The sequence below is a fragment of the Streptococcus sp. AM28-20 genome (genome assembly GCF_003603595.1).
Classification (GTDB): Bacteria; Bacillota; Bacilli; order Lactobacillales; family Streptococcaceae; genus Streptococcus; species Streptococcus ilei.
Genome location: NZ_QTNK01000002.1, coordinates 171,877 through 229,547, shown reverse-complemented (window position 1 = coordinate 229,547; position 57,671 = coordinate 171,877). Strand labels below are relative to the sequence as shown.

Genomic DNA, 57,671 nt, shown 5'->3' with positions numbered 1-57,671 from the left:
AAGCAAGGTTTACTAGAAAAAGCCCACACTTCGAGTGGTCGAATGCCGAGCCGAGCTGGTTTTCAATATTTTGTTCAGAACTCGCTTGATTTGGAGTTGATTGATGAGCAAGATGTCTACCAGGTGGTGAAAGCCTTTGATTTTGAAGCCTTTAAGTTAGATGATATCTTGGATGCTACGGCCAAGTTACTAGCCCAGATGACGGGCTACACCGCAGTCATTCAGGATGTTGAACCGACACGACAGCGCTTGACGGGTTTTGAGATTGTTCCATTATCCAACCACGATGCCTTAGCGGTTCTGACCTTGGATGAATCAAAGCCTGTTACCGTCCAGTTTGCGATTCCAAAGAATTTTTTAACCAGTGACTTAGAAATTTTCCATCAGTTGGTTCAAGAACGTTTCATTGGAAATACTGTCTTGGATATCCACTACCGCTTGCGGACGGAGATTCCACAGATTGTACAGCGCTATTTCAAGACGACAGACAATGTATTGGATCTGTTTGATTACGTCTTCTCGCAATTATTTCAAGAACTGGTCTTTGTAGAAGGAAAGGTTTCATCATTAACCTACGCCGATCTTCAGACTTATCAGTTCTTAGATAACCCCCAACACGTAGCTCTTGAGTTGCGAAGGGGGATGCCAGAGGACCAAATGACCCAGATCCTGGTTGCTGAATCCCAAGAGAAGGCCTTGAAAAATGTGACCGTGATTAGTCACAAATTCCTGGTTCCTTATCGTGGGATGGCCCTCATGCATGTGATTGGTCCCGTAGAGATGGATTACAGGCGTGTGATTAGTCTCGTCAATGTTATCGGCCGAGTGCTGGTCATGAAGTTAACGGACTACTACCGTTACCTCAACAGCAACCATTATGAAGTAAATTAAGACCAAATGAAAGGGGTGTATGCCTTGACAGAAGAAATCAAAAAAGAAGACGTGAAAGAAGAGGAAGTTGTCGAGACAACTGAAGAAGTTGTAGAGGAAAGCAACCAACCTTCTGAATTAGAAGAAGCACAAGCGCGTGCCGAAGAATTTGAAAACAAATACCTTCGTGCCCACGCAGAAATGCAAAATATTCAACGTCGTGCCAACGAAGAACGCCAACTCTTGCAACGCTATCGTAGCCAAGATTTGGCAAAAGCAATCTTGCCATCACTTGATAACCTTGAACGTGCCCTTGCTGTAGAAGGGTTGACAGATGATGTGAAGAAAGGCTTGGAAATGGTGCAAGAAAGCTTGATTCATGCTCTGAAAGAAGAAGGAATCGAAGAAATCGCAGCGGACGGAGAATTTGACCATAACTACCACATGGCCATCCAAACAGTCCCTGCAGATGACGAGCATCCAGCTGACACCATCGCACAAGTTTTCCAAAAAGGCTACAAACTCCATGACCGCATCCTGCGCCCAGCCATGGTGGTTGTCTACAACTAGGCTAGAGAACTTAAAAAACCTTGTCCGAAACGACACTAAACTATGAAAGAAAGACTAAAATTGGTTCGGCTTTGCCAATAGTGAGCGAAGCGAACCAAAGGCGATACTCTTCGCCGTGGCGCTATCTTCGCAAACTTTGAGACCTTAGGCTCAAAGTTTAGTCAAAGAGATTGACAAAGGTCAAGCTCTGACGGCGTCGCCACTTAAGAAGAGTATCAAAGAGAAAAAAAGAAGAAAAAATCAACAAGGAGAAAAACACATGTCTAAAATTATTGGTATTGACTTAGGTACAACAAACTCAGCAGTAGCAGTTCTTGAAGGAACTGAATCAAAAATCATCGCGAACCCAGAAGGAAACCGCACAACCCCTTCTGTAGTTTCTTTCAAAAACGGTGAAATCATCGTTGGTGACGCTGCAAAACGTCAAGCAGTCACAAACCCAGATACAGTTATCTCTATCAAATCTAAGATGGGTACTTCTGAAAAAGTTTCTGCTAACGGGAAAGAATACACTCCACAAGAAATCTCAGCGATGATTCTTCAATACTTGAAAGGTTACGCTGAAGAATACCTTGGTGAAAAAGTAACCAAGGCTGTTATCACAGTTCCCGCTTACTTTAACGATGCTCAACGTCAAGCAACTAAAGACGCTGGTAAAATCGCTGGTCTTGAAGTAGAACGTATCGTCAACGAACCAACTGCAGCAGCTCTTGCTTACGGTTTGGATAAGACTGACAAAGAAGAAAAAATCTTGGTATTCGACCTTGGTGGTGGTACATTCGACGTATCTATCCTTGAATTGGGTGATGGTGTCTTTGACGTATTGGCAACTGCAGGGGATAACAAACTCGGTGGTGACGACTTTGACCAAAAAATCATCGACCACTTAGTGGCTGAATTCAAGAAAGAAAATGGTATCGACTTGTCAGCTGACAAGATGGCTCTTCAACGTTTGAAAGACGCAGCTGAAAAAGCGAAGAAAGACCTTTCTGGTGTCACTTCAACGCAAATCAGCTTGCCATTTATCACTGCTGGTGAAGCTGGACCTCTTCACTTGGAAATGACTTTGACTCGTGCTAAATTCGACGATTTGACTCGTGACCTTGTAGAACGTACAAAAACTCCAGTTCGTCAAGCCCTTTCAGATGCAGGTTTGAGCTTGTCAGAAATCGACGAAGTCATCCTTGTTGGTGGTTCAACTCGTATCCCTGCCGTTGTTGAAGCTGTTAAAGCTGAAACTGGTAAAGAACCAAACAAATCAGTGAACCCTGATGAAGTAGTTGCTATGGGTGCTGCGATCCAAGGTGGTGTGATCACTGGTGATGTGAAAGACGTTGTCCTTCTTGACGTAACACCATTGTCACTTGGTATTGAAACAATGGGTGGTGTCTTCACAAAACTCATCGACCGCAACACTACAATTCCAACATCTAAATCACAAGTCTTCTCAACTGCAGCAGACAACCAACCAGCCGTTGATATCCACGTGCTTCAAGGTGAACGCCCAATGGCAGCGGATAACAAGACTCTTGGACGCTTCCAATTGACTGACATCCCAGCTGCACCTCGTGGTATCCCACAAATTGAAGTTACATTTGACATCGATAAGAACGGTATCGTATCTGTTAAGGCGAAAGATCTTGGAACTCAAAAGGAACAAACAATTGTTATCCAATCTAACTCAGGTTTGACAGACGAAGAAATCGACCGCATGATGAAAGATGCAGAAGCAAACGCTGAAGCAGATAAGAAACGTAAGGAAGAAGTAGACCTTCGCAATGAAGTAGACCAAGCTATCTTTGCGACTGAAAAGACAATCAAGGAAACTGAAGGCAAAGGCTTCGATGCAGAACGTGATGCTGCTCAAGCTGCTCTTGATGACCTTAAGAAAGCCCAAGAAGACAACAACTTGGACGAAATGAAAGCAAAACTTGAAGCATTGAACGAAAAAGCTCAAGGACTTGCGGTTAAACTCTACGAACAAGCTGCAGCAGCCCAACAAGCTCAAGCAGGAGCAGAAGGCGCACAAGCAACAGGAAACGCAGGCGATGACGTCGTAGACGGAGAGTTTACGGAAAAATAAGATGCAAAGCCCGTTAAAACCTCACAGTGAAAATAGGAAATCTGACGCAGAAACTTTAGTTTCTAGAAAGATTTGTCTTTTTCACCAAGAGGTTAGGGCGTGCTCGATTTAGCCGAAACTCAATTCAGCCTTACTAGTTCAAAAACAAAGTATAATCGACTTTGTTTTAGAATGTCGTAATGATAGTAAGAAATCCAGAGGTTGCAACCCAGCCTCTGTTTTTCGGTAAAATAGAGGATGTTGCGTATGAAAAAAGTACTTTGTATTATTTATCCTAATTTTTCTCTTTATGAGATAACTGCTTTAACGAGTACTTTAGCTCTGTCTTTTGACATCACGATTGATTATGTATCTTCGGATGATTCGATAGTGATCTCTGAAGATGGCCTGCCCTGTCAACCGACGAAAACATTGGATCAAGTCCGTATAGAAGAGTATTCTTGTGTGATTTTGCCAGGAATGGTTAACATTGGACCTGCTCTACAAGATGAGAAATTGATCTCGTTTTTGAGAAGTCTTGATGAGCAAGATATCCTAATTGCAGCCATTTCTTCAGCCCCCCTTTTATTAGCCAAAGCAGGCTTGTTGAACGACACGAAATTTACGGGTGGAATTTGGCAAAACTTCTTTGACTATTTTGAATTTCTTCCACGTGAAAATTTCCAACCGAAAGTTCTTGTCCAAGATAAACAAATTATTACGGCTATCGGTTTTGCACATCAAGAGTTTGCAAGGAAAGTGATTCTAAGTCTAGGGTTGGCAGAGAATACGGACAACTATTTTAAAGAACAGAACGAGTATGCTGAAGAGGATTTGATATTTACTCTATCAGATGAAGAGTTTGATCAAGTGAAGCAGAGTATAGAAAACAGCCTCTAAAGATTTACATGAAAATTATAGAAAGGAACAAGGAGTGTTCGCAACTGAACACGGGCTACGGACTGTGCCAAAAAGATAGTTTTTTCTAGGACGCTAGCGTCCGTCGTCAAAACTCCTATTTTGGCTGTGTCCGTTTGACGCCCTTTGTATCTTGAATTATGAACAATACTGAATTTTATGACCGTTTGGGCGTTTCGAAAAATGCATCTCAAGATGAGATCAAGAAAGCCTATCGGAAATTATCTAAGAAATATCACCCAGATATCAACAAGGAGCCTGGCGCTGAGGAAAAGTACAAGGAAGTTCAAGAAGCTTATGAGACTTTAAGTGACGAACAAAAGCGGGCGGCTTATGACCAATACGGTGCTGCAGGAGCCAACGGTGGTTTTGGTGGTTTCGGTGGCGGAGCTGGTGGTTTCGGTGGTTTTGATGGTGCTGGCTTTGGTGGCTTTGAGGACATTTTCTCAAGCTTCTTTGGTGGAGGTGGAAGTCGCAATCCCAATGCTCCACGTCAGGGAGATGATCTTCAGTACCGCGTAAATCTCAAGTTTGAAGAAGCCATCTTTGGAACTGAGAAGGAAGTGAAGTACCATCGGGAAGCTAGCTGTCGGACATGTGATGGAACTGGTGCTAAGCCAGGAACAAGTCCAGTAACTTGTGGACGCTGTCATGGTTCGGGTGTCATCAATGTGGATACGCAAACCCCACTTGGGATGATGCGTCGCCAAGTCACCTGTGATGTCTGCCATGGTCGAGGAAAGGAAGTTAAGGATCCTTGTACTACCTGTCATGGGACTGGGCATGAGAAACAAGCCCACAGTGTTAGCGTGAAAATCCCTGCTGGGGTCGAAACAGGTCAACAAATCCGCCTCTCTGGACAAGGAGAAGCTGGCTTTAATGGGGGGCCGTACGGAGACCTTTATGTAGTCGTCAATGTTGAGCCAAGCGACAAATTCGAACGGGATGGATCAACCATCTACTATAAATTGAACTTGAACGTTGTTCAAGCTGCTCTTGGAGATACGGTCCATGTACCAACGGTTCACGGCGATGTCGACTTAGTCATCCCTGAAGGAACCCAGACTGGTAAGAAATTCCGCCTCCGTGGCAAAGGAGCACCAAGCTTGCGTGGTGGATCTGTGGGAGATCAATATGTAACTGTTAATGTGGTGACACCAACAGGTCTAAATGACAAGCAAAAAGAAGCCCTTCGTGCATTTGCGGAAGCTGGTGATATCAAGGTAAGTCCAAAGAAAAAAGGCTTCTTTGATAAGGTGAAAGATGCCTTGGATGATTTATAAACATAAGGAGGCTGGGACAAAAGTCCTAGCCTCTCAATTGTCTTTGGATTGTCGAGCAAGACGCAGTGGTTGAGTGGGCTCTACTACGCTGATTTCATCATCTTTTATAGCCCTACTCAACTGTGCGGAGGTGGGACGACGAAATCGAATTCTAATAAGTTACCGATTTCTGTCCCACTCTCTTTTTTTATCAAGAAAAACACCTCCGAAACCAGGGGTTCAGAGGTGTGGCAAAAGAATCAAATTAAACAAGACCTTGGGCAATCATCGCATTTGCGACATTTTCAAAGGCTGCGATATTGGCACCCGCAAGGTAATCTTTACCAAGACCGTAGGTTTCTGCAGTTGTTTTAGCAGTGTTGAAGATGTTGGTCATGATGTCTTTCAAACGTCCATCCACTTCTTCACGTGTCCATGAAAGGCGGAGGCTGTTTTGGCTCATTTCAAGAGCAGATACAGCAACCCCACCAGCATTGGCAGCTTTAGCAGGTCCGTAAAGGATGCCGTTTTCTTTGTAGACTTTGATCGCATCAAGGTCGCTAGGCATGTTGGCTCCTTCAGAAACAACTTTTACCCCTTGAGCAACCAAGCGTTTCGCTGCTTCACCGTTAATCTCGTTTTGAGTCGCACATGGAAGGGCGATGTCATAGTTACCAGCGTAAGTCCATACAGAACCTTCGTAGTAGGTAGCAGTTGGTTTTTCTGCAGCGTACTCTGTCAAACGAGCACGGCGTTTTTCTTTGACGTCTGTCAGAAGGTCAAAATCAATACCGTTTTCGTCGATGACGTAACCGTTTGAGTCAGAGACTGAGATGACAGTTGCACCAAGTTCAGTTGCTTTTTGAAGAGCGTATTGGGCTACGTTACCAGAACCTGAGATTACGACTTTCTTACCAGCAAAGCTGTCGCCGTTAGCTTTAAGCATTTCTTCAGTATAGTAAACTAAGCCGTAACCAGTTGCTTCTGGACGGATCAAGCTACCACCAAAACCAAGAGGTTTACCAGTCAAGACACCAGCATCAAATTGGTTAAGGCGTTTGTATTGACCGTAAAGGTATCCGATCTCACGTCCACCAACCCCGATATCACCAGCTGGGACGTCAAGAGATGGTCCGATGTATTTTTGCAATTCAGTCATGAAGCTTTGGCAGAAGCGCATCACTTCAGCATCAGTTTTGCCTTTAGGATCGAAGTCTGAACCACCTTTACCTCCACCGATAGGAAGTCCAGTCAAGACGTTTTTAAAGATTTGTTCGAAGCCGAGGAATTTCAAGATCCCTTGGTTTACAGTTGGGTGGAAACGAAGTCCGCCTTTATATGGTCCAACAGCTGAGTTAAATTGGACACGGTAACCACGGTTCACTTGAACCTTTCCATCACGGTCAACCCAAGGAACACGGAAAGAAATTACGCGCTCAGGCTCAGTGATACGTGCCAAGATGTTTTCTTCGATGTATTCTGGATGTTTTTCAAATACAGGTTCCAAAGTGCTGAGGAACTCTTCAACAGCTTGAAGGAATTCTGCTTCATGGCCGTTGCGAGCTTTTACGGTTTCGAAAGTGCTTTGGATATATTCTTTTGCAGTTGTCATCTTGTTTCTCCTTTTTTTATTGAAACGAATGCCAGCAAGGTTGCTGTCTTACTGGAGTATGAAGGCACTGCTAGAAGCAATGTCATATTTTATTACGTGGACAATTATAGCAGACTTTTTTTGACTTGTAAAGAAAAAAGTTGAATTTTCTGAAAATTTTCACGACTTGAATTTGAGTAGACTGAATTAGCTTCATATAGGTAACAATCATCTGAATATGTACGGTATTTCTTTACAATAATCTCTAGAAAGAGAGAGAAATAGGGGACAATTTTTCTATTTCCGGACGTTCTATCTTAATTTCTAGTTTTCTGAACTCTAGGGGCCAGTTTCATGCTATAATGACTGTAAGAATTTATTTCAAGGAGTAGAAGATGGTATCGACAAAGACGCAAATTGCTGGTTTTGAATTTGACAATTGCCTGATGAATGCGGCAGGTGTAGCCTGTATGACTACTGAGGAATTAGAGGAAGTGAAGAATTCAGCTGCTGGGACTTTTGTGACCAAGACAGCAACCTTGGAGTTCCGCGCTGGAAATCCAGAGCCACGCTACCAAGACGTGCCACTTGGCTCAATCAATTCGATGGGCCTTCCCAACCAAGGCTTGGACTATTATTTGGATTACTTGTTAGAATTGCAAGAAAGCGATCCAGATCGGACCTTCTTTCTATCTCTTGTCGGCATGTCTCCCGAGGAAACCCATATCATCTTGAAAAAGGTGCAAGAAAGTGATTTTAAAGGTTTGACTGAATTGAACCTTTCCTGCCCCAATGTCCCAGGAAAACCTCAGATCGCCTATGATTTTGAGACGACGGATCGGATCTTGTCAGAGGTCTTCGCCTATTTCACCAAACCTCTTGGGATCAAGTTGCCACCTTATTTTGATATCGTTCATTTCGACCAAGCTGCAGCGATCTTTAACAAATACCCGCTCAAGTTTGTCAATTGCGTCAATTCGATTGGAAATGGCCTTTACATCGAGGATGAATCCGTTGTGATCCGTCCGAAGAACGGCTTTGGTGGGATTGGTGGCGAATACATCAAACCAACGGCTCTGGCCAATGTCCATGCCTTTTACCAACGTCTGAATCCAGAAATTCAGATTGTAGGGACTGGGGGCGTCTTGACTGGTCGTGATGCCTTTGAACATATCCTTTGTGGCGCGAGTATGGTACAAATCGGAACCACGCTTCATAAAGAAGGAGTGGGGGCTTTTGAACGTATCACTGCGGAACTCAAAGCCATCATGGAAGAAAAAGGCTACCAAAGCCTGGAAGATTTCCGTGGGAAATTGCACTACATTGACTAATTTTTTGAAAAGAACTTCCTCGAGTGGAAACTTGGGGAAGTTTTTTTATGGTTTCTTATCCAGAGACAACATTCTGTTCCTAGTTTTAGAGATTTTCCATTTTTATAGAGAGAAAAAGGTGTACACTGGAGGTGAAAAGGAAGGTGATTTCGATGGGAGAAAGGGATGTGATTCAAGAGGCGAGGACGACGGTCAGCCTTCTTCAAACAGCCTTTTCTAGGGAATGCAAAGCCAGTCCTGATGCCTTTCGATTTAAAGAAAAACTAGATCAGATGTTGAAAGTTTTATTGAAGGCTCAAAGGATAGACAATCGCCTGTTGATCAAGTTGGAGAAGTTTTATCAGACCGCCAGTCTATTGATTGGTCTGGGTTGGTTGCGTTTAAATGAAGAAACCTTTCAAGCTTGGCGAGCTTATGATCACTGGCATTACGAGGTTGTGAAGCCTCTCTTACAGGTCTACGGACCGACGGTGGTTCTTTAATCTTGGTAACGATGTTTAGGAACATCAGATGATTGAGAGGAGGTGTGGGACATGTCTCTCATGCATGATTTTTTCCATCAGTTTTTAGTATCTCTACGGAATCTTGGTTTCTCGCTCTTTTTCTTATTTGAAAAATAAGTGGGAGTGCCTTTATCCCTTTTACTAGTTTAGTAGAAGGGATTTTTGATGCAGAATCCTTGAAAATCTGAGACTCTTGGATTATGATGGTGCTAATAGATGTTAAGCGTTCCTCTTAGGGAATGCAGGAAGCGAGGAAAAAAGATGGCAGAGATTTATCTAGCAGGTGGCTGTTTTTGGGGCTTAGAGGAGTATTTTTCTCGGATCCCCGGTGTAGAAAAGACGACGGTGGGCTATGCCAATGGCCAGGTAGAAACGACCAATTATCAACTGATCAAGGAAACGGATCATGCAGAGACTGTACAAGTTATCTACGATCCAGACAAGATCACTTTACGCGCAATTCTGCTCTACTATTTCCGGGTGATCGATCCCTTGTCCGTTAACAAGCAGGGAAATGATCGAGGCCGCCAATATCGGACAGGTGTCTATTACCTAGACGAGGCGGATCGTCAGGTGATCGCCCAAGTGTTTGCGGAGCAAGAAGAGCAACTGGGGCACAAGATCGCGGTGGAGCTAGAGCCCTTGCGTCACTATATCTTGGCTGAGGACTACCACCAAGACTATCTCAAGAAGAATCCTGGGGGCTATTGCCATATCGATGTGACGGATGCAGCCCAACCCTTGATTGATCCGGCAGCCTATCAGAAGCCAGATCAAGAAACCTTAAAGGCGAAACTGACAGCAGAACAGTACCAAGTCACTCAGGAGAGTGCGACGGAGCGTCCTTTCCACAATGCCTACGATCAGACCTTTGAAGAGGGCATCTATGTGGATATTACGACTGGGGAGCCTCTCTTTTTTGCCAAGGATAAGTTTGCTTCTGGCTGTGGCTGGCCAAGTTTCTCCCGTCCCATTGCCAAAGATGTCGTCCACTATTACCAGGACCATAGCCACGGGATGGAGCGGATCGAAGTTCGTTCCCGCTCAGGTAATGCCCATCTCGGCCATGTCTTCACCGATGGACCCAAAGACCAAGGTGGCCTTCGCTATTGCATCAATTCGGCCTCACTGCGCTTTATTCCAAAAGAGGAAATGGAGCGAGAAGGTTATGGTTATTTATTAAAGGCTTTGAAATAAGAGGGCCTTTCTATTAAATCGAAAAACGGAGTTTATGATGAAAAATAGAAATTTGCGGTTAACAATTTTTTCACTTTCGGCTATGGTAACTCTGATTGGATTAGGATTTACTGCCTATAATCATTTTGTATTCCATCAACCTTTTATGAATCGGACGACAAAAGGGCTGCTTTCGGCCTTTTTCCTAAGTCTTGTCATGGTTGCGATTAGCTTGTCCAAATCAAACGATAAGAAATGATGATCGATCATTTATATGAATTAATCAACTGTGCAGGAGCAGGACGATGAAGCGTTTCTAAACAATGGCGCTTCTGTCCTGCTCTCTTTTTTCTCTTCTTAAAATTTGTGATACAATGAAGAGAAAGCATTTCAATGAATACTAGGTTTGATATGGGTTTAGTGGCTCATTGTATAAACCTGAGATGAGAAAGTTGGAATGTTAGAGAAGTGTGAGAATGTAAAAGGTACCATCAAGATGCTAGGGAGAGGCCTTTGACAAGTGCAAGAGAATTGAATAGGAAGAGAAGATGATGAAGAATTGGAAGGATCTCTTAAAGAGATGGAGCGAGCTTGGGAAAGATATCCTCAGGATGCTCAACGACTGGCTTGATATTGGCTTGGGAAAGGTGACCGCTTTTCGCCTGACCAACGAACAGTTTGTCTATGGTTTGCTGATTACAGTATTTGCGGCAGCAAATCTGGTCTTGTGGGTTCAAAAATGGAATGGTTTTCCCATTACAGCGCTAGAAATGCCGGAAGTCGTTGAAAAGCAAGAAGAAATTCATCCGGATCAGTTACCGCATACGGCTCGGATCATGGCAAATGGAGATCAACTCTATCATGACTTGATTTACATGAGCGCCGCCAAGGAAGATGGAAGCTATGATTTTTCTGAGAATTATCACTATGCTCAGGAATGGTTAAAGCAAGGGGATCTGGTCTTGGGGGATTTTGAAGGGACCATTAATCCGGATTATGGGCTTTCGGGTTATCCGATTTTCAATGCCCCTGGGGAGGTGGTTGCTTCGATTAAGGATGCAGGCTACCAGGTGATGGACCTGGGACATAACCATATCCTCGATTCTGGCTTGGAAGGGCTGTTTTCGACTGCCAAGGCCTTTGAAGACGCGGGGATCCAAACGGTTGGTGTCTACCCACATGAGACGAGAGATCAAGCCCCTATCCTGATCAAGGAAGTAAATGGGATCAAGATTGCGATCTTGGCTTACTCCTACGGGTTTAATGGGATGGAATATAATCTAGAACAAGAGGACTATGATAACCGTCTATCGGATCTCAATGAGGAGCGGATGCGTCAAGAAATCCAAAAAGCTGAGATGGAAGCAGACATGACCATTGTCATGCCTCAGATGGGGAATGAATATGAGTTAGAACCGACAGAGGAACAAAAGGAGCTATACCATAAGATGATTTCTTGGGGAGCGGATATCGTCTTGGGTGGTCATCCTCATGTCGTCCAGCCTGCTGAGATTGTGGATAAGGATGGGCAACAGAAATTGATCGTTTATTCTATGGGGAATTTCCTTTCCAATCAGCGGATGGAAACCATGGAAGGGATAGACAATGCCCAATGGACCGAACGGGGTGTCCTGATGGATATCACCATTGAGAAGGTAGGGCGCAAGACACGGATCAAAACAGCCACAGCTCATCCTACTTGGGTCAGCCGGACGCCAAAGGACAGTTATTCTCCTGAAGGTTATGAACTCTATCATTTCCAGACCTATATCTTGGAGGACTGGATTGAAGGAGGCAAGTATCGGGACCAATTGGATGATGAAACAAAGGCGCGTGTTGATACAGCCTATCAAGAAGTGAAGGAACATGTGAATCTGAATTGGCAGTAGGAAGGGCTGATTAAGAAATGGATAAACTTGGATGGTTACCAATTGGATTTGTTGGACTGATCATCATTATGGTTCTAACAAATCGGATAGCAACGATTCGTCTGAGAAAAAAATTAGCCAAGGCTTGGGAGGGAAAACCTTTTTTTATAAAAAATGATAGTGAAGAGAGTTTAGTGGAAACAATGCTTTTGGCATCTACACTCCAGCCAACGGATAGTCAAGTAGATGGTCAAACTTGGCATGATTTAGACATGCATAGAGTCTTTGATCAGCTAAACTATACACAGTCTAGTATAGGTGCTGAGGCTTTGTATCAGAAGCTGCGTTTGATAAACTTTCAACCAGATGCATCTTTGCAGGAGTTAGAAGATTTCTTTGAACATCACCCGGATCTTCGTCTGAAGGTTCAGGTTGTTATGAACCAGTTAGGAAAAAAGAACCACAATATGGCTAGAAGTATTGTGGCGAATCCAGGGAAGCAAGATTCGAGGATCTATCTTTCTCTCTATCTTTTTTTAGCGTGTTTGCCAGTCCTCTCTCTTTTCTTTCTTCCGTTTTTTAAAATTCAAGCCATGTCAGTCTTGATAGCGAGTGTGACGTTTAATATCATTTTTTCGAGCATTCGGAATTGGTCGAATAAAATGCGCTTGGATCAAGTTAGTTACCTGGTTCGTATCTTTGCTTCAGCGGAAAAGCTGAGCCGTCTAGTGCTACCAAAACAAGAAAACCTCAAACAGGCTATCCAACCATTTAAGAAGACGAAAGTCATTTCCAGCATCTTACAAAGTCCAACAGGAAGCTCCGAGATGGAAATTATCCTGATTTACCTTAATTTTCTTTTCTTAATTCCGCAGATTGCCCAAATCTATATCTACCAGCAAGTGAGGACTCATCAGAAAGAAGCTCAGGAAACAATCAATCTTTTGGGGGAATTGGAAGTAGCCATCAGCCTTCTACGCCATAAGCGTGATGTTGATTTGGTTTGTCATCCCAATTTTAAGGAAGAAGCTGGGATTAAAGGAAAGGGGATCTACCATCCTTTACTAGCGGATCCGGTTGTTAATGATGTTAGTTTTGAAAGAAATATGGTGATTAGTGGAGATAATGCCTCAGGGAAATCTACTTATCTGAAAATGGTAGCTATTAACTGTATTCTAGCTCAGGGCTTGGGCTTCGCCTATGGTGAAAGTTTGGAGCTTTCTTATGGACATGTCATGACCTCTATGGATGTCAGTGATGATATCGAGGTTGGAGATAGTTATTTTATTACAGAGAGCAAAACGATTCTCCGAATGATTGAGAGTCTGGAAAAGTCTGGTTTTCATTATTTCTTTATTGATGAACTCTTTAAGGGAACCAATACCATTGAGCGAATTGGATCTGGCTTGGGGATTGTCCGCTGGCTATCTAGACACGATTGCTTGTATATGATTTCAAGTCATGATATTGAGTTAGTCGCGGCGTCTGGTGCAGTCAATGATAATTATCATTTTGATAGTCGTTATGTTGACGGGGAAATTGTCTTTGATTATCAGATAAAGCAGGGGGCGGCAGTAACGAAGAATGCGGTCAATACATTAAAAAGCCTCCATTTTCCTTCAGAAATCACCCAAACTTCTCAAGAATTAATAAGGCAATATGAAGAAACAGGGAAATGGTCTTTAAATACAATAATTGAGAGCTAAAGATGTAAGTTGCTTCGTTTTATCTGATATTTCTACTGTAAAAAAACTAAAAGCCCCTGGAACATAAGTTTCAATTGTGTTCAGGGGGCTTTTATTATTTGATCCTTTGATTAAAGACAAGCTTTTCGGTATTGACTTGGAGTGATCTGATAGTATTTCTTGAATTGGCGATTAAAGTTTGAGAGGTTGTTGAAGCCAGATTGGCTAGCGATATCAATAATTGCCAGATCAGAATGCTGGAGGAAATGGGCGGCTTTTTTTAGCCGATATTGGATGATGTACTCCATACAAGAGATCCCTAATTGTTTCTTAAAGAAATTCATAAAGTGGGTCGGGCTAAAATGACACAATTCTGCTAATTGCTCAATCATAAGCTCCTCTTGGTAATGGTTCGAAATATGGTCGAGGACCAAACGAATTTTTTCTTCTCTTCGATAAGCATCCGTTGAAAACTTCTTCTCGACAATATAGTTGTGAGAAAAGAGGAGATAGAGGAGTTCATTGAGCTGGGATTTGAGTCGAAGTTCATAGAAAGGACCTTGTTCTCTTCCGTTTGCCATACAGTTTAAAAGGCTCTGTTTGATTTCTTCATAACCCGGAGATTGGACTTGGATACGTCGGACAAATTCAAAATCACCATTGTAGAGGGGTTGTAAATATTTTAGAGTGGCAATGTTTTTATGCGTGATTCCGATCAGGTCCAGATTAAAATGGAGGACATCCATGGTATGGGAAGAACTCTGGATGGGATGAATGGAGTGAAGGGCATTCGGGCGGATCAAAATAATATCGCCTGGTTGACTATGAAAATATTCATAGTCGATATGGAATTGAGCAGTCCCTTCGTTGACATAAATAATCTCAATATCAGTGTGCCAATGAAATAAAATATCCGGTTGGCCATTTTGGGTGCGAATCTGTTTGATTGAAAAAGGGAAATCGCTATTGGTAAAGGATGTTTGGCGGTATAAGGTCTTTGTGTTCATGCCTACCTCTTAGATCTTTTTCGGGAGTAGCAGACGCTTTGGCTAGGTGTGAGAGAGGGTCTGCTAGTTACTTCATACAGGGAAAATCTATTATCTATATTATAATAAAATTGGACCGAAAATTAAAGAGGATTCGGTGGAATTTCTAAAATTTTAAGGATGGGGAGAAGGGAGCGTTTGTGGCAAAGAAGGCCCAAAATGACTAGGAAATGGTGTATAATAGGGACAAGATAGAAAGAGGTGGCTGGTATGATACAAATGATTGCGACAGACATGGACGGTACTCTGATGGATGCGCAAGGAGAGGTTGACCGTGAGCGTCTGAGCCGCATCTTGGATCAGCTAGACCAAAGAGGGATTCCCTTTGTTATTGCGACGGGGAATGGCTATAGCCGTATGGCTCATGTCTTGGGAGAGCTGAAAGATCGTGTCACCTTGGTTCTAGCCAATGGTGCACGGATATTAGAGAAGGGAAAGCTCATCCGAGAGTGTAGCTGGCCTGAAGAGCTGGTGCAGGAGGTCTTGCGTTATCTAGAAGGTCGAGAAGAAGAACTTCATCTGGTCGTCAGTAGCCTATCTGGAGCCTATGCCAAGAAAGGAACAGAGTTTCCTCTTTTAGAGCAATTGATGACGCCTGAGTTAGCTACAGCTTTTTACAGACGGATGCGCTTTGTGGATGATTTGGTCCAAGAGCATGGTGAGCAGGTTCTGAAGATAAGTGTCGTCACTGACACTGAAAAAGTCGAAGTCTTTGTGCAAGAGTTGCGAGAAGAGTTTGGGGAGCGACTGCTTCCAGCAGCTAGTGGCTATGGAGCCATCGATATTCTGCAACCGGAGGTCAATAAGGCTACAGCCATTCAATTCTTGGAAGAACACTGGGGCGTTGATGGTGGGCATTTAATGGCATTTGGCGATAGCCAAAACGATGTGGAAATGCTGGAGTTAGCGACCTATTCCTATGCGATGGAAAATGCGGACGTCCATGCTCGACAAGCAGCCCGCTACACAGCGTCATCTCACCAAGAAGGTGGGGTTTATGAAATGATTGAAGCCTATTTGGATGGAAGACTAAGTTTCGACTAGGCGAATATTCTACCGCACATAGTTTCTACCATACGAATCGAAAGGAGTCTTTATGGCTGTACAATTATTGGAGACCTGGCTCTTGAAAGAACAGGCAAAAATACAACAGAACTACCGAGAGCTGAATCAAAAACCTTTGAAGGAACCCGATATACTTTTTATAGGAGACTCTATCATCGAATACTATCCTCTGCAAGAGTTGCTTTTGACGGATCAGTATATGGTGAATCGGGGAATCAGAGGCTACAAGACAGACCTCTTAAGAGAGAATCTAGATGCCCATATTTTTGGTCAAGCAGTGGATAAGATTTTCTTACTAATCGGAACCAATGACATTGGCAAGGAAATGCCCCTGTCAGAAACCATTGATAACATGTCCATAATCCTCCAGGAGATGGTGCGACTCTTGCCCTTGGCGCAAATCAAACTTGTTTCGGTTCTCCCTGTGAATGAGGGAGAAACCTACAAGGGGACAGTCTATATCCGGACCAATCAAAAGATTCAGACCTTGAATCAGGCTTATCGTGAGCTGGCTCAAGAAATGATGAATGTCGAATTTATCAATGTTTTTGAGAGCTTGCTCGGTGAAGATAGTCAGCTAAAACCAGCTTATACAACAGATGGTCTTCATTTAACAATTGAAGGATACAGGGTCATTAGTAAGGCTCTTCAAAACGAACTATAACCCATCCTAGCAGGGAAAATCTATTTTCCGCTAGGTTTTTTTAGTATCTTTTATGGAACAGTTTGGTAAAGTGCTCCATTTTGTACTAATTTCATAACAGTTAGAAACTTTGTTGTTGTGCGGTTTATCCCTTCTGTTATAAAATAGTTTGCAGAAACAGAACAGATTTCGCTGTTGTGTTATGTAATAGTTCCAGGTGTTCAGTGAGCATATTCTTATACAAGGACAATAAAACGTGATAAATTGATATAGTAAAGTTGTTTGAAACGTTTTCACTCTTTGTCGAATTCAGTTCAAAGACTGACAATTATTTTTATTGAAGGAGAGTTATCATTATGACTCAAGGGAAAATTACTGCATCTGCAGCAATGCTCAACGTATTGAAAACATGGGGCGTAGACACGATCTACGGTATCCCATCAGGAACACTTAGCTCACTTATGGACGCTTTGGCTGAAGACAAAGATATCCGTTTCTTGCAAGTTCGCCACGAAGAAACAGGAGCTCTTGCAGCGGTTATGCAAGCTAAATTTGGCGGTTCTATCGGTGTTGCAGTTGGTTCAGGTGGACCTGGTGCCACTCACTTGATCAACGGTGTTTACGATGCAGCTATGGATAACACTCCATTCCTCGCGATCCTTGGATCACGTCCAAACAACGAGCTCAACATGGATGCCTTCCAAGAGCTTAACCAAAACCCAATGTACAACGGTATCGCTGTTTACAACAAACGTGTCGCTTACGCAGAGCAATTGCCAAAAGTTATTGATGAAGCTTGCCGTGCTGCCGTTTCTAAAAAAGGTCCAGCCGTTGTTGAAATTCCAGTAAACTTTGGTTTCCAAGAAATCGACGAAAACTCATACTACGGTTCAGGTTCTTACGAGCGTTCATTCATCGCTCCTGCTTTGAACGAAGTTGAAATCGACAAAGCTGTTGAAATCTTGAACAATGCTGAACGCCCAGTTATCTACGCTGGTTACGGTGGTGTGAAAGCTGGTGAAGTAATCACTGAATTGTCACGTAAAATCAAAGCACCAATCATCACAACTGGTAAAAACTTTGAAGCTTTCGAATGGAACTACGAAGGTTTGACAGGATCTGCTTACCGTGTTGGTTGGAAACCAGCCAACGAAGTGGTCTTTGAAGCAGACACAGTTCTTTTCCTTGGTTCAAACTTCCCATTTGCTGAAGTATACGAAGCATTCAAGAACACTGAAAAATTCATCCAAGTGGATATCGACCCTTACAAACTTGGTAAACGCCATGCCCTTGACGCTTCTATCCTTGGTGATGCAGGTCAAGCAGCTAAAGCGATCCTTGACAAAGTAAACCCAGTTGAGTCTACTCCATGGTGGCGTGCAAACGTGAAGAACAACCAAAACTGGCGTGATTACATGAACAAACTCGAAGGTAAAACTGAGGGTGAATTGCAATTGTACCAAGTCTACAATGCCATCAACAAATACGCTGATGAAGATGCAATCTACTCAATCGACGTCGGTAACTCAACTCAAACATCTACTCGTCACCTTCACATGACACCTAAGAACATGTGGCGTACATCTCCACTCTTTGCAACAATGGGTATTGCGATCCCTGGTGGTATCGCTGCTAAGAAAGACAATCCAGACCGCCAAGTATGGAATATCATGGGTGACGGAGCCTTCAACATGGTTTACCCAGATGTGATCACAAACGTTCAATACAACCTTCCAGTTATCAACGTTGTCTTCACAAACGATGAGTATGCCTTCATCAAGAACAAATACGAAGATACAAACAAACACTTGTTTGGTGTAGACTTTACAAATGCTGACTACGCTAAAATCGCTGAAGCACAAGGTGCAGTTGGATTTACCGTTAACCGTATTGAAGATATCGATGCTGTGGTTGCTGAAGCTGTTAAACTCAACAAAGAAGGTAAAACTGTTGTCATCGATGCTCGCATCACACAACACCGTCCACTTCCAGTAGAGGTACTTGAGTTGGATCCAAAACTTCACTCAGAAGAAGCTATCAAAGCCTTCAAGGAAAAATACGAAGCAGAAGAACTCGTACCATTCCGTCTCTTCTTGGAAGAAGAAGGGTTGCAATCACGCGCAATCAAATAATCCTGCTCGTCGAAAATCAAATGTAAACTGCGTTATCTTCACCTTGCCGTACTCCAGTACTGCCTGCGGTTCGATGCCTTGTTTATTCTTTGATTTTCTTTGAGAGAAGCTTAAAAGATCGGAGCAATCCGGTCTTTTTTAGAGGAGAGTAAATGAATTTAAATCAATTAGATATTATTGTTTCAAATGTACCCCAAGTCTGTGCGGAACTGGAGCATATCTTGGATAAGAAGGCAGACTATGTTGATGATGCTTTTGCTCAGTTCACGATTGGCAGTCACTGTCTCATGTTCTCACAAAATCATTTGATACCTCTGGAAAATTTTCAGTCAGGAATCATTCTACACATTGAAGTTGAAGATTTGGAACAGAATCAAAAGCGTTTGAAAGAATTAGGGATTGAAATTTTAAACGGCCCAGTTGTAACCGATTGGGGAACAGAATCCCTGTTAGTTGAAGGCCCTGCTGGTCTAGTCATTGATTTTTATCGTATGAAATAGGATGCTTCGTCATTTGAAGTTAACCATAATTATTCTTAAAACAGAATATGAGAATATGAACTATTAAAAGATCGGAGTCATCCGGTCTTTTTGTGTTGCGCGTAAACAGTAGCAATCATAGAATAGTATCAGTTTTTCCTAGGATGTTGTAAGACTTTCGGGTTAAAGAGGGATATAATAGACCTATCAAATCAAGTGAGGTAGAGAAATGACCGATAAACTTCAATTTCCAGATGGTTTCCTTTGGGGTGGAGCAACGGCTGCCAACCAGTGTGAGGGAGCTTATAATGAAGATGGCCGTGGTTTGGCCAATGTGGATGTGGCACCAATTGGGCCTGATCGTCATGCGATTATTACGGGTCAGAAAAAGATGTTCGACTTTGAAGAGGGCTATTTTTACCCAGCTAAAGATGGCATTGATATGTACCATCGCTACAAGGGAGACATTGCCCTCTTCGGGGAAATGGGCTTTAAAACCTATCGTTTGTCCATTGCCTGGTCTCGGATCTTCCCGAAAGGGGATGAATTGGAGCCGAATGAAGCGGGTCTACAGTTCTATGAAGACCTCTTTAAGGAGTGCCACAAGTATGGCATTGAGCCCTTAGTGACCATTACCCACTTTGACTGCCCCATGCATTTGATTACAGAGTATGGAGGGTGGCGTAGTCGCAAGATGTTGGAATACTACGAACGCCTCTGCCGAACGCTCTTCACTCGTTACAAAGGTTTGGTCAACTACTGGCTGACCTTTAATGAGATCAATGTGATCCTTCACGCCCCTTTTATGGGAGCGGGGCTCTGCTTTGAAGAAGGGGAGAATGAGGAGCAAGTCAAATACCAGGCGGCTCACCATGAATTGGTCGCTTCAGCCATTGCCACCAAGCTTGCCCATGAAATTGACCCGAACAACAAGGTCGGCTGTATGCTGGCAGCAGGACCAAACTATCCTCATACCTGTGCTCCGGGAGATGTCTGGGCTGGTCTAGAAGAAGACCGCAAGAACTTATTCTTCATCGATGTGCAGGCGCGTGGGGAATACCCAAACTATGCCAAGAAAGAGTGGGAGCGTCAGGGAATTACAGTCGAGATGACGGAACAGGACCTGCAATTGTTGAAAGACCATACAGTGGACTTTATTTCCTTCTCCTACTATGCCAGTCGGGTCGCTTCAGGTGATCCAGCTGAAAGGGAGAAAACAGCGGGCAATATCTTTGCCTCTCTGAAGAACCCCTACCTAGAAAGCTCGGAATGGGGTTGGCAGATTGATCCTCTTGGTCTCCGCATCACCCTCAATACCATCTGGGATCGTTATCAAAAGCCGATGTTTATCGTGGAAAATGGTCTTGGTGCAGTGGATACTCCAGATGAAAATGGCTATGTAGCTGATGATTACCGGATTAACTACCTGGCTGCCCATGTCAAGGCCATGCGAGATGCCATTAACGAAGATGGTGTTGTCCTCTGGGGCTATACGACTTGGGGCTGTATTGACCTGGTCTCTGCCGGGACTGGAGAAATGAAGAAGCGCTACGGCTTCATCTATGTCGATCGGGACAATGAAGGAAAAGGAACTTTAGCCCGCTCACGTAAGAAATCCTTCTATTGGTACAAAGAAGTCATTGCGACCAATGGAGCTTCTGTTGAATAAAAGTTTTCGGTACTTGCTGGCCGACTCTCTCCTATAAACTAAAAAGCTTAGAATCCCAACCACAAGCTGGGGTCCTAAGCTTTTTGTATGTAGTTAAGCCAAGTCCTTACTGATTTACTGGTCGTAGTCTAAGACATTGTTCTCGATGACAAACTTAGATTCAGCGGAAATGTTGGCTTCTCCTAGTTGCAACTGAGAACTTCCGTCTGGCTTCATGATGTGCCACTGACCGTCCTTATGGGCAAAAATGGCCTGAAATGTGACGTTATTACTCTTGTCTCGAATAGGTAGAACAAATGCTTGATCAGTATTCTCTAAGAGAATCTCTTCTTTTTTTTCAAAGTTATAGATATAAAATTGCCCAGTTCTTTGTCCCAAACCATGAAGTTCATCGACTTTTTGCCAATTCTCAAACTTATTCCGAACAAGGGATTCATTATAAATCTTGTTGATGGTTTCGTTCCGTTTCTTCGTTTCTTCCTCGTCTAGTGTTTTCTGAAACTCTGCAACCTTTTTAGTCGTTTGAATGGTTTGTCTGTTTTGCTCCCTGATTTGCTGGCGGTGGATGACTCGCATCATTCTTGCAGCAACGCCCAGGATGACGAGGATGGATACAAGGCTGATTTTAGTTTTGGCATTTTTTTTCATAGATGATTCTCCCTATTCTGTCATTGCTCCTATTATACCTTTTGAAAGAAAGGATAGTCAAGTTCATCTTGTGATGACCTAACATGCAGATTTGCAGGGGGACTATAGGATTTTATTAGATTTTCATTGACGAAGGTCCCTTTATTTGATAGGCTAGAGGAATAGAAATGATTTGGAGTTCGAAGGAAAAAGGAGTGAGGCAAGTGGCACGGGTTTTATTAATCGAGGATAATAATGATATCCAAGAAATTTTATACAGTCTCTTAAGTGAAGACCATGAGGTGCTTCAGGCTTTTTCAGGTACAGAAGGGTTGCGGCTCTTCCAGCAAGAAAGCATTGATTTGGTCCTTCTCGATATCATGCTTCCAGGGAAAAATGGGGATCAGGTTTTGGAGGAGATCCGTTTGCAGAGTCAAGTGCCGGTCATCATGATGACCGCTCTTGGAGACAAACACCTCATTAGCCAGTATCTCCTTGCAGGTGCTAATGATTATATCGTCAAGCCCTTTAATCTGGACGAAGTGGCAGCTCGGGTAACGGTGCAGCTGAGAAATAACAACACTCCGGCACAGGAACCTCCATCATCGAAAAAGCTGACTTTTAAAAATCTGGTCCTGAACCCAGAAACCTTTGAATTGGAGTCTGGAGAACATACGCTTCGCTTGGGCAAAAAAGAATTTCAAATTTTTGAGACCTTACTGGCGCATCCAAAGAAGATTTTTACCAAGGAAGAATTGTATGAAGCGGTCTGGGAAGAAGTTTATCTGCCTGGAGACAATACGCTCAATGCCCAGTTGAGCAACCTCCGAAAGAAAATTGCTCAGCTCGATCCTAATGAGGACTATATTGAAACCGTCTGGGGCTTGGGAGTTCGCTTGAAAGGAGACAAGTAATGTGGGGATTGGTTCTAGTTCTAGTCGTCCTTGTCCTTCTCTTTGGACTGGGTTACCTTCGCCTACTCTCTGCTCTCAAAGATTTGCAGGAGCAGATTCAAAAGAAGCTCCAAAATGGGAGTGGGGTACGGTTGACCTCTCAGGTGTCAAAAAAAGAATTGGTCGCCTTGACCAAGCAGGTCAGTGATCTCTTTGATCAGATCGAGCGGACCAATCGGATTGCCTTTCAAGAGAAAAAAACCTTGGATATGGCCATCAGTAATATTGCTCACGATATCCGGACACCTTTGACCATTGCTTCGGGCTATACCCAACAAATCATCAAAGGAGGGACGCAAGAAGAGGAAAAGCTGAAGAAAATTGCTTCCAATCTTCAAGTCGTCTCAAAACGCTTGGAATCTCTCTTGGAGTACAGACGCTTGATGGAGGGAGCCATCCAGCCTCGGCTTTCAGACGTCAATCTCAGCCAAGTGCTAACCCAGCAGTTATTCCAGTATTATGATAGCTTGTCTGAGGCGGGGATTGCCTTAGAGGTAGAGTTAGAAGAACATCTCCATTATGCTACCGATCCTGAGCTTTGGGAGCGACTCTTACAAAACATGCTCAGCAATGTCCTCAAGCATGGGAAGGAGCAGGCACGTTTGACCTTGACTTCTGATGAGGAGACGATTCGGGTCGAGCTGCGCAATATTGTGCAACAACCGATTCAGCATTTAGACCAACTGGCTAGTCGATTCTACTCAGAAAATCTATCGGATACAGAAGAGTCATCTGGCTTGGGTCTCTATATCATTCAAAATTTTGTAGAGATCTTAGGGGGAGACTTACAACTGGCAACGGAGGCAGACTGGTTTATCTTAACCATTACACTAAGAAAAAAGGCTTGAGCACCGCTCAAGCCTTTTTGTTATAAATCTTTGTGTTTGAAAGTAGCGAGTCCTAGGAAGCCGAAAACAAGGATGAAGCCAAGAGCGATCGAGAGGGTGTTGTTTGTTGCTATCGTACTTTGGACCATGGAATATTGGAATTCCAAATTTAGATAGTGGAGAAGATCAATATCTTTAAAGAAGAGCGCCGGAAGGCTTAAGAAGATATTTCCAATGAAGTAGCCAACGAAGGCCAAGGTGATGGATTGGCTGGCATAAAGGAGGAAGGAAATGATGCTGACCCAAGCCAGGGTGGAAAGAAACTGAATCAGCACGGTTAGTCCAAAATGAGCAAGGAAGTGCTCTGGCATGGTACCAATTCCATTGTAGAGGGTCGCGAGTAGGAAGACAAGACCATAAGATACAAGGAATTGGAAGAGAGCAATGGTCAGGACAACAGCGCTTTTAGCAAAGTAGTAGCTGGTGCGCGAAACGCCATAGGCCAGACTATTCTTGTATAAGTTTTGCGTTAAGTCTGTTCCTAGAACCAAGGTGATGACAATAATGGTAAAGAGGATAGTCACACTGATGCTGGAAGAGTAGTTGGTCAAGGCTTTAAAGCCCGTCCAAACTTCGGTCGCTTGGGGTAATTTGGATTCCGTATTGACGCCGACGTGGCCGGTAGCTCCAAAGATGACTCCAGACAGGATGTTGAGTACGAGAATGGCTTCTGTGATCCAAAAACCTTTGGAGCGAAAAAGTCTGTAAAAATCTGCTTGAATGGTATGCAACATGATAAATCTCCTAAATGAAATATGTGGGATAAGTAATGCAAGACGGTGGGTTGACTAGTCTACCAAGTCCGTAAAGAATTTTTCCAGATCTTGGCGGGCATAGTAGATTTCGTCCACATCAATATCTGCTTGGACGAGGGCTTTGACAATGACTTTAATATCGTGAGTCTGGCCAAAGATATGGATTTCTCCATCCTTATCGATGACCTTGATGCGATGATGGAGCTGATCTTGGATCAATTGACTCGCAAGGGCTAGTTGATTGGTCTTGAGGATGATATAGTCTTCGCCTTGCTCCTCGAATTCGGCCTTGCTAATTTCTTTGATCAGGCGTCCTTGGTCGACAATGCCAAAACGATTGGCAACCAGATAGAGTTCAGAGAGGATGTGACTGGAAATGAGGATAGTCATGCCGAGTTCGTCGTTGAGACGCTTGATCATCTGACGGAATTCCTTGATTCCAACAGGATCGAGACCATTGATGGGTTCATCCAAAATGAGGAAGTCAGGCTTGGCAATGAGCGCGATGGCAATTCCCAACCGTTGTTTCATTCCCAGTGAAAAATCACGGAATTTCTTCTTACCAGTATTATTCAGGCCGACATAATTCAGGGTTTCTTTGATGACCTGGTCGGGGTTTGGGATATGGCGTGCCTTGCAATAGTAGACTAGATTTTGATAGGCAGTCATATGCTTGTGGGCTACAGGGCTCTCAATGACGGATCCGACACGTTTCAGGGCTTGCGTCCACTGGGAGCGATTTGAAGAAGCAAAGAGGGAGACGCTTCCGTCCGTTTCTTGAATCAGCTGGGTGATGACCTTGATGAGGGTGGTTTTCCCAGCTCCGTTCTTACCGATGAGGCCGTAGACATCACCTTTGCGAATAGTCAGATTCACATCATTTAAGGCGTATTGTTGACCGAATTTTTTGCTCAAGTGTTTAATTTCTAATACTTTTTCCATGGCTTCTTCTCCTTAGTACAGCTTATTTTCTAGCAAATCGAAAACGATTCCGTAGGCTTCATGCTCGTAGCTATGCTCTATAAAATTTGTTTGACTATCGTTGAATGTGACCTCAAAGTTAAAATCGTTATGTACGAGGCTCCAGACGCTAAGAGCAATGATAGAGGCGATGGCGACAATCATTAGTTTCTTTTTCATAAGTGAACTCCTTCTTGGTTATTTCCTTTACACTCTTAGTATACAGCTTGCTTTTCAAATAACTATCAAGCAATTCTAAAATATTTCTAAAAAAACGACTAACCTTTTAAAAGTTAGTCGTTACTTGTAGTTTAAGTTTTCTAGAGGCTTTTCTTAAGTGAGTACGGACGTCAGCGAACTTCGAAGAAGTTCCATGACTTAGTTTTGAACCTAAAGTTTCAAAACTCCCGAGTCCTTGAAATATCACTATTTCAAGGACTTTTCTCACGGTGGAAAGCCTCAAGGTATTCATGAGTAACTTTAGAAAATAAACATTTCTTTAAATATCTTGATTTTTTAAGTTATGTAACATGAAAAAATACTTTATCTACATTAAGAGGAACTGTTTTTTAAGCTAGCCTCTTCATTTTTAAATTCACCAACAAACTCCTTGATGACTTGTGCCAGTTCATTGGGTTTCTGAGTATTGAGTAGATGGCCTCCATCTGCGATTTCTTGATAGTGCCCTTTGGGCAGGAGATTTGCCAACTTTTTCGAAGAAGCTTGATTGGCCCAATCTTTGCTGCCACAAATCACTAAGCTAGGGAGCTGACAAGTTTTAGCAGTATTGGTTAGATTAAGACTTTTTAACTCGGTCAAGATTTGCAACATGTGCTGTTTGTTGGCCCCCTGCTTTTCAAAGACCTGTTTGGGAAGCAGACGAAAGAGGAGGATCTGGAGCCGATAGAGGAGATTGGTCTTGAGTTTGTATTGTGTCCCTGAGAGCACCAAGCCCTTGAGGTGTGGTAAGTCTTGGCTGGAGAGTTCAAGAGCGAGAACGCCACCCAGTGAGAGTCCAACCAGAATAAAGGGCTCGCTTTCTTGTTGGAGACACTCCGTCAGTCTTTCTTTGGCCTCCTGGTAGCTTTCGCTTGGATAAGAGAAAATAGCGAAAGAGTCAGAAGGCAAGGGGGAAAGTGCATCTTGAACACTTTGCCAAGAATGAGCATCCTGGCCTAGGCCATGTAAAAAAACAAGTTTCATTATGGGTTCTTTCTTGTAAAATCGAGTGGATAAAGTCCACGAAGGGCATTGCAGGCATAGACTCTGTCAGCAACTTCTAAATCCTTCAGTGTCAATCGTTTTTCCTCTACTTGTCCAGTTTCCAATAGATGGCGGCGGTAGATCCCTTCGAGGAGAGGGAGATGAGCTGGAGGAGTGTAGAGTTGGCCGTCGATCTCTAGAATGAGGTTGCCGATGGTCGTCTCTAGTAAGGTTCCGTCTTCTAAATAGTAGATCTGCTCCCGATCTGACTGGATGAGATGGTCTCTCTGGCTCGTTTTAAAATAGGTAAAAGGTCGGTTTAATGGTGCAGTTTGTTCTCGTAATTGAGCCTGTAGATAGCTAGCTGGCAAGTCTGTTAGCTCCGTAATCGTCAGTTGGAAGTTTCCGTTTTTCTGCAAGGCTATCCGACAACGATAGTCAAGGCTAGAATCAACATGAGTGAGCTCTTCTTGAAGTTTGTTCAAGAGCTTTTGCTCATTATAAGGATAGGCAAAGTAGCGGCTGGCCTCTCGCAAACGGGTCAAGTGTTGCTTCAGGAAGGTCAACTCTCCTTGGTGGATACGACCAGTTGTCAAGAGATCAAATCGAGGCTCTTGACGGTAGAGAACAGCAGACTTTTGCTTAGTTTCCTGGTATTCGGATTTCCATTTGCTGTCCCAAGTGATGCCCCCTCCTACGCCATAGATGGCTTTGGTGCCTTGCATTTGAAGGGTTCGGATAGCCACATTGAAGATCCGTTTCCCTTTTGGAAGAAGGATCCCAATCGTTCCACAGTAGACTCCGCGAGGAGCAACCTCTGTCTTTTGAATAATTTCCATAGTAGAGATTTTCGGTGCCCCTGTAATCGAACCACAAGGAAAGAGGGCCTGGAAGGTTTGAACCAGGTCGATCTCTGGGCGCAAGCGACTTTTAATGGTCGACGTCATCTGCCAAACGGTAGAGTATTGCTCAACTTGGCAGAGACGGGTCACCTGCTCACTTCCAATTTCCGAAATCCGGTTCATATCATTGCGGAGGAGATCTACAATCATCATATTTTCCGCTCGATTTTTGGGGTCCGCTTCTAACCAAGCTGCCTCTTCAAGATCGGCTTGGTTGGTGAGGCCACGACGAGTCGTCCCCTTCATGGGGCGCGTGGTCAATAGCCGATCTTCTTGTTCAAAAAAGAGTTCAGGGCTGATAGAGAGGATGGACACATCATCGTGCTGGATAAAGGCATTGTAATGGGCCTTTTGCTCTACCACTAAGCGATTATAGATGGCCAAAGGATCAGCCTCTAGCTCTTGAGAAAGCTGGACGGTATAGTTGACCTGGTAGGTGTCTCCTTGACGGATGTGGTGCTGGATGGTCTCAATGGCTTCTTGATAGGTAGGCGCCTCGACCTCTTCCTTCCAATTGGCAGGTAGGTCCACAGCCTCATAGTCCTCTGGGAAAGGAAGGGTCTCGACCTCCTCATGAATGGTGAAATAGAGGAGATACTCTCCCATGAGTGGTGCTGGGTGGACGGCTAATTTTTTCTCAAAAGCAGGAGCGGCTTCATAACTGACATAGCCTACGGCATAATAACCAGCCTCCTGATAGGCTTCCGCCTCTCTCAGAAGAGTCTCTACTTGGTCGAGGTCTCTGGTTTTTAATTCCCTTATGGGCTTGGTGAAAAGCTGTCGCAATCCAAGCTCTTTAAAATCAATAATCGTTTGTTTGTGCATGCTTTGAGTATATCAAAAATAGAGGAAAAAAGGTAGATAAGGAGGCAAGGATTCCTTGCTTGGTCCTCTCTTTCATGCTAAAATAACCATAGAATCTGCATTTGGCGAAGGAGTAGGACCATGAAAAAGAATTCCCTCTATAACACTTCCAGTATTAGTCTTTTTCAATACCTCTTTGCGATTGCAGTGATTTTGGTGCATAGTGGTCGCTTAACTTCCTATGAGTCGGTGCATTTTGGTCTCAAGAGTATCCTTGGACGGCTAGCGGTGCCATTTTTTATCGTCTGTGCCAGCTTTTTCCTCAAGCCATCACTAAGAGATGCAAGGAAAATGAAGGCCTATCTGGTCAAAATCGTAAAAACCTATTTATTTTGGAGTTGTGTCTATCTTCCCTATGCCTGGGTCTTTTTTTCTAGTCTCAACCTCCCAGTATCTCTCTTTCCAGCTGGCGTCCTCATCGCTCTAGTCTATTTGGGGATGTGTTACCAACTCTGGTATATCCCAGCTTTTTTGCTAGGTTTGTTTTTGGTCAATCAACTGGTCAAACGCTTGGGCATGGTTTGGGCGGGGGTGATCAGCTTGCTCCTCTATTGCTGGGGCTTGGTTGAGACCTATTCGGCTTATCTAGACACCACGAGTCTTCTCAAGGGCTACCAGCTCTACAGCAACTTATTTTTCACTGCTCGAAATGGATTCTTTTACACGCCTATTTTTATCTATATGGGATACTATCTCTATGATCATTTTCATGCACAAACCTTTAAGGTTCACCGTTGGCAAAAGCTATCTCTCGCCTTTGGCTTGTTCTGTATGGAAGGCATCATCATTTTTCAACATGAAGGAATCGATAAGAACTTTTTCTTATTACTTCCTATTGTGACGGTCTATTTTGTCAATGCCTGCCTGCGATCGTCCTTTTTGAAAAGCTATGATTTGCAGTACTTAAAACAGATGAGTATGGCGCTTTACTTTTCGCATCCAATCTTCATCGAGTGGGCTCGCTATGGTTTTAGCAATCTCCCACTTTCCTATCCAGACAGAGGCAAGCTGATTTTTGTGGTGGCCTTGTTTGGAAGCCATCTCTTTGGGTTGGCCATGCTCTCTTATCACAATTGGCAAAATGAAAAGAGGATGAGAAGGTTAAAAAAGGAAGTTTTCTAAAGTGACTTCTTTTTTATTTTAAAGGAGACTGATAGAGCTACTAAGAGTTGCAATTTCTTTCAAGTTTGGTTATGTTGAAAGGGATTACAAGTAAAATCAAAAAGGAGAAGTACATGAAGAAAAAAAGGTGGCATGATGCTGTGATTTATCAAATCTATCCCAAGAGTTTTTTAGATAGCAATGGGGATGGAATTGGTGACCTCAAGGGGATCATCAGTAAGCTGGATTATTTGGAGAAATTAGGCATTATGGCCATTTGGCTGTCTCCTGTTTAGCAAAGTCCTATGGATGATAATGGCTATGACATATCTGATTATGAGGATATTGCTTCTATCTTTGGGACCATGGAGGATATGGAGGAGCTGATTGCGGAAGGGCAAAAGCGCGATATTAAGATTATTATGGATTTGGTGGTCAACCATACATCGGATGAGCATGATTGGTTTATCGAAGCGAAAGAAAATCCAAACAGTCCAGAGCGGGACTACTATATTTGGAGGGACCAACCCAATGATCTTCTCTCGAACTTCAGTGGTTCAGCTTGGGAATTTGATCCAGCTTCCCAGCAGTATTATTTGCACTTCTTTAGTAAGAAGCAACCGGACCTGAATTGGGAAAATGAGAGCCTTCGGCAGAAGATTTACGACATGATGAATTTTTGGATTGACAAGGGGATCGGTGGTTTTCGGATGGATGTCATCGACATGATTGGGAAAATTCCGGATCAGAAGATCGTAGCCAATGGTCCTATGCTCCACCCCTATCTGAAAGAAATGAATCGAGCAACCTTCGGAGATAAGGATTTGTTGACGGTTGGGGAGACTTGGGGAGCTACACCTGAGATTGCCAAGCAATACTCTGGTCCTGACAATGAGGAATTGTCAATGGTCTTTCAATTTGAACACATCGGGCTTCTATTCCAAGAAGGTCAGCCCAAATGGCGCTATGCAAAGAAGCTCAATGTTCCTAAGCTGAAAGACATATTCAATAAGTGGCAGACAGAACTGGGCATGGACGAAGGCTGGAACTCCCTCTTTTGGAACAACCATGACCTTCCTCGTGTTGTTTCTGCCTGGGGAGCTGACCAAGCCTACCGGGTGAAGTCCGCTAAGGCTTTAGCCATTCTTCTTCATTTGATGAGAGGGACGCCTTATATCTACCAGGGAGAAGAGATTGGCATGACCAACTATCCTTTTAAGAGCCTAGACGAAATCGAGGATATTGAGTCTATTAACTATGCCAAGGAAAGTCTAGAAAAGGGAGTAGACCTCGACACCATTATGGACCAAATCCGGCATATTGGCCGTGACAATGCTCGGACTCTTATGCAGTGGTCCAATCAGTCACAGGCTGGATTTACGACCGGTCACCCTTGGCTAGTCGTCAATCCAAACTATCAGGAAATCAATGTAGAAGCGGCTTTGGCCGACCCTTCATCCATTTTTTATACCTATCAGCAATTGATTGCTCTCCGTAAGGAACAAGACTGGTTGATTTCTGCAGATTTTGAGCTACTTGATACAGCAGATCAAGTCTTTGCCTACCAACGTGTAGACGGGGACCAGCGCTATTTGATTGTGGTCAATCTGTCTAGCCAAATCCAGAGTTTTGAACTGGAGGAAGACTACCAGTCTGTCCTCATTAGCAATACAGAAGTAGAACAGGTCAAAGAGAAGAAGGTATTGGAGCCTTGGGATGCTTTTTGTGTGCAACAAACTAGAGCATAAGTTCCTAATAAAAAGAAGCGGATAGCTTCTTTTTTTGTTTTTGAGAAGACTAGGACTGACGAATGGGAGGGGTCTGGGCCTGTCTGGTAGAAAGCTTATAGTTATTTTTTATAAGGACTATTAGTTCTGGTCAATGACAAGAGGGGAAAACCCTTGATCTATAAGGTTATAGTTTCTGGCTATATCGTAAACCATTGAAAAGCAATTATACAGAAGGTGCTTCTTCTGATAAGATAGACTCAACTTGAATTTTTGGAGGACAAAACATGTCAACTACAATTATTGGATTCCCTCGTTTGGGTGAATTCCGCGAACTAAAATTTACAACTGAGAAATATTTTAGAAACGAAATTACAGCTGAAGATTTGTTGGGTGCTGCAAAAGAATTGCGTGCCAAACACTGGAACATTGTCAAAGAAAAAGGCATCACTGAAATCCCATCAAATGATTTTTCACATTATGACAACTTCCTAGATGCAGCCTTCCTTTTCAACGTGGTTCCTGAGTCGGTTCAAAATTTGGACTTGTCTGACCTTGAACGCTACTTTGCTTTGGCGCGTGGTTACCAAGGTGAAAAAGGGGATGTGCGTGCTCTTCCAATGAAGAAATGGTTCAACACCAACTACCACTATATCGTTCCAAAATTTGAAAAAACAACAGAAGTCAAATTGGCTGGTCACAAGATTTTTGATGAGTACCAAGAAGCCAAAGAATTGGGTCTTGACACTCGCCCAGTTGTGGTTGGACCATTCACTTTCCTTCAATTGTCAGACTTTGAAGAAGGTGTGAAAGCAGAAGATTTCGTGGATAGCTTAGTGGCTGCTTACCAAGATGTTTTTGCGAAATTGGCTGAACTTGGTGCAACTCGTATCCAACTAGATGAAGCAGCTCTTGTCAAAGACTTGACAGCTGAAGAAAAAGCACTCTTCTTAAACCTCTACAACAAACTCTTGGCTGACAAAAAAGGTCTTGAAGTCTTGATCCAAACTTATTTTGGTGACGTGCGTGACATCTACGCTGACCTTGTGAACTTGCCAGTAGATGCGATTGGTCTTGACTTCGTTGAAGGGAAGAAAACTCTTGAACTCGTTAAAGGTGGCTTCCCAGCAGATAAGACTCTTTATGCAGGTATTGTCAATGGTAAAAACATCTGGCGTAATAACTACGAAGCAAGCTTGGAAATTTTGAAACAAGTTCCAGCTGAAAATGTTGTCTTGACAACTTCTTGCTCACTGCTTCATGTACCATTTACGACTGCTAACGAAGACTTTGAACCAGCTATCTTGAATCATTTTGCTTTTGCAGTTGAAAAATTGGAAGAACTCCGTGACTTGGATGCTATCCGCAACGGTCAAGGTGAACAAGCTCTTGCAGCGAACAAAGAACTCTTTGCAACAGAACGTGTCGGAGCAAATGCGGAACTTCGTGCGCGTATCGCTGGATTGACAGACGCAGACTATACTCGTTTGCCAGCCTTTGCTGAACGTGAAGCCATCCAAGAAGAAGCCTTTAAACTTCCAGCTCTTCCAACAACAACTATCGGTTCATTCCCTCAAACCAAGGAAGTGCGTGCTAAACGTTTGGCCTTCCGTAAGGGTGAATTGACGCAAGAAGAATACGATGCCTTCCTTGCTGAAACCATCGACGAATGGATCAAATGGCAAGAAGAAGTTGGATTTGATGTGCTTGTACACGGTGAATTCGAGCGGAACGACATGGTTGAGTACTTCGGTCAAAACTTGTCAGGTTACCTCTTCTCTAAGAATGGTTGGGTACAATCATACGGTATGCGTGGGGTGAAACCACCAATCATCTGGGGTGATGTCACTCGTCTCAACCCTATTACTGTTAAATGGTCTAGCTATGCACAAAGCCGTACGGACAAACCTGTCAAAGGGATGTTGACTGGACCTGTTACTATCCTTAACTGGTCATTCCCACGTGAAGACATCTCTATCAAAGATTCGACTCTTCAAATCGCTCTTGCTATCAAGGAAGAAGTTCTTGACCTTGAAGCTGCAGGTGTGAAGATTATCCAAATCGACGAGGCTGCTCTTCGTGAAAAATTGCCACTCCGTCGTAGCGACTGGTACGAAGACTACCTTGACTGGGCTATTCCAGCCTTCCGCTTGGTACACTCAACAGTAGCACCAGACACACAAATCCACACTCACATGTGTTACTCAGAATTTACAGATATCATCCCAGCTATCGATAACATGGATGCGGACGTGATCTCATTTGAAGCGAGCCGTTCAAACCTTGAAATCTTGGACGAACTCAAAGCTCAAAACTTCCAAACAGAAGTGGGGCCTGGGGTTTACGATATCCACTCACCTCGTGTGCCAAATGAAGGCGAAATCGACCACACCATCGAAGCCATCCTTGCGAAAGTACCAAGCAAGAAAGTATGGATCAACCCTGACTGTGGTTTGAAAACACGTGGTATCAAAGAAACGAGAGAAAGCTTGATCCGTCTTGTAGAAGCGGCAAAAGCTGCTCGTAAAGCGCTATAAGGCAAGTAGAAATTCCTAAGCTTGCTGGTTAGCAAAAGAAAGAATTGCTCAATCAAGAAAGGAATACATTTGATGACTAAGCAAACACCGTCGCTCTCCTTTGAGGTTTTCCCTCCAAATCCTGAAGTAGGCAATGCCAAGCTCTTACGTGCCTTGGAAAATATGCAGGAATTAGCCCCTCACTTTATCAGTGTGACCGCTAGCAATAACAAATACAATATCAAAGAGACGACGGTTGCCTTAGCCAATCATATTCAAAATGAATTGTCTATTCCGACCATTGCCCACTTGCCTGCCATCTATCTGAGTAAGGAAAAAGTGGCAGATACCCTTCATGACTTAGACCAAGTGGGAGTTCATCGGATCTTGGCCCTTCGTGGAGATATTATTCCAGGTGTGGAGCCTCTGAAAGACTTTCGTTATGCAACAGATTTGATTGAATTTATTAAAACGGAAGCTCCTCATTTTGATGTAATCGGTGCTTGTTACCCTGAGGGGCATCCGGATTCACCTAGTCAGATTTCAGACATTCAAAACCTTAAAAAGAAAGTGGATGCTGGATGTTCAAGTCTAGTGACTCAGCTTTTCTTTGACAATGAGCGTTTCTACGATTTTCAAGATAAGTGTATCTTAGCGGGAATTGATGTTCCCATTCATGCAGGGGTGATGCCAATTCTTAACAGAAACCAGGCCCTTCGCTTGTTGAAGACTTGTGAAAATGTTCATATCCCACGGAAGTTCAAAGCCATCCTTGATAAGTATGAGCATGATCCAGAATCCCTTCGTGCAGCTGGTTTAGCTTATGCGGTAGATCAAATCGTAGATTTGGTCACACAAGATGTTGCAGGTGTCCATCTCTATACCATGAACAATGAAGATGTAGCCTATCATGTCCATCATGCAACAAAAGCTTTATTTGATCATCAACCAAACTTAGAAGTGATCTAATCAACAGTCTAAGAAGGAATTGTAGAGATTGAGAAAAATTTTTCTCAGTCTTTTTTTTCTTGGGCCAATTGCTTGCTAAAAGACAACTTTTTTTTTATAGTATTAATATGAAGATTTTGGAGGCGCTTGCAATGAAGAGAGAACTCACGTTGAAGTTATTTGGACCCCCTAAGGTTGTTTTCCAACAGAAAGACATCCGTTTTTCCTTCTCGAAGATGGAGGCTTTATTTTATTACTTAGCTGTATCGGGTGAGGTTAACCGTGATGAAATTGCGGGTATTCTCTGGGGGGATAAGGAAAACCAAGTCGCTCGGAAAAATCTACGGAATACTGTTTACCAAGCCAATAAAATCTTTGAAGGAGATGTCATTGTTTCTCCAAGTAGGAGTAGCCTGGCCCTTAATCCTGAGTTGAATCTTTCTTTGGACGTCCAGCTTTTTGAAAGGGATCCAATAAGCAATTTACATCTTTATCAGGGAGATTTTCTAGAAGGCTTCTACGTCAAGGATGATGAGGACTTTGACCAGTGGGCTTCCCGTAAACGGAGCGCTTATAAGCAACTCTATATTGAAAGCTGTTATCAAAAGATTGACAAAGAGGGGCTGGGGGATCCTGGTATAGAGTCCTTACTCCACCATTTAGTAGAGCTGGATGAATTTGAAGAAAAGAACTACCAACTCTTGATGGAGTATTATAGAGTCCATCACCAGCTGGGGAAATTTTTTGAGACCTATTACAAGCTGGTGGATTTATTGGATCGTGAGCTGAATGTTCGTCCCAGTCGAGTGATAGAAGAACTGTATCATTCTGTTTTGGAAGCTAAACGCACCCATAAACAGAGCAATCGTGTGAATGTCCGAGAACTCCCTTTCTTTGGTCGCAAACAAGAACTGTCCCAACTGGAAGAATACCTATCCTTAGTAGAGAAGGGGGAAGCGGTTGGCCCTCTCTTGGTCATGGGGCAATCTGGAACAGGCAAAAAACGTTTATTGCGTCAATTGGTCTTGCTGTCCAATCGCAGTTTTAGCTTTGTTAAGGTGGAAGGCAAAGTCGGCAGTCGCAAAGAAGAAGGAGGAATCTGGGGTGACCTCAAAGCTTCCCTAGAGAAAGTGAGTGAAGAGCTAGAAGTCTCTCCTCTAGGAAAAGCGGACGATCTCCCTGCTGTCCGGAAGCACCTTCAAAGACTCAGCCAAGAAAAACCTCTCCTGATTCTGCTTGAAAATGCTCAGTGGATGGATGCGGCCTCATTCAATAAAGTAAAGCAATTGGAGGAGAAAAGTAGCGGGGAAAGATGGCAACTGATTGTTACAGCAGAAGGGCCCTTGCCGGAATTCTTGGTCACCTTCTTTGGGAGTTTAAAAGTCGAGAGACGGTTGTCCCAGCTCGAGTTGACCAATTTTGATCCGACGGAAAGTCGATTACTCTTGCAAGGGCAACTGGGGCAGATAGAACCAGCCCTGATCGAGCAAATGATGGAGTGGAGTGAAGGAAGTCCCTTCTTGCTGTCCAGCTATATAGAAGAGTGGAAAGAGAAGGAAAGTTTAGAGCCCTTACCTGATATCATTCAAGCCTATCTGTCTCAAGAGCTGGGTGACTTGAGCAGTGAAGAGGAGTCCCTTCTTCATTATTTGTCTTGTTTTCATAAGCCGATCTCCATGTCTATCTTGGCCGATTTGACAGCTACAGATCTTTCTGTTTTAACTGCATTATTAGATCCTTTAGCTCAAAGAGGAATCATCTCAATAGTGGAGGAAGGGGAGGATCTCTTAATCCAATTTTGCAAGCAATTGGTAGCTATGTACTTCTACCAACTCCTGTCACCAGCTAGACGGCGTCTCTTCCACCAACAAATCGCGCAAAAACTGGAAGAAACCTTAGAAGATTCGACAGACCTGCTTTTCTATAAGGAAATAGCTTACCAATATAAGCAGTCCCAAAATCTCTTGCATTCCTTGTCTTTTGAGCTGACCTACTTGGAAGAAATCCTCCAGCTAGAACATGAACTATTCCCAATATACTCCAAGGGAGAAGAAGGGGGAGTATCCGATGGGAAAAATAGCCATTTGGACATTTTTGGGGAACTCTCTCGTCTTCGTCGAGAACTGGATCAGCTTTTTTCACGACACCAAAAAGATAGAGACTACAAGTATTTGCAACTGCGCTACTTGTATCTAGAGGGGCGCTACTTCATTCGAAGTGGTGAGTACCAAAAGGGGATTCATGATATTCAAAAGGTCATCTCCTATGCGCGGGAACTCAAACGGCTCGACTTTCTTTTAGAAGGGTACCGGCAAATCATTTATTATTGCATTCAAACAGAAAATATTTCTGAAATGGCCTATTACACAGATTTGGCTTTAGAAGATGCGATTCAGGCCAACAACCATGAAGCGATTGCGATTCAGTTACGCTTGAAGGGGTTGTACCATTTGATGGTAGGGGATGAGGAGCAGGCGACCCGACACCTCTATCGCTCCATTGATTGCTTTAGTCTGACCAATAGCATGCAGGCCAAGTATGCCATTCAAATTGCAGCATCTTTAGCCTACCTGGCTGAAATAGAGCAAGTGAGAGGGCATTTTCAAGTAGCTGTCACCCATTTGGAAGAGGTCCTACGCTTGGTGGGAGATCAATCTGTTGATTCAGTCCGAGTGGTGTTTGAAATTGATCTTGGGATTGCCTACTATTGGAAGAGAGATTTGGTCCAAGCCCGCTTCTATTTTGACAGGGCTCAAAAGGTTTTGTCCGGCGTTCGCTTCCCTTGGAAGGAAGAATTGCTCGAATTTTATCAATCCTTAATCGCCTGTCATTTTGGCGAGCAAGAGAAGGTGGCAACTTATCTGGCTCGTAAAGAAGGAACCATGAAGCAAACGACGAATGCGCGAGACAAGGGGATGGTTTGTTATCTCTTAGCCTTCTTGGCGGCCCAGAAGGAACAAGGAGAGCAACTGGTTCCTGCTTTGAGCTCTTTCTTGAAAGAAGATAAGGGCTACTACAAGAAACTGGCAGAGCAACATCTGACTCCGTATAGAGACCGTCCCTTCCTCAAGAGATTAAAAGTCCTCTAGTATAGCTCATCAAGTGTCACGAAGGAAGAATAAAAAAAGGCTTATCAATACCCAAGGGATGGATGTTGATAAGCCTTTTGTATGTTAGAGAGGTTTTGCATCTTATTTTTGTTGGGACAAGATTTGGGTCAAGTAAAAGATAAAGGTTGCAGCCAGGTTGGAGGTGTGGTTGTCAATATCATGAGGAGGGGAAACTTCCACAATATCAAATCCAATCAGTTTGCCGCTAGCAGCAATGTGTTGGAGCAACATTAGGGCTAGTTTTGGATCCACCCCAAGTGACTGGATGGCACTGACGCCAGGGGCAGAACCAACGGCAAAGCAGTCCATATCGATAGAGAGGTAGGCCGCTGTCTGTTTTTCTAAGAATTGATCAATCCGATCAAGAATGGCCTGGTGGCTCATCCGGAAGAGATCTTGTCCTGTTAAGAAATCAATGCTTGGTGTTTTTGCCACATAGTTGAATAGGAACAGGTTGTTGCTGTGTTCCTGGATGCCCAAAATCAAGTAAGGGAAATCTTTGCTCTCTTCTTTTGCGTGGTCTGCCATTTGGCGAAATCCTGTTCCAGAGTTGGGACCAGTTTGGTCGTAAGGACGCAGGTCAAAGTGAGCATCTAGATTGATGACAGCCAATTGTTCATCTGGTTGCAAGGAGGATTTGAGGCCCAGATAGTGGCCGTAAGCTGTTTCGTGACCTCCCCCAAGGACGATTGGTTGAATATTTAACTCCAACATTCGTTTGACGGTTTGAGAGAGACTCTCTTGCAAATCTTCAAGAGAGCGATTGGGGCCATCGATATTCCCGACATCAAAAACTGTGACATTGGTCCCCCAGTGCCAAGGAAGTTTGGCAAGTTGGGTTCGAATAGCGTTTGGGCTTTCGACAGCACCGACGCGACCGTTATTGATATAGACTCCTTTATCGCTTTTAAAGCCAAGGATTCCAAAGGTGACTTCTTCAAAAGGAGTCAAGCTTTCATCATTCAAATCCAAAAACTTCGTCAGCATTCCCCATTTGGCTGTATAGGGATTGTCTTCAATACTGCCTTGGTAATAACTGTAAGTCATTGGGTAATAATCTCTAAGCACGTTACATGCCTCCGTTTGTTTGTATTTGGCTAGAAAGGCAAAGGCTGAGAAAATTTCTCAGCCTTTTTTTGCTGTATCCTTACTGTATCAGTATTGAATGCTTAAGTCAACTGCTTTTTCGATGGTTGCTAAGAATTCTTCACTTTCAACGACAGCAGATGCCTTATTGAGTTCTTCAAAGATTTCGATGTCCTTGTCAAATTCAATGAAGGCCACCTTGCTGCGAATCATGTCATAGGCTGGTTTTGTACCTTTACCAAGTTCATGATTTTCTGGTTTGAGATCCAAGGCTTGGCAAGCTGCCATGATTTCAGTAGCAACGATGCGGCGTGAATTCTTAAGAATCTCAGCCGCTTTACGAGCTGCTGTAGTTCCCATGCTGACGAAGTCCTCTTGGTTTTCACAAGATGGGATAGAGTCTACGCTAGCTGGGTGAGACAAGATTTTGTTTTCAGATGCAAGAGATGCACAAGCATACTGCGTAATCATGAAGCCTGAGTTAAGGCCAGGGTGTTTGACCAAGAAGGATGGCAATTTGCTGAGTTGGCTGTTGACCAATCGTTCTACCCGACGTTCAGATACGTTACCAATCTCAGAAAGGGCAATACCCAAAAAGTCAAATGGTTGAGCCATTGGTTCACCGTGGAAGTTACCTCCTGAAATGACGTGACCTTCCTTGGTGATGATTGGGTTATCCGTCACAGAGTTGATTTCGATTTCAACTTTTGTTTTCACATAAGCAATAGAGTCCTTGCTGGCTCCGTGGATTTGAGGGATACAACGGAGTGTATAAGGATCTTGTACCCGTTGTTGAGTCGCAACAGTGGTATTTTTGCTTCCTTCAAGGAGATTACGGATGTTACGAGCAGTCGCCAATTGTCCACTTTGAGGACGGATGGTATGAAGGTCTTCTTCAAATGGACTGGTAATACCATTGTGAACTTCCATTGAGAGAGCACCTGCAATATCAGAGAGTTTGAGCAATTGAATACCGTCGTAAGTTGCAAGAGCTCCAATACCGGTTAGGACCGTTGTACCATTAATCAAGGCAAGTCCTTCTTTGGCAGCCAATTGGATCTTTTCGATACCAGCTTGGTCGAGAGCTTCTTGACCGCTCAAAAGTTGACCTTTGTAGTAGGCATGTCCAAGTCCCAACATTGGGAGAACCATGTGAGAAAGAGGGGCGAGGTCACCAGATGCTCCAAGAGAACCTTTTTCTGGAATATAAGGAGTCACTCCTTTGTTGAGCAATTCTAACAGTTTTTCAACGGTTGATAGACGAATGCCAGAATAACCTTTTAAGAGTGAGTTAATACGGATTAACATAATAGCACGAACGGCATCTTCAGGAAGTGGATCGCCAAAACCAGATGCGTGAGTACGAATCAAGTTTTCTTGAAGTTGGACAGTATCTTCAGGAGAAATGCTGACATTACAGAGGGAACCAAATCCAGTGGTCACACCATAGACAACACGTTTTTCACGGACGATATCATCGACAATTTTACGAGATGCGATGACAGCTTCTTTTGCTCCTTCGTCTAACTCACATTGGGCACCGTGCCGAGCGACGGCGATGACCTCTTCCAGTGTTAAGCTGTTACCATCTAAATGAATCAATTGAGTCATATAAAACCTCCGATTATGAATTGTTCTGTAGAAGTAGATTTGTTTACTTCGGTTTGAATACCAAACGTGAGCCCATTGTCTATGATTCTTAGAAGGATTGAAAGAAGTCTTAGAGAAAAGAGCTCAGGTTTGATATTCGTGGCTTCTTAGATGGGCTAGGGAGCAAAGGAATGCTTTGCTCCTGCCTAAGTTCCCATCTAATGTGTAAATAGAATTGGTGAGGACTGTTTTATTTTTTAGCTAGTTTGTCACCGTGGAAAACAAAGTAAAGTCCACTAGCGATTACTAGACCGATAGCTCCCCATACAAAGTTCATTAGATTGTCCCCTGCAATCATCAAGATACTGATGACAACAGCCAAAATTGGGATAACTGGACCGAATGGCACTCGGAAGGTAACCTTTTTCTCTGGGTACATTTTTCTGAGTTTGAGCGCTGCCAAAGCAGTCGGAATATATTGGAAGAAACGGAAAACAACACTGAAAGTTGCTAAGGATTCGAAAGATCCAGATAACAAGAGTAAGAATGCAAAGAAACCGGAAATGATAATGGCAATGACAGGAGCATTCTTAGAGTTTGTTTTTCCAAGTTCTGCTGGCAAGAGTTTTTCGTCTGCTAGGGCAGCACCGAAACGAGGAACCATAATGGATTCACCGATGTTGAGACCGGCGATTGAAATGAGAGCACCATAGGAGACAAGAGGGGCACCGATAGGGCCAATCATTTTAACAAATGCGTCTTGTACTGGTGCCTCGGTTCCCATAATGCCTCCACCAAGCATAGCGATTGTTCCAGCGATGATCAACATGTAGAGAACTGAGACGATACTGATGGATCCCAAGATAGCACGAGGAACGTTCTTTTCAGGGTTACGCATTTCCCCTGCAACGATGGACATGGTTTCGAATCCGATAAATCCATAGAAGATGTAAACAGCGGTACTAGAAATAGCACTAAAGAGATTTGATCCACTTTCCAATTGAAGGAAAGGTGTGAAGTTGCCCTTGCTCACACCACCAGGAATAAAGAAGATGGCGAAGAGAGAGAAGAGGACAATTGGGATTAATTTTGCAACAGTAGCTGTCAGAGTGAACATCTTAGATGTTTTCAGACCGGCGATGTTCATAAGACTCAAGAGAACCAACATAACGATACTAATCGCTAGGTTGTGACCTTCGAATGCTGGGAAGGTAATGATGAAGATCTTAGCAAAACCAGCTAGCATAGCAGCCCAAGCGATAACGGTAACGGCCCAACCGAGAATTCCGACATTAAAGCCGACAAAGTCACCGAAAGCTGCTTTGGAGTATTGCATGGCTCCACCGTTTTTATCAAAGTAGCCAGCCGTTTCAGCCAGACAGGCTGATAGTAGCATGACAAGAATAGCTACCCCAAACATGACAGCTAGGGAAGCTGGTCCTAAACCGGCATAAATTTTTTGAGGTAAAAGGAAGATACCAGATCCGATGACGGCATTGATACCGTATAGAGTGGCACCGCTAAAGCTGAATTTCGCTTTTTCTTGTTCCTCAATCGACTGTTTATGTGCTCCGTTCATAATGTCTCTCCTTTAAAACATTATCTTAGCGCAGTCCAGATAGCAATCGGTTGCTTCCCAGACTGAAGGGGTGAAAACGTAATTGTCATCTCTTGAAGAGGAGATGCTTGTTCGATCAACAGGAGCTCGTGAGTTTGGAGGGAGTAAAGTTGTCCCTTTTTCCATTCAAGTGTTAGTGGACAGAGAGCATAGATCAATTGATAGCGACTCTGGCTCGTAACACTTTCTTGTGGGGATATAGCACTCATATGCCCCTGATAGGAAGGTTTATAGATGAGATTAAAGTCTTGACAGGTCCCTTGACTAGATACGGGATCTCCCCCGTCAAAGAAGTAGCTTTGAAAGGGCTTTAAAACCACTTCTTTACCTTGATGGGTGAGTGTAATCGATGAAGTCAGAGGCATCAAGATTCGGTGGTAACCAGTGAGATCGGTAAAGTCACTTTTTTCAACCTCCACCGTTGCAGTAGAGAGGCGAAAATCAAAGGTCCGATCTGGATAACTTCCCTCTTTCGGAGAGAGGAAGAGTTGGGTGGTTTGGCCACCAGACCAAGTAGAAATCTGATAATCTGCGGGCGTGAGATGAAGGATAGTCACCATAGGACGTCCTCTTTCTTAAAAGAGACCAGTAATATTGCCTTGGGCATCGATATCAATCTTTTCACTGGCAGGAACTTTAGGTAGACCAGGCATGGTCATGATCGTACCAGTGAGAGCTACGATAAAGCCAGCCCCTGCAGCTACCTTAAGGTTACTGATTTTGACAGTGAAGTCTTTTGGTGCACCCATCTTCTTCGCATCATCTGAGAAGGAGTATTGTGTCTTGGCCATACAGATTGGAAGATTTGAGAAACCAAGTGCTTCTAATTCTTTGAGTTCGCGTTTGGCCGCTGGTGTTAGGCTAATGCCTTTTCCACCATAGACTTTTGTGACAATCTTGGTCAATTTTGTTTCAATGTTGTCTTCTTCGTCATAGACATAAGAGAAGTGGTTTTCTTCTTGAGCCAGTTGAATGACTTTTTCAGCTAAGTCACGGCCACCAGCTCCACCATTTGCCCAGACATCCGAAATGACAACATCTACATTGCGTTTCTTACAAGATTCATAGACAGCTTCAAGTTCCGCTTCTGTATCCAGCGGGAATTTGTTAATGGCAACGACTACAGGTAGGCCATAGACTTCTTGGATGTTGGCCAAGTGTCTGTCAAGGTTTGGTAGACCATTGATGACAGCTTGGACATTTTCAGTAGCCAAGTCCGCTTTGGCAACTCCACCATGCATTTTGAGAGCACGGATGGTTGCGACGAGGACTACGGCAGAAGGTTTAAGACCTGCTATGCGACACTTGATGTCAATGAATTTTTCAGCACCTAAGTCTGCTCCAAAACCAGCTTCTGTAACAACATAGTCTGCATATTTGAGAGCTAGTTTAGTAGCCAGCACACTGTTACAGCCATGAGCGATATTGGCAAATGGTCCACCGTGGATAATAGCAGGAGTATGTTCCAAGGTTTGTACCAAGTTGGGATGAATGGCATCTTTGAGAACAGCTGCCATAGCCCCTCCGGCTTTGAGGTCTTTAGCTGTCACGGGTTGCCCTTGGTAGTTGTAACCGATAATGATGCGATCAAGGCGTTCTTTGAGGTCAAGGATGTTTTCTGAGAGACAGAGAATAGCCATGATTTCAGAAGCCACTGTGATGTCGAAACCATCTTCACGAGGAACTCCGTTTGTTTTTCCTTGGAGGCCATCGACAATATGACGGAGTTGACGGTCGTTCATGTCGACTACTCGTTTCCAAGTGATGCGACGAGAATCAATGCCTAACTCATTGCCGTGGTGAATATGATTGTCAATCAAGGCTGCAAGCAGGTTGTTGGCAATCCCAATGGCATGGAAGTCACCTGTAAAGTGAAGGTTGATGTCTTCCATAGGAACCACTTGGGCATAACCACCACCGGCAGCACCACCTTTGATTCCAAAGACAGGGCCAAGAGAAGGTTCACGGAGAGCAATGACGGCATTCTCACCGATAGCAGAGAGGGCATCTACTAGACCAACAGAGGTGGTTGTCTTTCCTTCTCCGGCAGGAGTAGGAGAGATAGCTGTCACGAGGATCAGCTTGCCATCTTCCTTATCCTTTAGTTGTTCCAGTTGATTGCTATCGATTTTTGCCTTGTACTTTCCGTAGAGTGAGATATCTTCTTCGGTTAATCCAAGTTCAGCAGCGATTTCCGTGATGGGCTTCATTTGAACAGAATTGGCAATTTCAATATCCGATAAAACCATAGAATCCCTTCTTTCTTTGTAGGTATTGAAGTTATAAAGTTGATTGATCGGTTTAGGATAGGCTTTCTAAAATGCTTTGGTAAATGCCATCTGCAAGCTCAGAACCTGTTTGGAGGAGCTTGAGTCCCTTGCCATGGTATTCTTGAACGAAGTCTTGGTCCTTGATTCCTGAAATGTTGATCAGGACATTGAGCCAAGCACCTTGAAGGCCAGCCTTGAGATTGAGAGCAGCCACTCCTAAGTCGCTCGCTGCATTGGTGTTGGACTTACCAACAGCTTCTTTTGTTGTTTCAAGAGCCTCAACGATGAGCTCCATCATAGAGAATGGAGATACGGTCGCATGTTTCAAGGCTTTTTGCATGGCTTCGCGACGAGCGGCTTTCTCTTCTTCGGTTTCTTTTGGAAGATCAAAGACTGCTGATACGACGTTGAAAGCTTCTGTATCCTTGTCAATAGCTTCTAGTAATTGGTCTTGGAGTTGGGCACTTTTTTCGTGAACCCCTTTGATATGGTCTTCAAATTCAGCGTATTTCTTCTTACCAATGGTCAGTTCGCAGACCATTTTGGTAAGGGAAATCCCATTCGCAGCAGATAGGGCAGCAGCAGAACCACCACCGGGAGCTGGAGCGTCTGAACCAAGAACTTTGGCAAACTCCGTAATACTTAAGTCAACTAGTTTCATAGAACTCCCTTTCTAACCCAACAAGTGATTTTCTAAGACTTGTTTGCTGTAGTCAAAGTCTTCTAATTGCAAGTAGTACTCAGCAGAGTCAATCAAAGCCTTAGCAGGAGCCAGTCCGATGAGTTCTGTTCCGACGATTCGAACTCCGTAGCGTTGTGCTTCGAAACGAACGGTTTCAACGACACGATACAATGGGAATTTTTCCAAGTTGACCATGTTGATAGAAACTTGGGCGATGTTGCGATCTTCTAGCATGACACCGATCGCTTTACAGTATTTGTATCCACCGCTGGATCCACGAATAATTTTCGAAATGTTGTTGGCAATTTCTAGATCATCTGTGTCAAGGTTGACATTGAAGGCAACGAGCGGCATACGGACACCAACAGCCGTAACCCCTGCAGTTGGGTGAATCTTGCGTTCACCATAGTCTGGCTTCCAGTCTTCTTCCAACAATTTTTCTGGCATGCCTTCGAATTGACCTTTACGAACTTTAGCAAGGTTGGTGCGTTCTGGACGAGTTGCGGCATCTTCATAGAGGAAGATTGGAATCCCTAATTCACGATTGATGCGTTCCGCTACTTTATGTGCGATTTCAACACATTCATCCGTTGTGATATCTTTGACCGGAACGAATGGACAAACGTCTGTTGCTCCCATACGAGGGTGTTCGCCTTCGTGTTTGGTCATATCGATGTTTTCAGATGCGTATTTTACCAATTGGAAAGCCACTTCTTGAATGCTTTCTTCATCCCCAACGAGTGTAAAGACGCTACGGTTGTGGCTGGCATCAGACGAGTAGTCTAATAATGTCACACCTGGAATGCTTTTTGCAGTAGCGACTAATCCGTCAATGACAGCCTGATTGCGTCCTTCAGAAAAGTTTGGAATACACTCAACAATTTTTGCCATATGATTACCTCTTTTTATAGGAGAAGTTGGGAAGGAGGGGCATTGTATTCTCCTCCCTTTCTCCATTTTTATTTTTTAGAATTAAAACAATTTTTGAACCGCATCTTTGACCAAATCTTCATCTGCAAGATAAGGAATGGTGATGTGGTCTGTACCTGCATGGAGACGGTTGTATTCGATCGCTGTTTCAATAGCATGATCGTTCCGTGCCCAGTTCCGACGAGCAACCCCTCCCATGGTATCCCATGAAATAGCAGACTTGATAATTTCATCGATCCGTTGACTACCGTCTAGAACGAGACCAAATCCTCCGTTGATGGCTTTACCGATACCAGTACCACCACCATTGTGGAGAGCAACAAGGCTCATACCGCGAGCAGCGTTACCAGCGTAACATTGAACTGCCATATCGCAAGTAACGTTTGATCCATCTTTGATGTTGGATGTTTCACGGAATGGAGCATCTGTACCAGATACGTCGTGGTGGTCACGTCCAATCATGACAGGTCCGATCTTGCCTTGGCGAATGAGTTCGTTAAATTTCAATGCAATGTTGACACGGCCCATACAATCTTGATAGAGGATGCGAGCTTGAGTACCAACTACCAATTGGTTCTTTTCAGCATCGCGAATCCAGTTGTAGTTATCGCGGTCTTGGTAACGACGAGTTGGATCAATCGCTTCCATAGCTGCATGGTCAGTTGCAATCAAGTCTTCATGTTTACCGCTGAGGCAGACCCAACGGAATGGACCGTAACCATAGTCAAAGAGCATAGGTCCCATGATATCTTCTACATAAGATGGCCAAATGAAGCCGTCTTTGTCATCCAAACCATTCTTAGAAATTTCCTTGATGCCTGAGTCGTAAACAGATTTCATGAAGGCATTACCGTAGTCGAAGAAGTAAGTACCTTTAGCCGTTAAGTCTTTGATGACTGCGAAGTGACGAGCCAAGGTTTCATCGACGAGGCGGTGGAAGGTTTCTTTGTCTTCTGCCAACAAACGTGTCCGTTCTTCAAAGCTGATACCAACTGGACAATACCCACCATCGTAAACGTTGTGGCAAGAGGTTTGGTCAGACAAGAGATGAACATGAACTTGGTGTTCATTGACATATTCGAGCAAGTCTACGATATTACCATGGTAGGCAATCGAAGTTGATTCACCAGCTTCCAGCGCTGCTTGGGCCAATTTCACAGCTTCTTCTGCACTGTCTGTCACTTGGCTAATCCAGCCTTGAGAGTGACGGGTTTCGATACGAGAGAGGTCAACTTCTGCAACAATCGCAACAGCTTTTGCAATTTCAGCTGCTTTCCCTTGAGCGCCACTCATACCACCGAGACCAGATGAGATGAAGAGTTTACCAGTTAAGTCACCATCATCAGCAACGCCGAGTTTAAGACGTCCAGCGTTGAGAAGGGTGTTAAAGGTACCATGGACGATTCCTTGAGGACCGATATACATCCATCCACCTGCAGTCATCTGACCGTAGTTGGTAACGCCCATCTCTTCAGCGATTTCCCAATCGTGCATGTTGTCATACTCACCAATCAAAAGACCGTTGGTAATGATAACGCGAGGAGCTTCTGGTTTAGACTTGAAGAGGCCAAGAGGGTGACCAGATTCAACAACTAAGGTTTGGTCTTCTGTCATCACTTCCAAGTATTTCTTGATCAAGTTGTACTGCATCCAGTTAGCACAGACAGAACCTGTTTCTCCGTAAGTGACCAATTCATATGGATAAAGGGCAATTTCAAAGCTCAAGTTGTTATCGATCATGACCTGCATGGCCTTAGCAGCAGTGCATTTTCCTTTGTACTCATCAATTGGTTTTCCATAGATCCGATCTTTTGGACGGAAGCGGTAGCCATAAATCCGCCCGCGAGTTTTTAGTTCTTCTAAAAATTCTGGGATCAACTCTTGGTGGAATTTTTTAGGGATATAACGCAGAGCGTTTTTAAGGGCAATCTCAGTTTGAGCTTGCGTTAAGCGGAAGCCTCTATCAGGTGCACGACGGATGCCCTCTTGAAAAGTTGCCTTTTCAGGTAGGACATCAAAGTCAAGTTTGACAGACATAGCAGCTGCAATTTCTTTATCGTCTATAAATGACATAGTAGGAACCTCCTTATGTATAAACTATGAATTTATATTTTCTTTATTGTATCCAAGAAACGTCAATAAAGAGTCAAAAATAAATTTAATTTTTAATAAAGCAAAAAAAAATGAGGGGAAAACTTTTTGACTTTTTTTTGACGCTTTTTCTTTAGAATTGTAAAATGAATAATAATGGAAATAGAAAGGAATGTTTTCATATGTCTGCTGATGTACTATTAACCCACTTTAACCAGTTGTTTTGTCCAAATGATCTAGGCCATCCTCTTTATGGCAAGGAGATGGCAGATGCCCAAATTCTTTCGGATGCATATATTGCCATTAAAGATGGAAAGATTCTTGCAGTTGGAACAGGTCAACCAGATCCAGAATTGATTGACGACCATACGGAAGTGAAGTCTTGTGAAGGAAAAGTTGCGACCCCCGGTCTGATCGATTGCCACACCCACTTGGTCTATGGAGGTAGTCGTGAGCATGAGTTTGCTAAAAAGTTAGCGGGAGTTTCCTATTTAGATATTCTCGCTCAAGGCGGTGGAATTCTGAGCACTGTTCGAGCGACACGAGAAGCTTCATTTGAGAATCTTTATGACAAGTCTAAACGTCTTTTGGATTATATGTTGCGCCATGGGGTGACAACTGTTGAAGCTAAAAGTGGTTATGGGTTGGATTGGGAAACTGAAAAACGGCAATTAGATGTGGTAGCAGCCTTGAATCACGACCATGAAATCGATCTCGTTTCGACCTTTATGGCAGCTCACGCCATCCCGACAGAGTACAAGGGCCGTTCAAAGGAATATTTAGATCTCATCATTGATCAAATGCTTCCGAAGGTGAAAGAAGGCAATCTGGCTGAATTCTGTGACATCTTCTGTGAAAAAGGTGTTTTTACAGCAGATGAATCTCGCTACCTTCTGTCGAAAGCCAAGGAAATGGGCTTCAAATTAAGGATTCATGCGGATGAGATTGAGTCCATCGGTGGCGTGGATGTAGCGGCTGAATTGGAATCCACTAGTGCAGAACACTTGATGGTGATTACCGATGAAGGCATTCAGAAACTAGCAGCCGCTAAAGTCATCGGAAATCTTTTGCCGGCAACAACCTTCAGTCTAATGGAAGATACTTATGCACCGGCTCGTAAGATGTTGGATGCTGGTATGGCTATTACGCTAACGACTGACAGCAACCCAGGCTCTTGTCCGACAGCCAATCTTCAGTTTGCTATGCATCTAGGTTGCTTTATGATGCGTTTGACACCAGTTGAAATTCTCAATGCAGTGACTATTAATGCGGCTTATTCAGTAGATCGTGCCAAAACGATTGGCTCTTTCGATGTTGGAAAACAGGCTGATATCACGATTTACGACGCACCAAATCTAGATTATCTCTTCTATTTCTTTGCGACGAATTTGGTGACAGATGTCTATAAGAATGGTAAGAAAGTAATTTGATTCTCTTTATTTTAAATGAGACCTAAGAAGAAAAATCCCCTCATCAGAATGAATTGATGAGGGGATTTTAGTGCTTAGAAAAGAGTTTCTAAAGGGGGATTGGGACGTTTTAAATCCCAACCTTGACATCTGGAAATCGCTCAGATACCTGTGCAAAGAGAGTGTAGAGTTGCTCTTCTGCGTTCTTCTTATTCCGAATTGCTAAACGGTACTGTTTCTTTGGTTTATCCTTGCGGGTGTAGCACAATTGGAAGATAGAGCGGGCTATGCCGGATTGACGAACGCGAGTTACATGTAAGTATAGTTGTTGCACATCTCGCAAATCGATCGTTTGTGTTCCTCTGAAATAGGTGATCAAATGATTTTTGTATAAGATAACTTTTAAATCTTGATTGTAGTAACTGGCCTCGTCAGCCAAACGGCTAAGATCTCCTTGGAGTTCGGGATAGTTTTGGTGGAGTTCCTGATAGGAAGCAATGGTCCGTTTCCGAACGGAGAAGCTAGCTACAACCATTGTAATGGCAAGTCCAGCTAAAGCAACTGAACCTAGCAAGAGGAATAAGGAGTCTTTGTTATATTCCGTAAGGCTCAAGTAATAGCTAGTCGTCATATTGAGTGATACGATAGAAGTAGGGTCAAGGAGGGAATGAATGTACTCACTGTAGCCAACAATGCGACCGTTACGAGATGTATTTTTGCTATCCTTTGCCAAAGGAGCTAATTGTGTTCCTTTTAGTTGATAAGGATCAGACTGCAGTTCTCCTTTTTGAGCTTTATCGACAATCGCTTTGATAGTAGCATCGTCTTTTTTTGCTTCGATCCCTGCATATTTACCATCATTTTGGTTATCGTATTGGACAATATAGAGTACATGTCTTTTGCCCACAGTTCCGACAGGTTCTGGGGTAATATCATAGATCAGCATCGTTACAGGGTCCCCAGACTTTTCTGCCTTCGCAAAGCTAGTGGCAGGATTTTGGTGACGCATCCATAATGAAAATACTAAACCTGAAAATACTAGGAAGAAAAGGGCAAGTACTAGACCTGAAACAAATCCTTTATTGCGTTTTTCCTTCAACATAACGATCTCCTTTAGTTTGATATTTAAAGTATATCATGAAAAATTTTAGGTGACAAGGAGATTTATAACTAGCTGATTCCCTAAGGAACTTTAGGCAGTTTAGCCCCAAAGATAATTGTAAAAAGATGGGAAAATGGTTTGATTTTAGAAGAAATTTGCAACTTTTTATAAAAAACTATATTTTTTTTTATTTTTTTCTATATACAAATAGATAAATTATTGATAGAATAGAAAAGAATTGAATTAAATTTGGTTCGCGCTCGTTCTGTTTTCATTTAGTGAGACAGAATGTTTATAACCTAAATACTTGCACTGGATTCTAATTCATCAGAATCATAGCTAGAATTTGAGAGGAGACAATATGACTGTTGATTTTAACAGCAAAGCTTACTTGGATAAAGTGGATGCTTGGTGGCGTGCAGCGAACTACATTTCAGCTGCTCAAATGTACTTGAAAGACAACCCACTTTTGAAACGTGAAGTAGTAGAGAATGACTTGAAAGCTCACCCAATCGGACACTGGGGAACTGTTCCAGGACAAAACTTTATCTACGCACACTTGAACCGTGCAATCAACAAGTATGACTTGGATATGTTCTACATTGAAGGACCAGGTCATGGTGGACAAGTTATGGTGTCCAACTCTTACTTAGATGGTTCTTACACAGAATTGAATCCAAATATCCCACAAAATGAAGAAGGTTTCAAACACCTATGTAAAATCTTCTCATTCCCAGGAGGGATTGCATCTCACGCGGCGCCTGAAACTCCAGGATCTATCCACGAAGGTGGAGAACTTGGTTATGCATTGTCACACGCAGCTGGAGCTGTTTTGGATAATCCAGATGTGATTGCTGCAACTGTTATCGGTGATGGTGAAGGGGAAACTGGTCCATTGATGGCTGGATGGTTAGCCAATACCTTCTTGAACCCAGTCAACGATGGTGCTGTTCTTCCAATCTTCTACCTCAACGGTGGGAAGATCCACAACCCAACAATCTTCGAACGTAAAACAGACGAAGAATTGGCCCTCTTCTTTGAAGGTCTTGGTTGGAAACCAATCTTTGCTGACGTAACAGCTATTTCTGACGACCATGCAGCAGCTCATGCTCTGTTTGCAGAAAAATTGGATGAAGCAATTGAAGAAATCAAGAAAGTTCAAGCAGAAGCGCGCAAAGGATCTGCAGAAGAAGCTACTCAACCAGTATATCCTGTCTTGATTGCTCGTATTCCTAAAGGCTGGACTGGACCAAAAGCTTGGGAAGGAACACCAATCGAAGGTGGATTCCGTGCCCACCAAGTTCCAATCCCAGTAGATGCTCACCACATGGAGCATGTAGATGCCCTTCTTTCATGGTTGGAATCATACCGTCCAGCTGAGTTGTTTGACGAAACTGGTAAATTACTTCCTGAGATTGCTGAAATCGCACCAAAAGGTGACCGTCGTATGGCCATGAACCCAATCACTAATGCTGGTGTGATCAAGCCAATGAACACTGCTGATTGGAAGAAACACGCCTTCAAGATTGAAACACCAGGCGCGATCATGGCACAAGATATGATCGAATTTGGTAAGTATGCAGCAGACCTTGTGGATGCAAACCCAGACAACTTCCGTATCTTTGGACCAGATGAAACCAAATCAAACCGTCTTCAAGAAGTCTTCACACGTACAAGCCGTCAATGGTTAGGACGTATGAAACCTGACTATGATGAAGCTTTGAGCCCTGTTGGACGTGTAATTGACTCTCAATTGTCAGAGCACCAAGCAGAAGGAATGCTTGAAGGATATGTCTTGACAGGTCGTCATGGATTCTTCGCTTCTTACGAATCATTCCTTCGTGTTGTAGATTCTATGATCACTCAACACTTCAAATGGTTGCGTAAATCTAAGACACACACGACATGGCGTAAAAACTACCCAGCCTTGAACTTGATTGCAACTTCAACTGTCTTCCAACAAGACCACAATGGATACACTCACCAAGATCCAGGTATCTTGACTCACTTGGCTGAGAAAACTCCAGAATACATCCGTGAATACTTGCCAGCAGATACCAATAGCTTGCTTGCAGTGATGGACCAAGCCTTCAAGGCAGAAGATGTGATCAATTTGGTCGTTACTTCTAAACACCCACGTCCTCAATTCTACTCAGCAGATGAAGCTGAAGAATTGGTACGCGAAGGCTACAAAGTGATTGATTGGGCTTCAACTGTTTCAGCAGATGAAGAACCAGATCTTGTCATTGCAGCTGCAGGTACAGAGCCGAACTTAGAAGCTCTTGCAGCCATCACAATCTTGCACAAGGCATTCCCAGAATTGAAGATCCGTTTTGTCAATGTTGTAGATATCTTGAAATTGCGTCACCCTTCAGTAGATGCGCGTGGACTTTCAGATGAAGAGTTCGACAAGGTCTTCACAACTGATAAACCAGTCATCTTTGCCTTCCACGGTTACGAAGGCATGATCCGTGATATCTTCTTCAACCGTCACAACCACAACTTGCGTGTGCATGGTTACCGTGAAAATGGAGATATCACAACACCATTCGATATGCGTGTCATGTCTGAATTGGATCGCTTCCACTTGGCACAAGATGCAGCCAATGCAGCTCTTGGAGAAGCAGCAAGTGAATTTGCAGCGCAAATGGATGAAACTATTGCCTTCCACAATGCCTACATCCGTGAACACGGTGATGATATCCCAGAAGTACATAACTGGAAATGGGAAAATGTAAATAAATAAGATTATTCCAAAAGAAATCAGAAATTAATCTGATTTCTTTTTTTATAGATAGTATTGTAAAAGATCCAAAAGCTCTTATCCAATTATTATGAATAAGAGCTTTTAATTTTAAGTAGTCAATTTTGTTTCTTCCACCCAAACGCTACGGACAAAGAAGAGGCTGATAAGGGCGAGAATTAGGAAGATCCCTGCGACATAATAGTAGGGTTGGTCCAGAGTTGTCGAACGACCCGATAGATTGACAATGCCTCGGTAGAGGGCCCCCGTAGTTGCCGTAGCAACCGCTGAGTTCCAAAGGTTGAGAGTGATTCGAGAAAGACCTTTAATCACTAACTGGATAGCCACTAGTAGGGCACCACCAATCAAAGGAATCAAGAAGAGGTAGTGCATGAAAGCAGAGGTCTCCCCAAAACTAAAGTGTTCGTAGATGCGACTTCCGACAAAGAAGAAAGCTGAGATCAGAGTGTAGCAGAGGATGGTTTTTTTCAACCGTTGTTTGATAGGATTAGTAACCGATGTAGACAATGTCACTCACCGCCCTTTCTGAGATAGTACCATTTGTTGTTGGTTTGTTCATAACTTGGCCGTTGAAGTAAAGGGTAGAAGAACCACCACCGTCCAGGTTATAGGCTGTTTTAACGCCATAAGATTTCATCACTTCAGCTAATTGGTAGAGAGAAAGACCTTCACTCTCTGAAGTACGTCCATCTGAGACGACAATGATGTAGCGGTTTTCATCGATGATCCCGATGGCTGTTCGTGGGTTAGAAGACATGGATTGACCTACTTCCGAATTAGTATCAACGACAATTTCCCCATCTTCAACCAAGGAAGGTCCGAAGGCAAGGAGATTGACGACCCCATCTTTGACCAATTGCTCAGCTGAGATTTCATCTTCGTAAATAATCTTGAAGGAACCATCCTTATAAATGGCTAGGTCGCCATTGCTAGAGTCTTCACGAACCGTATCGCGATAAACCACTCCGTTTCGGATGACATAGCCGGTACTATTGGCTCCGTAGTAGTCACCATTGACGGCTAGAATAGCATTATTCTCAGCTGCCGTGACAGATGTCTTAGCTGTCACGTTTGTTCCATAGGTATTTTGGGCTAGAGCCGTCTTGAGATAGTCTGAGGAGCTAACCGTAATATCTGCAATGTAAACCTGGGTATTTTCAACTGTTTTTTCTGTCAAGTTTACCTGGATATTGTCATCGGAGTAACTGCTATCTGTAGTTGTCGCAGAAGCCACAGCTTGTTTAGCAGCTTTAGTATCAGTAGTCGTTGCTTTGACGGTTTGGATAGCATCCGATAAGACGAAGGTCTTGAGCATAGAATAGCTGAAGGAGCTTGTTAGCAGGATACCAAAACAAGCAGCGTAAGTATAAGATTTTTTAAAGAATTTCATGAGTAGGTGCAGTCCTTTCCTTGAAAATGATTTTTTTCTGAATCAGCCATGAGACGACGAAAAGCAAGAGTCCGACGATCACCTTGCTGAGGAGCAAATGGAGACCGAAGCTTGTATAGAAAAGTCGAATCAAGAGGGTATCGAGAATAAAGAGTCCAATAGCAAGTCCCAAGTAACCACTTCCGGTTCGGGCCACGCTGTCTTTGTTCTTAAAGACGAGACGTTTATTGGTCGAGTAGTTAAAGATAGAGCTCGTCACACGAGCAATCCCGTTTGCCAGGAGAATCCGAAGACTAATCGGCACCGCCATCATCACGAAAAGGAAAAAGGCATAGACCAGATAGTCAACGATAAAGCTACTTAGAGAGGAGAGAGCGAACTTGAACATGTCCTTGTAAATCATGAGGCCATCTCGAACAGGGCGGAAGTGGGACCCTTCATTGTCATTGATATAGACTGTTTCAATTGGAACTTCTAAGATGGGAAATGTCTTGCTCGCTGCAAGGAGCACATTCATTTCGTACTCATACCGTTGTCCCTCAATTTCTAACATAAAAGGAATCATGTTAGTTGTAAAGGCTCTAAGGCCAGTCTGCGTATCCGTCACAGGGACCCCTGTTTGTTGCTTGAACAAGAAGCGGGTCAACTTATTTCCAAAAGCAGAACGCAAAGGAACCTTGCCTGAAAAGGCGCGTGCCCCTAGAATCAATTGGTTCGGATTTTCTTGCGATTGATTGGCCACACGGAAGATATCCCATACCTTATGTTGGCCATCGGCATCGGCAGTGATGACTGTCCCGTATTGCCCTTGCTCTTGAATGTAGGTGTAGGCTGTTTTGAGAGCTCCTCCTTTACCAAGGTTCACTTCGTGGTGAAGAACGGTAGCTAGCCCGTCTAATTTTTCAAAAATAGCTTGGCACTCCTCAGAACTACCATCGTCCACAACGATAATGGAGAAGTCACATTTTTCTCTCAATTTTTGAACCAGTTTGAGAAGTTTTTGATCGGGTTGATAAGCGGGGATGACTAAATAATTCATAAGCGTTCCTCGTTTCTTGTTTGTGATGAAGGTATTATAACGGCCCTTTCTTAAAGCTAACTGATATCAGTTTTCTTTAAGGAAAGGGAGAGATTCCCTTGCTGTAAAAAATCATAGAGAGCAATAGTAGGAAAAGAAATCTTTTTAAAAAGAATGAAGAGAACGTGTTTTTACTTGCCTTCTATCCTAAAGTCTGGTATAATAGTTTCTTGTGAGCAAACCTCACTTACCCCTTGCGAAGACTTGGGGTCATTAGACCAAAAGGAGGAACATATCAATGGCTAAATACGAAATTCTTTATATTATTCGTCCAAACATTGAAGAAGAAGCTAAAAACGCTTTGGTAGCACGCTTTGACTCTATCTTGACTGACAACGGTGCAACTGTTGTTGAATCAAAAGATTGGGAAAAACGTCGTCTTGCATACGAAATCCAAGATTTCCGTGAAGGACTTTACCACATCGTAAACGTTGAAGCGAACGACGATGTAGCTCTTAACGAGTTCGACCGTCTTTCAAAAATCAACGGTGACATTCTTCGTCACATGATCGTAAAAGTTGACGCGTAAGCCCTAACGAATAAAGAAGGTGACTAATGATTAACAATGTTGTACTTGTAGGTCGTATGACTCGAGATGCTGAACTTCGTTATACCCCTCAAAATCAGGCTGTTGCGACATTCTCACTTGCTGTTAACCGTAATTTTAAAAACCAAAATGGTGAACGAGATGCGGACTTTATCAACTGTGTGATTTGGCGTCAACAAGCTGAAAATTTAGCAAATTGGGCTAAAAAGGGTGCCTTAGTTGGGATTACAGGTCGTATCCAGACTCGTAATTATGAGAATCAGCAAGGTCAACGTGTTTATGTCACTGAAGTCGTAGCGGACAGCTTCCAATTATTGGAAAGCCGCGCGAATCGTGAAGGACAAGCTGGTGGAGGCTATGCTTCAGCTGGAGGATTTGCAGGAAATGCAGCTCCAAGCTTTGGAGGATCTGAACCATCGAACGCAACACCAAACTTTGGACGTGATGACAATCCATTCGGAGCTAATCCAATGGACATCTCGGATGACGATCTACCATTCTAAGAATGGGTTTAACGAATTAAAACTATAAAGGAGAAATAAACATGGCTCAACAACGTCGTGGCGGATTCAAACGCCGTAAAAAAGTTGATTACATCGCAGCAAACAAAATTGAATATGTTGATTACAAAGATACTGAGCTTCTTAGCCGTTTCGTTTCAGAACGTGGGAAAATCCTTCCTCGTCGTGTAACTGGAACTTCAGCGAAGAACCAACGTAAAGTAACAACAGCTATCAAACGCGCTCGCGTAATGGCTTTGATGCCTTTCGTAAACGAAGATTAAAGAAAAGACCCTTACGGGTCTTTTTTTCAGGTCCGGGGGACCTCTTTGACCTTTCCCAAGCTCTAATCATGCTATAATGAGGGGAGAAATGTATCAAGGAGCGCAACATGAAGGAAAGTACGATCATCAGAAGGATGATGAAATCTGATATTGAAGAGATCTCTCAAGCCTTTATCCATCAAGGGTGGCCGGGTAGAGAGGATATCTTGACCAGCTATTTGCAGGATCAGGAGAATGGAGAGAGGGACGTATTAGTAGCTGAGTCGGATGGATTTGTGGCAGGTTATATCACTATATTGCCTGATGCCAAGCACGGTCCTTTCGTGGGAGTCTATCCTGAACTAACTGATTTTAATGTTTTTGAGCCATTTAGAAATCGAGGAATTGGGAATCAACTCCTAGAGGAGGCGGAAAAAAGAGTCGGGCTACTGTCAGAGATTGTTACTTTAGGGGTTGGTTTACACTCGGGTTATGGCCCAGCTCAAAGGCTTTATGTTAAACGGGGGTATATCCCAGATGGATCTGGAATTTGGTTTAGGGATCAGCCCTTGGCCCCTTACAGTCCATGTGAGAACAATGATGACTTAGTTCTCTATTTTTCAAAAAGGTTGAACAAGGAAATATAGTAAATCAAAAAACGGATGAAATTTTCATCCGTTTTTGTTTAGCGTCGTTGAGGTGCTGTATTGGCACTCTTGATATTGTATTTTTTCTTCAAGTAGTAGCGGAGAAGAAGAGCCCCACCACCGAGTAAGAGCATGAACCAGTTTGGTACACGCGGGTTGAGGAATTGTGGGAGCAGAGCAGTGACCATGAGAATCACCACCCAAAGAATCATCGCCAACATTAAGATAGGGAGTGACTTGGTTAGAGCCGGACGTTTCATGCCACGTTTTGAAACATCGTA

49 protein-coding genes and 1 pseudogene (2 of these 50 only partly in view) are annotated in these 57,671 nt (G+C 43.4%); 29 read left to right on the top strand and 21 right to left on the bottom strand.

Features of this window, described 5'->3' with window-relative positions:
- From hrcA to dnaJ, 5 genes are all read left to right on the top strand, one after another.
- Positions 1 to 891, top strand: partial view of a heat-inducible transcriptional repressor HrcA gene (gene hrcA / locus DW738_RS06180; protein WP_023024346.1) — the 3' portion only. The gene continues 144 nt to the left of window position 1, outside the view; only the last 891 of its 1,035 coding nucleotides appear in the window; its start codon lies beyond the left edge, outside the window; the stop codon is at positions 889 to 891.
- A 24-nt stretch (positions 892 to 915) separates the two neighbouring features.
- Positions 916 to 1,440: a nucleotide exchange factor GrpE gene (grpE, locus tag DW738_RS06175; RefSeq protein ID WP_318057112.1), complete on the top strand. Its 525-nt coding sequence runs from the start codon at positions 916 to 918 to the stop codon at positions 1,438 to 1,440.
- Between the two features lie 259 nt (positions 1,441 to 1,699).
- A complete protein-coding gene (dnaK, locus tag DW738_RS06170) occupies positions 1,700 to 3,523 on the top strand; it encodes a molecular chaperone DnaK (RefSeq protein ID WP_023024342.1) in 1,824 nt (607 codons plus the stop codon).
- Positions 3,524 to 3,769: 246 nt separating this feature from the next.
- Positions 3,770 to 4,402, top strand: a complete 633-nt coding sequence (locus DW738_RS06165; RefSeq protein WP_123160605.1) for a DJ-1/PfpI family protein — start codon at positions 3,770 to 3,772, stop codon at positions 4,400 to 4,402.
- A 158-nt stretch (positions 4,403 to 4,560) separates the two neighbouring features.
- Positions 4,561 to 5,703 (top strand): molecular chaperone DnaJ, encoded by a 1,143-nt coding sequence (gene dnaJ, locus DW738_RS06160; RefSeq protein ID WP_023027240.1) that lies wholly within the window; start codon positions 4,561 to 4,563, stop codon positions 5,701 to 5,703.
- A gap of 244 nt (positions 5,704 to 5,947) precedes the next feature.
- Here the strand turns inward: dnaJ and gdhA are convergent, their stop codons facing one another.
- Entirely contained in the window at positions 5,948 to 7,294 is a 1,347-nt protein-coding gene (gene gdhA, locus DW738_RS06150) for an NADP-specific glutamate dehydrogenase (protein ID WP_123160604.1), read from the bottom strand.
- Positions 7,295 to 7,668: 374 nt separating this feature from the next.
- Here gdhA and DW738_RS06145 point away from each other — a divergent pair, with 374 nt between their 5' ends.
- The 6 genes from DW738_RS06145 (at position 7,669) to DW738_RS06120 (ending at position 13,857) form a co-directional block, all read left to right on the top strand.
- On the top strand, positions 7,669 to 8,604 hold the full coding sequence (locus DW738_RS06145; RefSeq protein ID WP_123160603.1) for a dihydroorotate oxidase: 936 nt from the start codon (positions 7,669 to 7,671) through the stop codon (positions 8,602 to 8,604).
- 125 nt (positions 8,605 to 8,729) lie between these two features.
- Positions 8,730 to 9,086, top strand: coding sequence for a helicase BlpT (locus DW738_RS06140; RefSeq protein WP_123160602.1), 357 nt, complete (start codon positions 8,730 to 8,732; stop codon positions 9,084 to 9,086).
- Between the two features lie 282 nt (positions 9,087 to 9,368).
- Positions 9,369 to 10,304 carry a peptide-methionine (R)-S-oxide reductase MsrB gene (gene msrB / locus DW738_RS06135; protein WP_123160601.1) on the top strand — a complete coding sequence of 312 codons (936 nt, stop codon included), beginning with the start codon at positions 9,369 to 9,371 and terminating at the stop codon, positions 10,302 to 10,304.
- Between the two features lie 34 nt (positions 10,305 to 10,338).
- The gene (locus DW738_RS10395; RefSeq protein ID WP_123160600.1) at positions 10,339 to 10,542 is read left to right on the top strand and encodes a hypothetical protein; all 204 of its coding nucleotides are present in this window, start codon (positions 10,339 to 10,341) and stop codon (positions 10,540 to 10,542) included.
- Positions 10,543 to 10,894: 352 nt separating this feature from the next.
- Positions 10,895 to 12,172, top strand: a complete 1,278-nt coding sequence (locus DW738_RS06125; protein WP_243634261.1) for a CapA family protein — start codon at positions 10,895 to 10,897, stop codon at positions 12,170 to 12,172.
- A 17-nt stretch (positions 12,173 to 12,189) separates the two neighbouring features.
- On the top strand, positions 12,190 to 13,857 hold the full coding sequence (locus tag DW738_RS06120; RefSeq protein WP_123160599.1) for a hypothetical protein: 1,668 nt from the start codon (positions 12,190 to 12,192) through the stop codon (positions 13,855 to 13,857).
- A gap of 110 nt (positions 13,858 to 13,967) precedes the next feature.
- Here DW738_RS06120 and DW738_RS06115 read toward each other — a convergent pair whose 3' ends face one another.
- Positions 13,968 to 14,843, bottom strand: a complete 876-nt coding sequence (locus DW738_RS06115) for an AraC family transcriptional regulator (protein WP_023027230.1) — start codon at positions 14,841 to 14,843, stop codon at positions 13,968 to 13,970.
- Between the two features lie 249 nt (positions 14,844 to 15,092).
- Here DW738_RS06115 and DW738_RS06110 point away from each other — a divergent pair, with 249 nt between their 5' ends.
- The 5 genes from DW738_RS06110 (at position 15,093) to DW738_RS06090 (ending at position 20,870) form a co-directional block, all read left to right on the top strand.
- Positions 15,093 to 15,926 carry a Cof-type HAD-IIB family hydrolase gene (locus tag DW738_RS06110; protein ID WP_042361230.1) on the top strand — a complete coding sequence of 278 codons (834 nt, stop codon included), beginning with the start codon at positions 15,093 to 15,095 and terminating at the stop codon, positions 15,924 to 15,926.
- A 52-nt stretch (positions 15,927 to 15,978) separates the two neighbouring features.
- Positions 15,979 to 16,611 carry an SGNH/GDSL hydrolase family protein gene (locus DW738_RS06105; RefSeq protein WP_123160598.1) on the top strand — a complete coding sequence of 211 codons (633 nt, stop codon included), beginning with the start codon at positions 15,979 to 15,981 and terminating at the stop codon, positions 16,609 to 16,611.
- A gap of 335 nt (positions 16,612 to 16,946) precedes the next feature.
- Positions 16,947 to 18,722, top strand: coding sequence for a pyruvate oxidase (gene spxB, locus DW738_RS06100; RefSeq protein ID WP_023024318.1), 1,776 nt, complete (start codon positions 16,947 to 16,949; stop codon positions 18,720 to 18,722).
- Positions 18,723 to 18,874: 152 nt separating this feature from the next.
- A complete protein-coding gene (locus DW738_RS06095) occupies positions 18,875 to 19,222 on the top strand; it encodes a VOC family protein (RefSeq protein ID WP_123160597.1) in 348 nt (115 codons plus the stop codon).
- Between the two features lie 208 nt (positions 19,223 to 19,430).
- Entirely contained in the window at positions 19,431 to 20,870 is a 1,440-nt protein-coding gene (locus DW738_RS06090; protein WP_123160596.1) for a 6-phospho-beta-glucosidase, read from the top strand.
- Between the two features lie 114 nt (positions 20,871 to 20,984).
- On the opposite strand, the gene DW738_RS06085 is transcribed toward DW738_RS06090, so the two are convergent.
- Positions 20,985 to 21,518 carry a hypothetical protein gene (locus tag DW738_RS06085; protein ID WP_123160595.1) on the bottom strand — a complete coding sequence of 178 codons (534 nt, stop codon included), beginning with the start codon at positions 21,516 to 21,518 and terminating at the stop codon, positions 20,985 to 20,987.
- 203 nt (positions 21,519 to 21,721) lie between these two features.
- On the opposite strand from DW738_RS06085, the gene DW738_RS06080 reads away from it, so the two are divergent.
- Both DW738_RS06080 and DW738_RS06075 read left to right on the top strand, forming a co-directional pair.
- Positions 21,722 to 22,411 (top strand): response regulator transcription factor, encoded by a 690-nt coding sequence (locus DW738_RS06080; protein ID WP_207802005.1) that lies wholly within the window; start codon positions 21,722 to 21,724, stop codon positions 22,409 to 22,411.
- A complete protein-coding gene (locus tag DW738_RS06075) occupies positions 22,411 to 23,298 on the top strand; it encodes a HAMP domain-containing sensor histidine kinase (protein WP_123160593.1) in 888 nt (295 codons plus the stop codon). Before DW738_RS06080 ends, DW738_RS06075 begins: the two co-directional genes overlap by 1 nt.
- 20 nt (positions 23,299 to 23,318) lie before the next feature.
- Here the strand turns inward: DW738_RS06075 and DW738_RS06070 are convergent, their stop codons facing one another.
- The 5 genes from DW738_RS06070 to pabB all read right to left on the bottom strand — a co-directional run bounded on the left by DW738_RS06070 (position 23,319) and on the right by pabB (position 27,982).
- Complete coding sequence (locus tag DW738_RS06070) at positions 23,319 to 24,071, bottom strand: ABC transporter permease (protein ID WP_123160592.1); 753 nt, start codon at positions 24,069 to 24,071, stop codon at positions 23,319 to 23,321.
- A gap of 54 nt (positions 24,072 to 24,125) precedes the next feature.
- Positions 24,126 to 25,034 carry an ATP-binding cassette domain-containing protein gene (locus DW738_RS06065; RefSeq protein WP_123160591.1) on the bottom strand — a complete coding sequence of 303 codons (909 nt, stop codon included), beginning with the start codon at positions 25,032 to 25,034 and terminating at the stop codon, positions 24,126 to 24,128.
- Between the two features lie 12 nt (positions 25,035 to 25,046).
- On the bottom strand, positions 25,047 to 25,232 hold the full coding sequence (locus DW738_RS06060) for a hypothetical protein (protein ID WP_006595653.1): 186 nt from the start codon (positions 25,230 to 25,232) through the stop codon (positions 25,047 to 25,049).
- A gap of 372 nt (positions 25,233 to 25,604) precedes the next feature.
- Positions 25,605 to 26,255 carry an alpha/beta hydrolase gene (locus DW738_RS06055; protein WP_123160590.1) on the bottom strand — a complete coding sequence of 217 codons (651 nt, stop codon included), beginning with the start codon at positions 26,253 to 26,255 and terminating at the stop codon, positions 25,605 to 25,607.
- Positions 26,255 to 27,982, bottom strand: a complete 1,728-nt coding sequence (pabB, locus tag DW738_RS06050) for an aminodeoxychorismate synthase component I (protein WP_123160589.1) — start codon at positions 27,980 to 27,982, stop codon at positions 26,255 to 26,257. Before pabB ends, DW738_RS06055 begins: the two co-directional genes overlap by 1 nt.
- Before the next feature lie 120 nt (positions 27,983 to 28,102).
- On the opposite strand from pabB, the gene DW738_RS06045 reads away from it, so the two are divergent.
- The 5 genes and pseudogenes from DW738_RS06045 to DW738_RS06025 all read left to right on the top strand — a co-directional run bounded on the left by DW738_RS06045 (position 28,103) and on the right by DW738_RS06025 (position 37,402).
- A complete protein-coding gene (locus DW738_RS06045) occupies positions 28,103 to 29,143 on the top strand; it encodes an acyltransferase (protein WP_123160588.1) in 1,041 nt (346 codons plus the stop codon).
- A 113-nt stretch (positions 29,144 to 29,256) separates the two neighbouring features.
- Positions 29,257 to 30,870, top strand: a pseudogene (locus DW738_RS06040) (alpha-glucosidase).
- A gap of 266 nt (positions 30,871 to 31,136) precedes the next feature.
- Positions 31,137 to 33,386: a 5-methyltetrahydropteroyltriglutamate--homocysteine S-methyltransferase gene (gene metE / locus DW738_RS06035; RefSeq protein ID WP_123160587.1), complete on the top strand. Its 2,250-nt coding sequence runs from the start codon at positions 31,137 to 31,139 to the stop codon at positions 33,384 to 33,386.
- Between the two features lie 72 nt (positions 33,387 to 33,458).
- The gene (metF, locus tag DW738_RS06030) at positions 33,459 to 34,334 is read left to right on the top strand and encodes a methylenetetrahydrofolate reductase [NAD(P)H] (protein ID WP_123160586.1); all 876 of its coding nucleotides are present in this window, start codon (positions 33,459 to 33,461) and stop codon (positions 34,332 to 34,334) included.
- 131 nt (positions 34,335 to 34,465) lie between these two features.
- Positions 34,466 to 37,402, top strand: coding sequence for an AAA family ATPase (locus DW738_RS06025; protein ID WP_123160585.1), 2,937 nt, complete (start codon positions 34,466 to 34,468; stop codon positions 37,400 to 37,402).
- Positions 37,403 to 37,504: 102 nt separating this feature from the next.
- Here DW738_RS06025 and hutG read toward each other — a convergent pair whose 3' ends face one another.
- The 8 genes from hutG to DW738_RS05985 form a co-directional block, all read right to left on the bottom strand.
- Entirely contained in the window at positions 37,505 to 38,491 is a 987-nt protein-coding gene (gene hutG / locus DW738_RS06020) for a formimidoylglutamase (RefSeq protein WP_120701655.1), read from the bottom strand.
- A gap of 87 nt (positions 38,492 to 38,578) precedes the next feature.
- Positions 38,579 to 40,120, bottom strand: coding sequence for a histidine ammonia-lyase (gene hutH, locus DW738_RS06015; RefSeq protein ID WP_023027218.1), 1,542 nt, complete (start codon positions 40,118 to 40,120; stop codon positions 38,579 to 38,581).
- A 229-nt stretch (positions 40,121 to 40,349) separates the two neighbouring features.
- Positions 40,350 to 41,678, bottom strand: coding sequence for an amino acid permease (locus tag DW738_RS06010; RefSeq protein WP_023024283.1), 1,329 nt, complete (start codon positions 41,676 to 41,678; stop codon positions 40,350 to 40,352).
- Positions 41,679 to 41,698: 20 nt separating this feature from the next.
- Positions 41,699 to 42,277 (bottom strand): HutD family protein, encoded by a 579-nt coding sequence (locus tag DW738_RS06005; protein ID WP_023024280.1) that lies wholly within the window; start codon positions 42,275 to 42,277, stop codon positions 41,699 to 41,701.
- Positions 42,278 to 42,292: 15 nt separating this feature from the next.
- Positions 42,293 to 43,966 carry a formate--tetrahydrofolate ligase gene (locus DW738_RS06000; RefSeq protein WP_123160584.1) on the bottom strand — a complete coding sequence of 558 codons (1,674 nt, stop codon included), beginning with the start codon at positions 43,964 to 43,966 and terminating at the stop codon, positions 42,293 to 42,295.
- Between the two features lie 52 nt (positions 43,967 to 44,018).
- Entirely contained in the window at positions 44,019 to 44,648 is a 630-nt protein-coding gene (locus DW738_RS05995; protein WP_023024278.1) for a cyclodeaminase/cyclohydrolase family protein, read from the bottom strand.
- 12 nt (positions 44,649 to 44,660) lie between these two features.
- Complete coding sequence (gene ftcD / locus DW738_RS05990) at positions 44,661 to 45,560, bottom strand: glutamate formimidoyltransferase (RefSeq protein ID WP_023024277.1); 900 nt, start codon at positions 45,558 to 45,560, stop codon at positions 44,661 to 44,663.
- Between the two features lie 81 nt (positions 45,561 to 45,641).
- Complete coding sequence (locus DW738_RS05985; protein ID WP_123160583.1) at positions 45,642 to 47,672, bottom strand: urocanate hydratase; 2,031 nt, start codon at positions 47,670 to 47,672, stop codon at positions 45,642 to 45,644.
- Positions 47,673 to 47,872: 200 nt separating this feature from the next.
- Here DW738_RS05985 and hutI point away from each other — a divergent pair, with 200 nt between their 5' ends.
- The gene (gene hutI / locus DW738_RS05980; protein WP_023024275.1) at positions 47,873 to 49,120 is read left to right on the top strand and encodes an imidazolonepropionase; all 1,248 of its coding nucleotides are present in this window, start codon (positions 47,873 to 47,875) and stop codon (positions 49,118 to 49,120) included.
- A gap of 109 nt (positions 49,121 to 49,229) precedes the next feature.
- Here hutI and DW738_RS05975 read toward each other — a convergent pair whose 3' ends face one another.
- Positions 49,230 to 50,201 carry a hypothetical protein gene (locus DW738_RS05975; protein WP_023024274.1) on the bottom strand — a complete coding sequence of 324 codons (972 nt, stop codon included), beginning with the start codon at positions 50,199 to 50,201 and terminating at the stop codon, positions 49,230 to 49,232.
- A gap of 361 nt (positions 50,202 to 50,562) precedes the next feature.
- Here DW738_RS05975 and DW738_RS05970 point away from each other — a divergent pair, with 361 nt between their 5' ends.
- The gene (locus tag DW738_RS05970; protein WP_023027209.1) at positions 50,563 to 52,947 is read left to right on the top strand and encodes a phosphoketolase family protein; all 2,385 of its coding nucleotides are present in this window, start codon (positions 50,563 to 50,565) and stop codon (positions 52,945 to 52,947) included.
- A 108-nt stretch (positions 52,948 to 53,055) separates the two neighbouring features.
- Here DW738_RS05970 and DW738_RS05965 read toward each other — a convergent pair whose 3' ends face one another.
- Genes DW738_RS05965 through DW738_RS05955 form a run of 3 tightly spaced genes read right to left on the bottom strand, consistent with a single transcriptional unit; the run spans position 53,056 to position 55,394 of the window.
- Entirely contained in the window at positions 53,056 to 53,472 is a 417-nt protein-coding gene (locus DW738_RS05965) for a hypothetical protein (RefSeq protein WP_081697810.1), read from the bottom strand.
- The gene (locus DW738_RS05960; protein WP_023024271.1) at positions 53,453 to 54,355 is read right to left on the bottom strand and encodes a phosphodiester glycosidase family protein; all 903 of its coding nucleotides are present in this window, start codon (positions 54,353 to 54,355) and stop codon (positions 53,453 to 53,455) included. Before DW738_RS05960 ends, DW738_RS05965 begins: the two co-directional genes overlap by 20 nt.
- On the bottom strand, positions 54,342 to 55,394 hold the full coding sequence (locus DW738_RS05955) for a bifunctional glycosyltransferase family 2/GtrA family protein (protein WP_023024269.1): 1,053 nt from the start codon (positions 55,392 to 55,394) through the stop codon (positions 54,342 to 54,344). Before DW738_RS05955 ends, DW738_RS05960 begins: the two co-directional genes overlap by 14 nt.
- Before the next feature lie 277 nt (positions 55,395 to 55,671).
- On the opposite strand from DW738_RS05955, the gene rpsF reads away from it, so the two are divergent.
- The 4 genes from rpsF (at position 55,672) to DW738_RS05935 (ending at position 57,390) form a co-directional block, all read left to right on the top strand.
- Positions 55,672 to 55,962, top strand: a complete 291-nt coding sequence (gene rpsF, locus DW738_RS05950) for a 30S ribosomal protein S6 (RefSeq protein ID WP_023024266.1) — start codon at positions 55,672 to 55,674, stop codon at positions 55,960 to 55,962.
- 26 nt (positions 55,963 to 55,988) lie between these two features.
- Positions 55,989 to 56,483 carry a single-stranded DNA-binding protein gene (locus DW738_RS05945; RefSeq protein WP_006595680.1) on the top strand — a complete coding sequence of 165 codons (495 nt, stop codon included), beginning with the start codon at positions 55,989 to 55,991 and terminating at the stop codon, positions 56,481 to 56,483.
- 41 nt (positions 56,484 to 56,524) lie between these two features.
- Positions 56,525 to 56,764 (top strand): 30S ribosomal protein S18, encoded by a 240-nt coding sequence (gene rpsR, locus DW738_RS05940; protein ID WP_000068664.1) that lies wholly within the window; start codon positions 56,525 to 56,527, stop codon positions 56,762 to 56,764.
- A 107-nt stretch (positions 56,765 to 56,871) separates the two neighbouring features.
- Positions 56,872 to 57,390 (top strand): GNAT family N-acetyltransferase, encoded by a 519-nt coding sequence (locus tag DW738_RS05935; protein WP_123160582.1) that lies wholly within the window; start codon positions 56,872 to 56,874, stop codon positions 57,388 to 57,390.
- Positions 57,391 to 57,428: 38 nt separating this feature from the next.
- On the opposite strand, the gene DW738_RS05930 is transcribed toward DW738_RS05935, so the two are convergent.
- Positions 57,429 to 57,671 carry the end of a DUF1129 family protein gene (locus DW738_RS05930; protein ID WP_123160581.1) on the bottom strand. It continues 432 nt past the right edge of the window, so only the last 243 of its 675 coding nucleotides appear in the window; the start codon falls outside the window, past its right edge; it ends in the stop codon at positions 57,429 to 57,431.

Coding starts and splice junctions, on each gene's coding strand:
- dnaK (WP_023024342.1), top strand. CDS start 1,700: ATGTCTAAAATTATTGGTATTGACTTAGGTACAACAAACTCAGCAGTA.
- DW738_RS06165 (WP_123160605.1), top strand. CDS start 3,770: ATGAAAAAAGTACTTTGTATTATTTATCCTAATTTTTCTCTTTATGAG.
- dnaJ (WP_023027240.1), top strand. CDS start 4,561: ATGAACAATACTGAATTTTATGACCGTTTGGGCGTTTCGAAAAATGCA.
- gdhA (WP_123160604.1), bottom strand. CDS start 7,294: ATGACAACTGCAAAAGAATATATCCAAAGCACTTTCGAAACCGTAAAA.
- DW738_RS06145 (WP_123160603.1), top strand. CDS start 7,669: ATGGTATCGACAAAGACGCAAATTGCTGGTTTTGAATTTGACAATTGC.
- msrB (WP_123160601.1), top strand. CDS start 9,369: ATGGCAGAGATTTATCTAGCAGGTGGCTGTTTTTGGGGCTTAGAGGAG.
- DW738_RS10395 (WP_123160600.1), top strand. CDS start 10,339: ATGATGAAAAATAGAAATTTGCGGTTAACAATTTTTTCACTTTCGGCT.
- DW738_RS06125 (WP_243634261.1), top strand. CDS start 10,895: ATGCTCAACGACTGGCTTGATATTGGCTTGGGAAAGGTGACCGCTTTT.
- DW738_RS06120 (WP_123160599.1), top strand. CDS start 12,190: ATGGATAAACTTGGATGGTTACCAATTGGATTTGTTGGACTGATCATC.
- DW738_RS06115 (WP_023027230.1), bottom strand. CDS start 14,843: ATGAACACAAAGACCTTATACCGCCAAACATCCTTTACCAATAGCGAT.
- DW738_RS06110 (WP_042361230.1), top strand. CDS start 15,093: ATGATACAAATGATTGCGACAGACATGGACGGTACTCTGATGGATGCG.
- DW738_RS06105 (WP_123160598.1), top strand. CDS start 15,979: ATGGCTGTACAATTATTGGAGACCTGGCTCTTGAAAGAACAGGCAAAA.
- spxB (WP_023024318.1), top strand. CDS start 16,947: ATGACTCAAGGGAAAATTACTGCATCTGCAGCAATGCTCAACGTATTG.
- DW738_RS06095 (WP_123160597.1), top strand. CDS start 18,875: ATGAATTTAAATCAATTAGATATTATTGTTTCAAATGTACCCCAAGTC.
- DW738_RS06090 (WP_123160596.1), top strand. CDS start 19,431: ATGACCGATAAACTTCAATTTCCAGATGGTTTCCTTTGGGGTGGAGCA.
- DW738_RS06085 (WP_123160595.1), bottom strand. CDS start 21,518: ATGAAAAAAAATGCCAAAACTAAAATCAGCCTTGTATCCATCCTCGTC.
- DW738_RS06075 (WP_123160593.1), top strand. CDS start 22,411: ATGTGGGGATTGGTTCTAGTTCTAGTCGTCCTTGTCCTTCTCTTTGGA.
- DW738_RS06070 (WP_123160592.1), bottom strand. CDS start 24,071: ATGTTGCATACCATTCAAGCAGATTTTTACAGACTTTTTCGCTCCAAA.
- DW738_RS06065 (WP_123160591.1), bottom strand. CDS start 25,034: ATGGAAAAAGTATTAGAAATTAAACACTTGAGCAAAAAATTCGGTCAA.
- DW738_RS06060 (WP_006595653.1), bottom strand. CDS start 25,232: ATGAAAAAGAAACTAATGATTGTCGCCATCGCCTCTATCATTGCTCTT.
- DW738_RS06055 (WP_123160590.1), bottom strand. CDS start 26,255: ATGAAACTTGTTTTTTTACATGGCCTAGGCCAGGATGCTCATTCTTGG.
- pabB (WP_123160589.1), bottom strand. CDS start 27,982: ATGCACAAACAAACGATTATTGATTTTAAAGAGCTTGGATTGCGACAG.
- DW738_RS06045 (WP_123160588.1), top strand. CDS start 28,103: ATGAAAAAGAATTCCCTCTATAACACTTCCAGTATTAGTCTTTTTCAA.
- metE (WP_123160587.1), top strand. CDS start 31,137: ATGTCAACTACAATTATTGGATTCCCTCGTTTGGGTGAATTCCGCGAA.
- metF (WP_123160586.1), top strand. CDS start 33,459: ATGACTAAGCAAACACCGTCGCTCTCCTTTGAGGTTTTCCCTCCAAAT.
- DW738_RS06025 (WP_123160585.1), top strand. CDS start 34,466: ATGAAGAGAGAACTCACGTTGAAGTTATTTGGACCCCCTAAGGTTGTT.
- hutH (WP_023027218.1), bottom strand. CDS start 40,120: ATGACTCAATTGATTCATTTAGATGGTAACAGCTTAACACTGGAAGAG.
- DW738_RS06010 (WP_023024283.1), bottom strand. CDS start 41,678: ATGAACGGAGCACATAAACAGTCGATTGAGGAACAAGAAAAAGCGAAA.
- DW738_RS06005 (WP_023024280.1), bottom strand. CDS start 42,277: ATGGTGACTATCCTTCATCTCACGCCCGCAGATTATCAGATTTCTACT.
- DW738_RS06000 (WP_123160584.1), bottom strand. CDS start 43,966: ATGGTTTTATCGGATATTGAAATTGCCAATTCTGTTCAAATGAAGCCC.
- DW738_RS05995 (WP_023024278.1), bottom strand. CDS start 44,648: ATGAAACTAGTTGACTTAAGTATTACGGAGTTTGCCAAAGTTCTTGGT.
- ftcD (WP_023024277.1), bottom strand. CDS start 45,560: ATGGCAAAAATTGTTGAGTGTATTCCAAACTTTTCTGAAGGACGCAAT.
- DW738_RS05985 (WP_123160583.1), bottom strand. CDS start 47,672: ATGTCATTTATAGACGATAAAGAAATTGCAGCTGCTATGTCTGTCAAA.
- hutI (WP_023024275.1), top strand. CDS start 47,873: ATGTCTGCTGATGTACTATTAACCCACTTTAACCAGTTGTTTTGTCCA.
- DW738_RS05975 (WP_023024274.1), bottom strand. CDS start 50,201: ATGTTGAAGGAAAAACGCAATAAAGGATTTGTTTCAGGTCTAGTACTT.
- DW738_RS05970 (WP_023027209.1), top strand. CDS start 50,563: ATGACTGTTGATTTTAACAGCAAAGCTTACTTGGATAAAGTGGATGCT.
- DW738_RS05960 (WP_023024271.1), bottom strand. CDS start 54,355: ATGAAATTCTTTAAAAAATCTTATACTTACGCTGCTTGTTTTGGTATC.
- DW738_RS05955 (WP_023024269.1), bottom strand. CDS start 55,394: ATGAATTATTTAGTCATCCCCGCTTATCAACCCGATCAAAAACTTCTC.
- rpsF (WP_023024266.1), top strand. CDS start 55,672: ATGGCTAAATACGAAATTCTTTATATTATTCGTCCAAACATTGAAGAA.
- DW738_RS05945 (WP_006595680.1), top strand. CDS start 55,989: ATGATTAACAATGTTGTACTTGTAGGTCGTATGACTCGAGATGCTGAA.
- rpsR (WP_000068664.1), top strand. CDS start 56,525: ATGGCTCAACAACGTCGTGGCGGATTCAAACGCCGTAAAAAAGTTGAT.
- DW738_RS05935 (WP_123160582.1), top strand. CDS start 56,872: ATGAAGGAAAGTACGATCATCAGAAGGATGATGAAATCTGATATTGAA.